Source organism: Photorhabdus sp. P32, from assembly GCF_038085095.1.
GTDB classification, from domain to species: domain Bacteria; phylum Pseudomonadota; class Gammaproteobacteria; order Enterobacterales; family Enterobacteriaceae; genus Photorhabdus; species Photorhabdus luminescens.
On the sequence record NZ_JAZGJN010000294.1, the window covers coordinates 115,343 to 157,357 of the forward strand.

Annotated in this window: 33 protein-coding genes, 5 tRNA genes and 1 pseudogene (1 of these 39 running past the window's edge); 26 read left to right on the top strand and 13 right to left on the bottom strand. The window is 43.9% G+C overall.

The genetic code is table 11. The features are described 5' to 3' along the window. Nucleotides 1-318, top strand: partial view of an MBL fold metallo-hydrolase gene (locus V2H77_RS23305; protein ID WP_341500662.1) — the final stretch only. Its footprint begins 486 nt before the window's first position; the window shows 318 of its 804 coding nt (coding positions 487-804); its start codon lies beyond the left edge, outside the window; it ends in the stop codon at nt 316-318. Between the two features lie 1,311 nt (nt 319-1,629). On the opposite strand, the gene V2H77_RS23310 is transcribed toward V2H77_RS23305, so the two are convergent. After that, nucleotides 1,630-1,752 carry a hypothetical protein gene (locus V2H77_RS23310; RefSeq protein ID WP_265378374.1) on the bottom strand — a complete coding sequence of 41 codons (123 nt, stop codon included), beginning with the start codon at nt 1,750-1,752 and terminating at the stop codon, nt 1,630-1,632. Nucleotides 1,753-1,798: 46 nt separating this feature from the next. On the opposite strand from V2H77_RS23310, the gene V2H77_RS23315 reads away from it, so the two are divergent. The 11 genes from V2H77_RS23315 to der all read left to right on the top strand — a co-directional run bounded on the left by V2H77_RS23315 (nt 1,799) and on the right by der (nt 18,942). Next, nucleotides 1,799-6,829, top strand: coding sequence for an alpha-2-macroglobulin family protein (locus V2H77_RS23315; RefSeq protein ID WP_341500663.1), 5,031 nt, complete (start codon nt 1,799-1,801; stop codon nt 6,827-6,829). A 56-nt stretch (nt 6,830-6,885) separates the two neighbouring features. After that, nucleotides 6,886-9,207, top strand: coding sequence for a peptidoglycan glycosyltransferase PbpC (pbpC, locus tag V2H77_RS23320; protein ID WP_341500664.1), 2,322 nt, complete (start codon nt 6,886-6,888; stop codon nt 9,205-9,207). Nucleotides 9,208-9,425: 218 nt separating this feature from the next. Beyond that, nucleotides 9,426-9,851 (top strand): nucleoside-diphosphate kinase, encoded by a 426-nt coding sequence (gene ndk, locus V2H77_RS23325; RefSeq protein WP_046397558.1) that lies wholly within the window; start codon nt 9,426-9,428, stop codon nt 9,849-9,851. A gap of 182 nt (nt 9,852-10,033) precedes the next feature. Next, nucleotides 10,034-11,212, top strand: coding sequence for a bifunctional tRNA (adenosine(37)-C2)-methyltransferase TrmG/ribosomal RNA large subunit methyltransferase RlmN (locus V2H77_RS23330; RefSeq protein ID WP_341500665.1), 1,179 nt, complete (start codon nt 10,034-10,036; stop codon nt 11,210-11,212). A 93-nt stretch (nt 11,213-11,305) separates the two neighbouring features. Further along, entirely contained in the window at nt 11,306-11,731 is a 426-nt protein-coding gene (locus V2H77_RS23335) for a tetratricopeptide repeat protein (RefSeq protein ID WP_341500666.1), read from the top strand. Between the two features lie 120 nt (nt 11,732-11,851). Continuing rightward, a complete protein-coding gene (gene rodZ / locus V2H77_RS23340; protein WP_341500667.1) occupies nt 11,852-12,880 on the top strand; it encodes a cytoskeleton protein RodZ in 1,029 nt (342 codons plus the stop codon). A gap of 70 nt (nt 12,881-12,950) precedes the next feature. Further along, a complete protein-coding gene (ispG, locus tag V2H77_RS23345; RefSeq protein WP_341500668.1) occupies nt 12,951-14,072 on the top strand; it encodes a flavodoxin-dependent (E)-4-hydroxy-3-methylbut-2-enyl-diphosphate synthase in 1,122 nt (373 codons plus the stop codon). Nucleotides 14,073-14,192: 120 nt separating this feature from the next. Beyond that, a complete protein-coding gene (gene hisS / locus V2H77_RS23350) occupies nt 14,193-15,470 on the top strand; it encodes a histidine--tRNA ligase (protein ID WP_341500669.1) in 1,278 nt (425 codons plus the stop codon). An 11-nt stretch (nt 15,471-15,481) separates the two neighbouring features. Continuing rightward, nucleotides 15,482-16,102 carry a YfgM family protein gene (locus V2H77_RS23355; protein ID WP_341500670.1) on the top strand — a complete coding sequence of 207 codons (621 nt, stop codon included), beginning with the start codon at nt 15,482-15,484 and terminating at the stop codon, nt 16,100-16,102. Between the two features lie 13 nt (nt 16,103-16,115). Beyond that, the gene (gene bamB, locus V2H77_RS23360; RefSeq protein WP_341500671.1) at nt 16,116-17,288 is read left to right on the top strand and encodes an outer membrane protein assembly factor BamB; all 1,173 of its coding nucleotides are present in this window, start codon (nt 16,116-16,118) and stop codon (nt 17,286-17,288) included. 172 nt (nt 17,289-17,460) lie between these two features. Further along, nucleotides 17,461-18,942, top strand: a complete 1,482-nt coding sequence (der, locus tag V2H77_RS23365; protein ID WP_341500672.1) for a ribosome biogenesis GTPase Der — start codon at nt 17,461-17,463, stop codon at nt 18,940-18,942. Between the two features lie 29 nt (nt 18,943-18,971). Here the strand turns inward: der and V2H77_RS23370 are convergent, their stop codons facing one another. The 3 genes and pseudogenes from V2H77_RS23370 to hemF all read right to left on the bottom strand — a co-directional run bounded on the left by V2H77_RS23370 (nt 18,972) and on the right by hemF (nt 21,857). Next, a complete protein-coding gene (locus tag V2H77_RS23370) occupies nt 18,972-19,289 on the bottom strand; it encodes a protealysin inhibitor emfourin (RefSeq protein ID WP_088372475.1) in 318 nt (105 codons plus the stop codon). 343 nt (nt 19,290-19,632) lie between these two features. Next, nucleotides 19,633-20,715, bottom strand: a pseudogene (gene prtS, locus V2H77_RS23375) (metalloprotease PrtS); the annotation flags it as partial. A gap of 233 nt (nt 20,716-20,948) precedes the next feature. After that, nucleotides 20,949-21,857 (bottom strand): oxygen-dependent coproporphyrinogen oxidase, encoded by a 909-nt coding sequence (gene hemF / locus V2H77_RS23380; protein WP_341500673.1) that lies wholly within the window; start codon nt 21,855-21,857, stop codon nt 20,949-20,951. Nucleotides 21,858-21,995: 138 nt separating this feature from the next. Between hemF and V2H77_RS23385 the strand changes: the two genes are divergently transcribed. Next, nucleotides 21,996-22,427 carry a GNAT family acetyltransferase gene (locus V2H77_RS23385; RefSeq protein ID WP_341500674.1) on the top strand — a complete coding sequence of 144 codons (432 nt, stop codon included), beginning with the start codon at nt 21,996-21,998 and terminating at the stop codon, nt 22,425-22,427. A gap of 45 nt (nt 22,428-22,472) precedes the next feature. Here the strand turns inward: V2H77_RS23385 and V2H77_RS23390 are convergent, their stop codons facing one another. Beyond that, the gene (locus V2H77_RS23390) at nt 22,473-22,892 is read right to left on the bottom strand and encodes a YgiW/YdeI family stress tolerance OB fold protein (RefSeq protein WP_341500675.1); all 420 of its coding nucleotides are present in this window, start codon (nt 22,890-22,892) and stop codon (nt 22,473-22,475) included. Nucleotides 22,893-23,061: 169 nt separating this feature from the next. On the opposite strand from V2H77_RS23390, the gene V2H77_RS23395 reads away from it, so the two are divergent. From V2H77_RS23395 to cysM, 6 genes are all read left to right on the top strand, one after another. Next, on the top strand, nt 23,062-23,661 hold the full coding sequence (locus V2H77_RS23395) for an RpoE-regulated lipoprotein (RefSeq protein ID WP_341500676.1): 600 nt from the start codon (nt 23,062-23,064) through the stop codon (nt 23,659-23,661). A gap of 241 nt (nt 23,662-23,902) precedes the next feature. After that, on the top strand, nt 23,903-24,925 hold the full coding sequence (locus V2H77_RS23400) for a sulfate ABC transporter substrate-binding protein (RefSeq protein WP_341500677.1): 1,023 nt from the start codon (nt 23,903-23,905) through the stop codon (nt 24,923-24,925). Beyond that, nucleotides 24,925-25,758: a sulfate/thiosulfate ABC transporter permease CysT gene (gene cysT, locus V2H77_RS23405; protein WP_265378358.1), complete on the top strand. Its 834-nt coding sequence runs from the start codon at nt 24,925-24,927 to the stop codon at nt 25,756-25,758. Before V2H77_RS23400 ends, cysT begins: the two co-directional genes overlap by 1 nt. Further along, the gene (cysW, locus tag V2H77_RS23410; protein ID WP_341500678.1) at nt 25,758-26,603 is read left to right on the top strand and encodes a sulfate/thiosulfate ABC transporter permease CysW; all 846 of its coding nucleotides are present in this window, start codon (nt 25,758-25,760) and stop codon (nt 26,601-26,603) included. The genes cysT and cysW overlap by 1 nt, the downstream gene beginning before the upstream one ends. A gap of 14 nt (nt 26,604-26,617) precedes the next feature. Continuing rightward, entirely contained in the window at nt 26,618-27,706 is a 1,089-nt protein-coding gene (gene cysA, locus V2H77_RS23415) for a sulfate/thiosulfate ABC transporter ATP-binding protein CysA (RefSeq protein WP_341500679.1), read from the top strand. Nucleotides 27,707-27,844: 138 nt separating this feature from the next. Further along, nucleotides 27,845-28,726 carry a cysteine synthase CysM gene (gene cysM / locus V2H77_RS23420; protein ID WP_341500680.1) on the top strand — a complete coding sequence of 294 codons (882 nt, stop codon included), beginning with the start codon at nt 27,845-27,847 and terminating at the stop codon, nt 28,724-28,726. Between the two features lie 170 nt (nt 28,727-28,896). On the opposite strand, the gene crr is transcribed toward cysM, so the two are convergent. The 5 genes from crr to cysZ all read right to left on the bottom strand — a co-directional run bounded on the left by crr (nt 28,897) and on the right by cysZ (nt 34,140). Then, a complete protein-coding gene (gene crr, locus V2H77_RS23425) occupies nt 28,897-29,406 on the bottom strand; it encodes a PTS glucose transporter subunit IIA (RefSeq protein WP_015833547.1) in 510 nt (169 codons plus the stop codon). A 48-nt stretch (nt 29,407-29,454) separates the two neighbouring features. Further along, nucleotides 29,455-31,182 (bottom strand): phosphoenolpyruvate-protein phosphotransferase PtsI, encoded by a 1,728-nt coding sequence (gene ptsI / locus V2H77_RS23430; protein WP_341500681.1) that lies wholly within the window; start codon nt 31,180-31,182, stop codon nt 29,455-29,457. Between the two features lie 309 nt (nt 31,183-31,491). After that, nucleotides 31,492-31,749, bottom strand: a complete 258-nt coding sequence (gene ptsH, locus V2H77_RS23435) for a phosphocarrier protein Hpr (RefSeq protein ID WP_021323875.1) — start codon at nt 31,747-31,749, stop codon at nt 31,492-31,494. 552 nt (nt 31,750-32,301) lie between these two features. Then, entirely contained in the window at nt 32,302-33,255 is a 954-nt protein-coding gene (cysK, locus tag V2H77_RS23440) for a cysteine synthase A (RefSeq protein WP_341500682.1), read from the bottom strand. Between the two features lie 114 nt (nt 33,256-33,369). After that, a complete protein-coding gene (cysZ, locus tag V2H77_RS23445; RefSeq protein ID WP_341500683.1) occupies nt 33,370-34,140 on the bottom strand; it encodes a sulfate transporter CysZ in 771 nt (256 codons plus the stop codon). 220 nt (nt 34,141-34,360) lie between these two features. On the opposite strand from cysZ, the gene zipA reads away from it, so the two are divergent. The 4 genes from zipA to V2H77_RS23465 all read left to right on the top strand — a co-directional run bounded on the left by zipA (nt 34,361) and on the right by V2H77_RS23465 (nt 39,193). Then, nucleotides 34,361-35,269: a cell division protein ZipA gene (zipA, locus tag V2H77_RS23450; RefSeq protein ID WP_341500684.1), complete on the top strand. Its 909-nt coding sequence runs from the start codon at nt 34,361-34,363 to the stop codon at nt 35,267-35,269. 61 nt (nt 35,270-35,330) lie between these two features. Then, the gene (gene ligA / locus V2H77_RS23455; protein ID WP_341500685.1) at nt 35,331-37,349 is read left to right on the top strand and encodes an NAD-dependent DNA ligase LigA; all 2,019 of its coding nucleotides are present in this window, start codon (nt 35,331-35,333) and stop codon (nt 37,347-37,349) included. A 235-nt stretch (nt 37,350-37,584) separates the two neighbouring features. Further along, a complete protein-coding gene (locus V2H77_RS23460) occupies nt 37,585-38,769 on the top strand; it encodes a NupC/NupG family nucleoside CNT transporter (RefSeq protein WP_341500686.1) in 1,185 nt (394 codons plus the stop codon). Nucleotides 38,770-38,977: 208 nt separating this feature from the next. Further along, nucleotides 38,978-39,193 carry a DUF3820 family protein gene (locus V2H77_RS23465; protein ID WP_341500687.1) on the top strand — a complete coding sequence of 72 codons (216 nt, stop codon included), beginning with the start codon at nt 38,978-38,980 and terminating at the stop codon, nt 39,191-39,193. Between the two features lie 95 nt (nt 39,194-39,288). Here the strand turns inward: V2H77_RS23465 and V2H77_RS23470 are convergent. The 3 genes from V2H77_RS23470 to gltX all read right to left on the bottom strand — a co-directional run bounded on the left by V2H77_RS23470 (nt 39,289) and on the right by gltX (nt 41,166). Continuing rightward, a tRNA-Ala gene (locus V2H77_RS23470) sits at nt 39,289-39,364 on the bottom strand. A gap of 56 nt (nt 39,365-39,420) precedes the next feature. Continuing rightward, a tRNA-Ala gene (locus V2H77_RS23475) sits at nt 39,421-39,496 on the bottom strand. Nucleotides 39,497-39,747: 251 nt separating this feature from the next. Further along, a complete protein-coding gene (gene gltX / locus V2H77_RS23480) occupies nt 39,748-41,166 on the bottom strand; it encodes a glutamate--tRNA ligase (protein WP_341500688.1) in 1,419 nt (472 codons plus the stop codon). 270 nt (nt 41,167-41,436) lie between these two features. Here gltX and V2H77_RS23485 point away from each other — a divergent pair. From V2H77_RS23485 to V2H77_RS23495, 3 genes are all read left to right on the top strand, one after another. Then, nucleotides 41,437-41,512: transfer RNA gene (locus V2H77_RS23485), tRNA-Val, on the top strand. Between the two features lie 30 nt (nt 41,513-41,542). Further along, a tRNA-Val gene (locus V2H77_RS23490) sits at nt 41,543-41,618 on the top strand. A gap of 45 nt (nt 41,619-41,663) precedes the next feature. Next, a tRNA-Val gene (locus V2H77_RS23495) sits at nt 41,664-41,739 on the top strand. Nucleotides 41,740-42,015 lie beyond the last annotated feature (276 nt).

Consider the following 42,015-nt stretch of genomic DNA (forward strand, 5'->3'; position numbering starts at 1 on the left):
GACTATATACTTGATGATAGTGCATTAATTTGGAAGAGCGATAATGGACTGGTGATTATCATTGGTTGTGGTCATTCTGGTATTTGTGAAATTATTAACCACGCTAAAATGATTACTGGTGTAGACAAAGTATATGCGGTAATAGGCGGATTGCATTTAAGGAGAGCGTTACCGACAGAGTTATTGAAGATTAGAGAATTTTTCATAAAAGAAGATATAAAACAAGTTTATGGATGTCATTGTACTGGTAGCTGGGGAAGACTTTGGTTACCGAATGTCAAACAACTGAAAACAGGGCAAGTATTGTTAGTTGAATAACATAATGAAAGTTATTAAGAAAATGGATGTTCATCGAGTTATTGCCCCATTTGCGATAGCGTTGGGGTTAGTGCTTTTTTCTGTTTTAAATAATTGGGATTATAATAACGATAGGTTAATATTTTTATTGCTAAATTTATTCACGCTTTTTATTGCATTTTTTCATCATAGAGGATTTTATTCATATTTTATAGAAAGAAATTTGTATAGTCAGTGTTTCACAAAAACAATTATTGCCACTTTTGATAAGAAAGTGGCACCCTATATCAATATATTGTGATTTTATTTAATGTCTATTTTGTTAAGTTTGATTTTATAATTCTGTTGGGGTGATTTGTTATATTTCTATATTTTGAGAGTTGTTTTTATATATTCTCTATTGCCGGATTTATTTTGTAGTTAAGTCTGGAGTTGAAGGTTAGGTATGGTGATAATTTTTAGGAAATGAGTTTTAATTAAATTGAATAGGTGGTTGATAATATTGGTTAATTAATGGTGATTTTTGTATAAAATATTAAATGTGTTTAACTTTTTTATTTGTATTTTTTTGTTTTTTGCTGTCATATAATTGAGATAATGATTAATTTAGATCGTTGTTAATAATGAATTAAATAAATGGTTAAATATACCGTTGTTAAGATTGCTTATTGATTTTCTTGATTAAAGTAATTAATTCATAAAGGATGTAAATAATAGTAATAAACTATGAAATAATCATCGATATTGTTTGGTATACAATCCTATTGCCATACTTTGTCAGGAAAAGTAACAGTATATTGGGGCCGAATATATTTAATTCGATAATGACAGTTTCCTGTTTTATTAAATTTGTTTTAACGGTCGATTTTATATTATTTTACTGCTTGTAAATTATCGAATAGGTCGTTTAGTAAAGGGCTATCTCCGGTCATTGAGGAAAATGACGAAAAATGTTTTTACTAATTACATAGAGTTCTTAATGAAAAATTGAATCGATAAATTTAGATTTATTTATCGTCTTGGTGATGTTTAATTCATTAAAATAACAGGCTATTATATAAACCCAATGTTTGTATGTTGCCTGTATAAATAGGCGGTATGTCGTTGATCAATGGGTATGTAGTTTCGATAGGTATATAGTTGATCGATAGGTATATAGTTGATTATGTCCGTTTGGTTTGAATCCAATATATACCCTATGGATTTCAAGATGCATCGCGACGGCAAGGGAATGAATCCCCGGGCGCATAGATAACTATGTGACCGGGGTGAGCGAGTGCAGCCAACAAAGAAGCAACTTGAAAGATAACGGGTATATATACCCTATGGATTTCAAGATGCATCGCGACGGCAAGGGAGTGAATCCCCGGGAGCATAGCGAACTATGTGACCGGGGTGAGCGAGTGCAGCCAACAAAGAGGCAACTTGAAAGATAACGGGTATAAAGTTATTCATTAAATCCTGCCACTAGTTGGTTGGAGTTAAGACAGAGGTTATGGTTATGAATCAAGGTCAATTCTGGCAACGACCAGGAAAAAACAAGCGTTATTTGGCAGTGATTTTGGCTTCTTTGTTGATGCTTTCTGGTTGTGACCAGTCTGATAGCACTGATAGTAATCAATCTGCTCAATCACAGTCCTCAGAAATTCAAAGCGAAAAAGCACCTCAACAATCAAATATTCCACCAAGATCAGTAAAACAGAAAGACGCAGCATCACTGGCTGAATTAGCAAAACGTTATGCCGGTAAACCCGTGAAGATTTTGGATGCTTCTGAAGTTCAGCTTGATGGCGCTAGTGCAATGGTGGTGACATTTTCTGTTCCTTTAGATCCGAATCAGGATTTTGCGCAGAATGTCCGTTTAGTGGATGTCAAGGAGGGTAAACTTGATGGGGCGTGGGAACTGTCAGATAACATGATGGAGCTGCGTTTGCGCCATTTGCCGCCATCTCGTGAGTTGCAGTTGACCGTAGATAAGGGCGTTAAAGGTATCAATGATCGTCAACTCGAAACGGCTTATGAGAAAAACCTGACGACCACGACGATTTCTCCGTCTGTCGGTTTCGCCAGCAAAGGTTCTTTGTTGCCCAGTAAGGTTGCTCAAGGTTTGCCTGTATTGGCTCTGAATGTTAATCGTGTCGATGTTAATTTTTTCAGGATAAAAGAGGCGGAATTACCCGCTTTTATTGCACAGTGGCAATATCGCAACAATATGGGTTCTTGGGAATCTGAAGAGGTGCTCAAAGGTGCGGAACTGGTGTATACCGGCCGTTTCGATTTGAATCCAACACTGAATACTCGCGAAAAATTATTGCTGCCATTAAATAATATTAAAGAGTTACAGAAAGATGGCGTTTATCTGGCGGTGATGCAACAAGCGGGTAAATACACCGACACTAATCCAGCAACAATGTTTACCTTAAGCGACATTGGTGTTTCTATGCACAGCTATCTGGATAAGATGGATGTGTTTACCCAATCTTTGGCGCAAGGTAGCAGCCTGAAAGGGGTGGAAATACGCCTGTTGGATGAGAAAGGGCAGTTATTGTCGAAGGCAACAACGGACGATGATGGACACGTCAGCTTAGAGAAAAATGCGAAAGCAAAACTATTGCTGGCTACGCGTGACCAGCAAACCAGTATGATTGATTTGGTCTCGCCGGCATTGGATCTGTCTGAATTTGATATCTCCGGCCCGCAAGGATACAGCAAACAGTTTTTTGTTTTCGGGCCTCGTGATCTCTATCGTCCAGGTGAGACGTTGATTGTCAATGGCTTGTTGCGTGATGGCGATGGCCGCGCAATAAAAAGTCAGCCAGTTAAAGTGGATGTATTGAAAACCGATGGTCAGGTTGTTCGTAGTTTTGTCTGGCAACCTGATAATGGGTTGTATCAGTATCACTATGCGATCCCTCAGTCAGCGGCTACCGGGCTTTGGTCGTTACGTTTTGATCTGGGCGATAATAAACCTCGTTATTACAAGTTTAATGTAGAAGATTTTATGCCGGAGCGTCTGGCGCTGGAGATTAGCAGTGAGTCGCAACCGGTGATGAAAAACCACAACGTGGATTTCGCGATTAAAGGCCGTTATCTGTATGGCGCGCCTGCTGCATATAATCGTCTGCAAGGGCAATTATTCTTACGTCCGGCTCGTAATGCGGTAGCAAAATTGCCCGGCTATGAGTTTGGCGCGGCTACGGAGGACAATCTTAGCCGCACATTGGATGAGTTTGACTTGGTTTTAGATGATGGCGGTAAAGCCGCGCTTAATGTCAGTGCCGATAACTGGGGTTCAGTCTCTTCGCCGGTAAATGTGATTGTACAGGCCAGTTTGCTTGAATCGGGTGGCCGTCCGGTGACTCGTCGGGTTGAACAGGCCATTTGGCCGACAGAAAAGTTGGTTGGTATTCGTCCGCTGTTTAATCAGAAGGAGGTTTATGACTATCGCATAGGTCGTTACCAAAGCCGTTACAATGTGGATGAAAATTCACTGGCGCAATTTGCGGTGGTGTATGCCGATGCCAATGGAAAAAAATATCCTGCAAAAGATTTAACTGCCCGTCTGGTTTATGAACGCCGTGACTATTATTGGCGTTGGTCGGATGATGAAGGTTGGCAATCAGGCTATGACCAGAAAGATTTGGTGATGGCGGATGAACATATTCAGATTGCTCAAGATGGTACCGCAAAGGTCAGTTTCCCGGTTGATTGGGGGTCGTACCGTGTTGAAGTGGTTAATCCAGAAAATCAATTAGTGACCAGCGTTAATTTCTGGGCTGGTTACTCATGGCAGGACAATACCGGCGGCACAGGGGCTGTTCGTCCTGATCAGGTGAAGTTATCTCTGGATAAACCCGCTTATCAAGTAGGTGAGAAGATAAAACTGCATATGGTCGCGCCACAGGCCGGTAAAGGTTATCTGTTGGTGGAATCCAGCGAAGGGCCGCTTTGGTGGCAAAAAATTGATGTGCCAGTACAAGGTTTGGATGTGGAAGTGCCGGTAAATAAAGAGTGGCGTCGTCATGACCTTTATTTAACCGCTGTGGTAGTACGGCCAGAGGATAAATCCCGTCAGGCAACGCCGAAACGGGCCATTGGCGTGTTGCATCTGCCGTTAGTTGATGAAAATCGTAAGCTGGATTTGACATTATCCGCACCGGAAAAAATGCGGCCGAATCAGAATTTAACCGTTAAAGTCAAGGCGACGCCACAGCAAGGGCGGAAATTACCCAAGCAGGTTAATGTGCTGCTTTCTGCGGTTGATACGGGAGTATTGAATGTCACGAATTTCAAAACCCCGGACCCCTATGAGGCCTTCTTTGGTCGTAAGCGCTACAGTGTTGATCAATATGATGTATATGGTCAGTTGATTGAAGGTGAAGGTCGGCTGGCGAATCTGCGTTTTGGCGGTGATGGTGATGATAGCGCCCTTGATCGTGGCGGTAGGAAACCATTAACCGAAGTTAAGATTATCGCTGAACAAGCACAGCCAGTGACATTGGATGAGAATGGGGAAGGGCAGATCATTTTGCCAATTCCTGATTTCAATGGTGAATTGAGACTGATGGCTCAAGCGTGGAGTGAAGATGAGTTCGGTCGCGGTGAAAGTAAAGTTGTCGTTGCTGCGCCGGTGGTTGCACAGATGGCATTACCTCGCTTTATGGCCGATGGTGATAGTGCATTGTTGTCGTTGGATTTAACTAATTTAACTGAACAGAGACAAGACTTGATCTTGAACTTTGCCGCTAATGACCTGATTAAGTTAGAAGGGGAGGCGAGCAAAGAGATAATACTGGAAAAAGGTAAACGTACCACGGTCGATATTCCGGTCACGGCGCAGCGTGGTGTTGGTCAAGGAGAGATTTCCCTGACGGTTGATGGTCTGAATTTACCCGGTGAGAATCTGAAACAGTATAAAAATAGTTGGCAGATTGGCGTGCGTCCGGCACAGCCAGCGGAAACTGTTCTGTTCGCTAATGTGATTCATCCGGGAGAGGACTGGCAGTTGCCGTCAGATGCCTTATCGGGTTTATCACCAGAAGGAGCCGAGGGGCAGTTGTTACTGAGCAGCCGTCCGCCGTTACAGATTTCACGCTATATTCGTGAATTGTACGCCTATCCGTATGGCTGCCTTGAACAGACAATCAGTGGGCTTTACCCGTCACTTTATTCGAACAAATCAGAGCTAAATAGTTTGGGGGTCATGGCGGAAGATGATAATAAACGCCGGGCAAGCATTGATGAGGGAATTATTCACCTGTTGAGTATGCAGCGTCATGACGGTAGCTTTGCTTTATGGGATAAAACCGGTGATGAAGAGTATTGGTTAACGGCCTATGCCGCCGATTTTCTATTCCGTGCAAGTCAACGAGGCTACAGCGTACCGAAAGAGGTGTTGACTTCTGCCAATAATCGCCTGTTGCGTTATTTACAGGATAAGAGTGTTATTACCTATCCCTACAGCCAGAATCAGGAAGCAATGCGATTCTCGGTTCAGGCTTATGCTGGTTTAGTGCTTGCCAATCAACAGCAAGCGCCATTGGGCGCTTTGAGGCAAGTTTATGAACGCCGTCAGCAAGCCGGCAATGGTTTGTCACTGGTACAACTGGGCGTTGCATTGAAACTGATGGGGGATAACCCCCGAGCAGATGAAGCGGTTCGTTTGGGGATCAGTAAAAACCGTAATGATGATTTAGATTTAGGTGATTACGGTAGCGCCATCCGTGACAACGCAATGATTGTTGCTCTGTTGACTGAAAATAATATGCTGATAAAGGAACGTGACGAAAAATTGCTGGCGCTGTCTGATGAATTGACATCCCGCAATTATTTCTCAACTCAGGAGAGTAATTCACTCTATCTGGCGGGACGTTTCTTTATTGATACCTCGGCGCAACCGTGGAAGGCTGTGATTAATCAGCGGACTTCAATAATAGGTAGGGACAAACCCTATAGTGAGATGCTGTCTCCACAGGATATTCAGCAAGGTGTGAGTATCAGTAACCTTGGTGACAGCACGCTCTATTCACGAGTGAATGTGGTGGGCTACCCACTGCGCTCTCCGAAACCTTACGCTAATGTGCTGAAAATTCAGCGTAGCTATCTGGATATGCAGGGTAATCCGATTTCCATTGACCATCTGAAAAGCGGTGAAATGGTGGTTGTGAAGCTGGTGGTGAGTTCAGATAAACCTGTACAGGATGCTTTGATTGTTGATTTATTGCCCGCCGGTTTGGAGCTGGAAAATCAGAATTTGGCTAACAGTAGTGCCAAGTTGAGTGAGAGCGCCGCTAATCTTCAGGAGTTGATTGGCGATATGCAGCAGGCGACGATTCGTCATATTGAATATCGTGATGATCGATATGTGGCGGCAGTCGCGGTTGATCCATCTCAGCCAGTGACGTTGCTCTATCTGGCTCGCGCGGTAACGCCAGGAATCTACACAATTCCTGCGCCACAGGTGGAATCTATGTATGTGCCTTACTGGCGTGCAGTTGGTTCTACGCCTGAAAAACTGGAAGTTGTCCGCTAAATTTGTCAGCCCTTATGCTCAGGTGTAAGGGCTGATTTCTCATCAGGTATTCATCAATGAAGAAAACGCATCGCCTTATATGGCTGATTGTGCTGTTGTTGTTTCTGATCCCGGCGGGTTTATGGTTGGCAGATAAAATCTGGCCTTTGCCACTGCGTGAAATCAAGATGGCGCGTATTGTCGTGAGTGAGGATGGTACGCCGCTTTGGCGTTTTGCTGATGATGAAGGCGTTTGGCGTTATCCGGTGACGTTGGATCAAGTGTCGCCGGAATATATTCAAGCTTTGCTGACTTATGAAGATCGTTGGTTTTACCAGCATCCAGGGATTAACCCGATTTCTCTGGTCAGGGCTGCCTGGCAGGATATTCGGGCCGGTAAAATTTTATCCGGCGGCAGTACTTTGTCAATGCAGGTAGCCCGGTTGATTGACCCACATTCGCGTACTTTAGGCGGCAAGCTGAAACAGATCTGGCGTACTTTGCAGCTTGAATGGCACTATTCTAAAGATGAAATTCTTGAGATGTATCTAAACCGGGCGCCGTTTGGAGGAACGTTACAAGGTGTCGGCGCGGCGAGTTGGGCGTATTTGGCTAAACCACCCTCTGAACTTTCTGCGGGGGAAGCGGCTTTACTGGCTGTTTTGCCACAGGCCCCTAGCCGTTTAAGGCCAGATCGCTATCCTGAGCGGGCACAGGCTGCTCGTGATAAGGTGCTGCAACGGTTGGCACACTATAAAATCTGGCCGGAACAGACGATTGCTGATATTCGTCAAGAGACGTTGTGGTTGGCTCCTCGGCAGGTGCCGCAGCTTGCCCCGCTTTTTGCCAGACGAATGGCGAAAGGTACTCGTCGGGAGATCATCAAAACAACCCTTGATGTGGGATTACAACGCCAGCTTGAAGATATGGCGGTGAATTGGAAATACCAGTTGCCAGAAAAAACGTCGATTGGCGTGTTAGTGGTTGATCACACCGACATGGCGGTAAAAGCCTATATCGGTTCGCTGGATCTGCGGGATGATAGCCGTTTTGGTCATGTCGATATGATAAGTTCATGGCGTTCGCCGGGATCGACCCTGAAACCGTTTCTGTATGCAATGGCGCTGGATGATGGGTTGATTCATGGGGAATCACTATTGCAGGATGTGCCTCGCCGCTTTGATTATTATCGTCCGGGAAATTTTGACAGCGGCTTTCATGGGCCGGTCAGCGCCAGTGAAGCGTTGGTGCGTTCACTGAATTTACCCGCTGTGCAACTGCTTGAGGCTTACGGCGCTAAGCGGTTTACCGCCAATATGCGTAATGTAGGAACCGTATTGCGTTTTCCTCCCGGCAGTAAACCCAATTTATCATTGATTCTTGGCGGCACGGCAACTCGGATGGATCAACTGGCGGCGGCTTACTCGGCGTTTGCTCGTCAGGGTAAGGTTTCTCCCTTGAGATTCACTCCACAGCAAAAATTGCGTGATCGGCGACTTTTTTCCCCCGGCGCTGCATGGATAGTGAGGCGAATTATGGCAGGGGAAGCTCTGCCGCAACCTGATGATGTTTTGTCGGCACAAGTGCCGCTGGCATGGAAAACTGGTACCAGCTATGGCTATCGTGATGCTTGGGCTATCGGTTTAAATGCGCGTTATACCATCGGTGTTTGGGTTGGTCGGCCAGACGGCACGCCAGTTGTTGGGCAATTTGGCTACGCTACGGCGATTCCCATCATGAATCAGATCAATAACATGTTACTAGCCAATATGCGAAATGGGGCTAAACGAATCCCGGTTGATCCACGTCCAGCAAGTGTTAGTCAGGCAATTATCTGTTGGCCTGGAGGGCAGAGTTTGCCGAAAGGAGAGAATAATTGCCGTCAGAGGCGTCTGAGCTGGATACTGAATAACACTATTCCGCCTACGCTGCCCGCAGTGGGGCAAGAGGCTATTTCAGGCATCAATGAACAAGTGTGGTTGGATAAAAATGGTTTGCGAGTGGCTCCTGATTGTCCCGGCGCTCAGGCTAAAAATATCGCTTTATGGCCGATTACTCTCGAATCATGGTTACCAGCACAAGAGCGGCGGGCGCAGCGTCTGCCTCCGATTAATCCTCAATGTCCACCGTTGAAATCAGATGAAGCGCCGTTGTTGATCGTGGGTATTCGCAACGGAGATGTATTGAAACGGCTCCCCGGTTTTGACAGCCTTGATTTACGTGTTACTACTCAGGGTGGTAGTGGTGGGCAACAATGGTGGTTTCTGAATGGAGAACAGGTAATGACCACAGAGAAGAATCAGGGATTTGTTCAGACATTGACTCAACCGGGTAAATATCAGCTTAGTGTTTTGGATTTGGGTGGACAGGTTGATTCTGTCAATTTTACCTTGAAGTAAACGATTCAGGTAAAAATGTGATTTGTACGAAAAAATGGTAATTTTCGCTAAGAAAAATTTAATGGAATGTTATGTTTTCTGTAGGCAACCGCTATCCATGCCCCTATAATCAACGCCGTTTTTGTCTCCGCTAAGGTTGCGGAATGAGTATTAACCGATTAACTTATCGGGAAAAATTAAAATTATCAGTTGCTGACAGAAGAACCAAGAGGTTATCCATGACGGTTGAACGTACTTTTTCTATTATTAAGCCTAACGCGGTAAAGAAAAATGCCATTGGGGCTATTTATGCTCGTTTTGAAAGCGCCGGGTTTGAAATTATTGCCGCCAAAATGCTTCACTTGACCCGTGAACAGGCTGAGGGCTTCTATGCGGAGCACAAAGGCCGTCCTTTCTTTGATGGTTTGGTGGAATTTATGACTTCTGGTCCGATTATGGTTCAGGTATTGGAAGGCGAGAATGCAGTACAGCGTCACCGCGACCTGATGGGGGCAACTAATCCTGATAATGCATTGGCAGGTACTCTGCGCGCTGATTATGCAGATAGCTTCACTGAAAACGCGGTTCATGGCTCTGATGCGGTTGAATCTGCAAACCGTGAAATTGCCTATTTCTTCACAGAAGATGAAATTTGCCCACGTTAATTGATTTGCCGTTACCCGTAGCATCATTGCATTAAAGTTTGTACAATGCGGCGCCCCGTTGTTAATTCAACGGGGCGCTTATTATTTGTCACTATACTAAACTGATAGTGACCCGAATTGAAACTTCGCGTTGAATTCATTAACGCAGAGCCGAAAGTGTTACAACGAGGCGATATAAAAAAATGTCCCAACCAAATACTGCGGCACAATTTGCTGCTTCTGTCGTGTCCGAAACTCCAGAAAAGAAAGGCGGTAAAATTAACCTGCTTGATCTGAATCGCAAGCAAATGCGCCAGTTTTTCCTTGATATGGGAGAAAAACCATTCCGTGCCGATCAGGTGATGAAGTGGATGTATCACTATTGCTATGATGATTTTGAGCAGATGACGGATATCAATAAAACCCTGCGAGCAAAATTGCAACAAGTTGCAGAGATTCGTGCGCCGGAAGTAGCAGAAGAGCAACGTTCGGCCGATGGGACGATTAAATGGGCGATCACTGTTGGCGATCAGCAGGTTGAAACGGTTTATATCCCGGAAGATGATCGCGCGACTTTGTGTGTCTCTTCTCAAGTGGGCTGTGCACTGGAGTGTAAATTCTGTTCTACTGCTCAACAAGGGTTTAACCGTAATTTGCGGGTTTCTGAAATTATTGGTCAGGTTTGGCGTGCGGCAAAAATTATTGGTTCACTGAAATCCAGTGGTCGCCGCCCGATTACCAATGTGGTGATGATGGGGATGGGAGAACCTCTTCTTAACCTGAATAACGTGGTGCCGGCTATGGAAATCATGATGGATGATTTTGGTTTTGGTTTATCAAAGCGCCGCGTGACGTTATCCACATCCGGTGTGGTGCCGGCACTGGATAAACTTGGCGATATGATCGATGTTGCTTTGGCGATTTCCCTGCATGCGCCGACAGATGATGTGCGGGATGACATTGTTCCTATCAATCGTAAATATAATATCGAGCAGTTCCTTGCCGGTGTACGCCGCTATTTAACTAAATCTAATGCCAATCAGGGACGTGTAACCGTGGAATATGTCATGCTGGATCATATTAATGACAGCGTGGAACAGGCACATCAATTAGCTGAATGTTTGAAAGAGACGCCGAGTAAGATCAATTTGATCCCGTGGAATCCGTTTCCTGGGGCGCCATATGGCCGTAGTTCCAACAGCCGGATTGATCGCTTTGCTAAGGTGTTGATGGAATATGGTTTCACCACGATTGTCCGCAAGACGCGCGGTGATGATATTGATGCCGCATGTGGTCAGCTTGCCGGTGATGTGATTGATCGTACTAAACGTACATTGAAAAAACGTCAGGCGGGTGAACCTATTCAGATAAGCACAGTCTGAATGGGAATGTTGGTATGTCCTGTCATGCAGTAACTGAAATGCAGTAAGTGAAATGATAGTTACAATTGCATATCTTTGGTCGGTGGGGATGGAATGATAAGGAAATCGTTATCGGGAATGACGGTTGTTGCCGTGGTGGTTGCTATGTTGTTGGCAGGATGTTCCAATCAACCAATAAAAGGCAATCAACAGAAAACAGTCGCAGCAGAAACCCGGATTCAACTGGGAATGGCCTATCTGGCTAAAGGTAATTTGCCTGCCGCCAGATATCACTTTGATAAGGTTTTACTGGCAAAGCCAGACCATTATCAGGCTCAATTAGGTATGGCGTTGTATGAGCAATATTCTGGTCAACCGGAAGCTGCCCGTCAACGTTACAAAATGGCGATGCAGTACGCGCCAGGAAATGATACGGTATTGTATCATTACAGCGTTTTTCTCTGTGAGCAGGGGCAGTATGAAGAAGTCAAGACTCTGTTTGCTGGGAGCCATGCTAACAGGCGTGTTTGTTATCAGTGATTTGCCGCTAGTAAAATAGCAAATCTATTTCGCCGCGCAGGCTATTGTGTAATTTAAAGATTATAGCAGGAGCCAGCGCGAAGTTTTTCACAACCTGAACAGAACCGCGTCTTCTTGCTAATGAATACAGAAACGACTCCAGAACAAGCTTATTTAACCGCAGGTCAGCTCCTGCGTCAGGCTCGTGAACAACACGGGCTAACCCAGCAGACTGTAGCTGATCGCTTGTGTTTAAAACTTTCGACTATCCGTGATATTGAAGAGGACAATATTCCAGCCACGATGGTACCGGCTTTCCTGCGTGGTTATGTTCGCTCTTATGCTAAGTTGGTGCAAATTCCAGAAGCAGAAATTCTGGCGATTCTGGATAAGCATACCCCGGCAAAAACAGCGAAAGTTTCACCGATGCAGAGTTTTTCATTGGGTAAAAAACGTAAAAAACGCGAAAGTTGGTTGATGTGGATTACGTGGTTGATTATTTTAGTTGTAATTAGTTTGACGGGAGCATGGTGGTGGCAAAACCATATAGCTCAACAGAAAGAATTGATTTCGATGGCTGATCATTCTGCGGCTAAAATTGCCCAGAAAAAAGGTAGTTCAGTGGATTCGTCCACTGAAAGTCACGATCAGGCGGCACAGTTACCGGCTCGCGAGCAGGCAACAAGCGAGCCGCCAGTATCTGTCGCTTTAGCCGAAAATGCCGTGGTGGCGAATAATACGAGTAGTCATCATCAGGAAGTGACTCAATCTGTGGCGTCAACTCAAAATCAAGTGATGAAAACACCTGGAACTCAATTAGCTGGTAACGGGCCGCAAACTCAGACTGCTCCGTTGCCGGCTAATCAAGGGACAGCTCAGGTACCGAGTGTGTCTGAAAATAATTCAACGGCAGTTGCTGACAGTAATAAGCTGATGATGAATTTTAAAGCATCCTGTTGGCTACAAGTTGTTGATGCAAATGGAAAAAAACTATTTAGTGGAACTAAAAATAAGGGTGACCATCTGAGCCTCTCGGGCTCATTACCTTATGAGTTAACTATCGGTGCTCCGGCTGTTGTGGATGTACAGTTCCGGGGGCAAGTTGTTGATTTAAGCCGCTTTATTAAAGAGAGTCGTATCGCGCGTCTTAAAGTGCCAGCAGCACAATAAAAGCCTGTTGTAGTAGGGCATAGTTGTAGTTTTATCAGTAAACACATGGAAGTATGGGAGAAACACCAATATGCATAATGAATCGCCGATAAAAAGACGCAAATCTACGCGTATTTATGTAGGCAATGTGCCTGTCGGGGATGGTGCGCCAATTGCGGTGCAGTCAATGACAAACACACGTACTACAGATGTGGAAGCGACTGTTAAACAAATTAAATCGCTTGAGCGTGTTGGCGTTGATATTGTTCGCGTATCAATACCAACAATGGATGCCGCAGAAGCATTTAAGTTGATTAAGCAGCAAGCGAGTGTTCCTTTGGTCGCAGATATCCATTTTGATTACCGTATTGCGCTTAAAGTTGCCGAGTATGGTGTCGATTGTCTGCGTATTAACCCTGGTAATATCGGTAGTGAAGCGCGTATCCGTGAGGTTGTGGCTTCTGCCCGTGATAAAAATATCCCAATCCGCATTGGTGTAAATGGCGGATCATTGGAAAAGGATCTTCAGGAAAAATATGGTGAGCCTACCCCAGAAGCGCTGGTGGAATCGGCTATGCGCCATGTGGATATTCTTGACAGACTTAATTTTAACCAGTTTAAAATCAGTGTAAAAGCGTCGGATGTGTTTCTGGCGGTTGGCGCCTATCGCTTGTTAGCTCAGAAGATTGATCAGCCATTGCATCTTGGGATTACCGAGGCGGGCGGCGCCCGTGCAGGCTCTGTAAAATCAGCCATTGGCTTAGGTATCCTCCTGTCAGAAGGTATCGGTGATACCTTGCGTATTTCTCTGGCTGCTGATCCTGTCGAAGAAGTTAAAGTGGGTTTCGACATTCTGAAAGCATTACGTATTCGTTCCCGTGGTATAAACTTTATCGCTTGTCCAACCTGTTCTCGTCAGGAATTTGATGTTATTGGCACAGTTAATGCCTTGGAACAGCGCTTAGAAGATTTACTCACACCGATGGATGTTTCTATTATTGGTTGTGTGGTTAACGGACCCGGTGAGGCGGAGGTTTCTACTTTAGGTGTCACCGGCGCCAGAACGAAAAGTGGTTTTTATGAAGATGGCGTGCGGCAGAGAGAGCGTCTCGACAATGCTGATATGATTGATCAGCTTGAGGCTAAGATTCGTGCTAAAGCGTCAATGCTGGATGAAAATAAGCGTATTGGCATAAGTCAACTGGACAAATAATGTATCTGATACTGGCTTATCATAACGATGAGCCAGCGTTGTTTTGTTTGCTAATTGAAGCTCGTCAGTATTCGCTTCTATAATCAACATCATTTTTGAATCATTAACTAGAGATAAAACGTGGCAAAAAATATCCAAGCTATTCGAGGCATGAATGACTACTTGCCGGCAGATACGGTTATCTGGCAGCGTATCGAAACTATTTTGAAACGGGTACTGGCGGGTTATGGTTATAGCGAGATTCGCACACCGATTGTAGAGCAGACCCCGTTATTTAAACGGGCTATTGGGGAAGTCACTGATGTGGTTGAAAAGGAGATGTATACCTTTGATGATCGCAATGGTGAAAGTGTGACCCTACGCCCTGAAAATACCGCAGGTTGTGTGCGTGCCGGTATTGAACATGGTCTGCTGTACAATCAGGAACAGCGCGTGTGGTATTTAGGGCCAATGTTCCGTTATGAGCGTCCACAAAAAGGCCGTTACCGCCAATTTTATCAGTTAGGCGCTGAGGTTTTTGGTCTTCAAGGGCCTGATATTGATGCCGAACTTATTTTATTGACCGCCCGCTGGTGGCGTGAACTCGGTATTTTTGAGCATGTAACGCTTGAACTGAACTCTATTGGTTCGTTGGCGGCACGCGCTAATTACCGCGAAGCGTTGGTGGCTTTTCTTGAGCAGCACAAAGATAAGTTGGATGAAGATTGCAAACGCCGTATGTACAGCAATCCATTGCGTGTTCTGGATTCAAAAAATCCTGAAGTTCAGCAACTTCTTAATGATGCGCCGGAACTGTTTGATTATCTTGATGCCGAATCAAAGGAACATTTTGATAGCTTGTGTGCGCTTCTTGATGGGGTGGGTATCAATTATCGGATTAATCAGCGTTTAGTTCGTGGTCTGGATTATTATAACCGCACGGTATTTGAATGGGTAACGACGGCGCTTGGGGCGCAAGGGACGGTTTGTGCCGGTGGTCGGTACGATGGGCTGGTTGAGCAAATGGGGGGCCGGCCAACGCCTGCTGTGGGTTTTGCTATGGGGATGGAACGTCTGATTTTGCTGGTGCAGGAAATCAATCCAGCATTTGCCGCGGAGCGGTCAGTTGCAGATGTTTATCTCGCTTCTTTTGGTGAAGGTAGTCAGCAAGCAGCATTGATTTTGGCTGAACAAGTACGTGATACGTTGCCCCAATTGCGTTTAATGATGAACCACGGGGGAGGGAACTTTAAAAAGCAACTGGGGCGTGCGGATAAACAAGGCGCCAAAATTGCACTGATCCTCGGTGAGGATGAAGTTCGTTCTGGTCAGGTAGCCATTAAAGATTTACGTACAGGTGAACAACAAACGTTGCCGCAAAGTGAAATTGCTGTTCGTTTGGCTGAACTGTTAGGTTAAGGAGAGACTCTGTGGAAGTCTATACCAATGAAAACGAACAAGTAGACGCGGTCCGTCGCTTTTTTGCCAATAATGGTAAGGCCCTGGTTTTTGGGCTGGTATTGGGTGCCGGGGCGCTGATTGGCTGGCGTTACTGGCAATCTCATCAGACAAATCAGTTGCAGGAAAGCGCAGAAGCTTTTGAACGGGTAGATCAAGGATTAGTTGCCAGTACAAAAGAGGGTCATGCTGCCGCTGAAAAATTTGCCAGTGAAACTAATAACAGTTATGGCGTGATGGCGCATATGCATTTGGCTCAACTTGCTGTTGAAAAGAATGAGTTAACTAAAGCAGATCAATTTTTATCTGCGGCTGCCGGTCAGGCAAAGAATGAGGATTTGCAGGCTCTGGTGAATATTCGCTTAGCTAGGGTTCAATTGGCGGAAGATAAAGCGGATGCTGCGCTGAAAACATTGGAACAGGTCAAAGGTTCCGGTTGGGTTGCCGTTGCAGAGGATATCCGTGGTGATGCACTGTTGAAAAAAGGCGATATTGCCGGCGCCCGTGCAGCGTATACCAAAGGCTTGAGCTCAGATTCACCACAGGTGATCAAATCGATGTTAAATCTTAAATTGAATAACTTATCCAGCTAAGGGGATTCTTTCAATGCAACTGCGTAAAACACTCCTGGTTGGTTTGGTAGCTTCTGTTCTGCTAGCCGGTTGTTCAAGTGAGCAAGACACGGTAACGATGTCACCATTGCCACAGGTCGAAAATCAATTTAATCCAAGCGAGGTTTGGGATAAATCTGTTGGTGATGGCGTAGGCCGTTATTATTCTCATTTGACGCCAACCTGGCAGGGCTCCGCTGTTTATGTTGCTGATCGTCATGGCATCGTTAAGGCGTTGGACATTGATAGCGGTAAAGAGATATGGTCGGTGAATCTGGCTGAAAAAACGGGTCTCCTCTCTTCTCGTATACCTGCATTGCTCTCTGGTGGTCTGACCGTTGCTGGGGATCATCTCTATGTAGGTACTGAACGTGCTAAAGTTATTGCATTGAATACCAAAGACGGCCAAGTTGCCTGGCAATCTGACGTTGCCGGTGAAGCGTTGTCGCGTCCTGTGGTGAGTGATGGTTTGGTACTGATTCATACCAGTAATGGGATGTTGCAGGCATTAAGTGAGTCAGAGGGTAAAGTGCAGTGGTCCGTTAATTTGGATACGCCATCATTATCATTGCGTGGCGAATCGGCTCCTGCTGTAGCTTACGGCGCTGCCGTCGTCGGTGGGGATAATGGCCGCGTCAACGCCGTCTTGATTTCTCAGGGGCAATTGATTTGGCAACAACGTATTTCTCAGGTAACCAGTTCTACAGAAATTGGTCGTCTTAATGATGTTGATACGACACCGGTTATTTCTGAGGGCGTGATATATGCAATAGCTTATAACGGTAATCTGGTGGCGCTTGATATGCGTTCAGGTCAGATCCTCTGGAAGCGCGATTTGGGTTCAGTGAACGAGATGGTTGTTTCTGGTGATAATATCTATATTGTTGACCAAAACGATCGGGTTATGGGGTTGCGTCAAAGTGATGGCGTCACTTTGTGGACTCAGACAAAATTGCAATACCGTAATTTGACCGCGCCTGAAATGTATAACGGCTATCTGGTTGTCGGTGACAGTGAAGGTTATCTGCACTGGCTGAATATGGATGATGGCAAGTTCGTTGCCCAGCATAAAGTCGATAGTTCCGGTCTAATGAGCCGTCCGGTTGTCGCCAGTGATAAACTGATGGTACAGGCGAAAGACGGTACGGTTTATCTGTTTACCCGTTGAGTATTGCTTACTGCCTGTTTATCGGAATATAAAGTAAAGCGTTAGTATAGTATTAATTATAGTACAGTCCCACGGCTCCTGGAGAGAACAGGAGCCGTTTCGTCTTTTTAGTGTTCTGTTGTTGATGAACAGCAGAATACTAATTTCAAATTAAGTCATGAGGCATCAACAAATGATACCTGTCGTCGCTCTGGTAGGGCGCCCCAATGTGGGTAAGTCCACATTATTTAACCGTTTAACCCGTACAAGAGATGCGCTGGTAGCGGATTTTCCAGGTCTGACTCGCGACCGCAAATATGGTCGAGCTGAGGTTGAAGGGCAGGAGTTTATCATCATTGATACCGGTGGTATCGATGGCGTCGAAGAGGGTGTAGAAACCCATATGGCAGCTCAATCTTTGATGGCGATTGAAGAGGCCGATATTGTTCTGTTTATGGTAGATGCTCGTGCCGGATTGATGCCGGCAGATCACGCGATAGCAAAACATCTACGTAGCCGTGAAAGAGCCACTTTTTTGGTCGCAAATAAAACCGACGGTGTTGATATTGATACCGCTGTTGCTGAATTTTATTCCCTCGGATTGGGGGATATCTACTCTATCGCTGCTTCTCATGGTCGCGGCGTCACCCAACTTATTGAACGAGTACTGTTACCTTTTTCTGGTAAAGGCGAAGAAGACGAAGTTGAGCTGACTGAGGAAGAAGCCAATGCAGCTTATTGGGCAGAGCAGGAACAGAATGAAATTGAGATGGTAGAAGAAGAGGAGGATTTTGATCCATCAACTTTGCCATTGAAATTAGCCATTGTCGGTAAACCAAATGTGGGTAAGTCTACGTTGACTAACCGTATCTTGGGTGAAGAGAGGGTTGTGGTTTACGACATGCCTGGCACGACCCGCGACAGTATTTATATTCCAATGGAGCGCAATGGCCGTGAATATATCCTTATTGATACCGCAGGGGTACGTAAGCGAGGTAAGATCACTGAAACGGTTGAAAAATTTTCAGTCATCAAAACCCTTCAAGCGATTGAAGATGCTAACGTTGTATTGCTAGTGATCGATGCGCGAGAGGGCATTTCCGATCAAGATTTGTCGTTATTGGGTTTTATTCTTAATAGCGGGCGCTCATTGGTCATTGCGGTCAATAAGTGGGATGGCATGTCGCAAGAAGATAAAGAGCGTGTGAAAGAGATGCTGGATTATCGTCTTGGTTTTGTTGACTTTGCCAGAGTTCATTTTATCTCTGCTCTGCATGGTAGTGGGGTGGGGAATCTGTTTGACTCGATTCTTGAGGCTTATGATTGCGCTACTCGTCGTGTCAATACTTCACTGCTAACCCGTATCATGCATATGGCGGAAGAAGATCATCAACCGCCGATGATCCGTGGTCGCAGGGTGAAAATGAAATATGCTCATGCTGGTGGTTATAATCCGCCAATCGTTGTGATCCACGGTAATCAGGTAACCGATTTGCCTGATTCTTATAAGCGTTACCTGATGAACTATTTCCGTCGATCTCTGAAAGTGATGGGGACGCCGATTCGGATTCAGTTTAAAGAAGGGGCAAATCCTTATGCCGATAAACGTAATACGTTGACGCCAAATCAAATGCGTAAGCGTAAACGTCTGATGGCGCATCTGAAAAAGCGTTAATGCTAAATTGTAAGAAAAAAGGGTGGTGATTAACCACCCTTATTGTCGGCATTCCATACCTGAGTAATGATTTCTGGTGCATCAGGCTCTGGAAGGGTGAAGTGGTATTCTTCATTTCCATTGGCAATACTGAGCAGGTAATAATGTTGGTCAGGATTTGGTGATGGTGGCATAGAATCAGAAAAATCTTGTTCTATGGCTTGAAGAAATAATTGCTGTTGGTGCGGAGACAATGATTTTAAATTCACTGTTTTATCTTGGTTAAGGTTAGGTGTAGTGGCAAATCCTCCTTGTAGAGAAATTGTGATTTTACTATCAGTTGTGAGTTTCAGAGTTTTATTATTCATGATATACCAATTTTTTACGGTTATTTTTTAGGTCTCTTTAGTATAGCGTGAAATTCGGCGTTAACAATTTTGGCATCTTCTATTAGATGTATTTTTTACAAGTCAGGTATTACAAATAATAAAATATCGCTGGCGTTAAACCAGCGATATATTTATAGATTAATCTTCAGTTTTGTCCTTATTCGCCGCCTTTTTCTTCCTTATCGCCGCCTTTATCCCCCTTATCGCCGCCTTTATCTTCCTTATCGCCGCCTTTATCGTCTTTGTCGCCGCCTTTATCTCCCTTATCGCCGCCTTTATCTCCCTTATCGCCGCCTTTATCGCCCTTGTCGCCGCCTTTATCATCCTTGTCACCGCCCTTATCGTCTTTATCTTCCTTCACTTTAACGCCCACTTCTTTCCAGCTATCAATTGTCGCTTTTTCAACATCCTCATCAAATAACTCACGAGCATGTTTAATTGTTAATTTAGCGAAGGATACGAAGTTAGCATCACGTGCAAGATCTTTATCCAACAATGTGTTGTACCATATTTTTCCTGCTTTCTCCCAGGCATATCCACCTAATTTTGTCGCCAGATTATAGAAGGCTTTATTAGGAATACCTGAATTAATATGAACTCCACCATTGTCTCTATAAATCGGCAGATCTTTATAATTATCCATATGACCAGGCTGTGGATCTTTACCGAGAGCTTCATCATCATATGCGCTGCCGGGGTTTTTCATTGAACGAATCCCTACACCTTTAATATCTTTGCCCAGTAACCCACTACCTATAATCCAATCTGCTTCGTCAGCTTTTTGTTTTAGATAATGTTGTTTTACTAATGAGCCAAAAACATCTGCTATTGATTCATTTAATGCTCCAGACTGGAAGAAATAGACCAGATCCGCTGTTTTCTCAATAACGCCATGAGATAATTCATGGCCTATCACATCAATAGATGTCGTGAAATCATTGAAGGTTTTGCCATCTCCGTCGCCAAATACCATTTGTCCGTTGCCCCAGAATGCATTCATATACTCTTCGCCATAATGCACGGAGGCAATTAATTTCATTCCTTTATCATCTAATGAATTGCGATTGAAAACTTCTTTATAGAAATTATAAGTTGCTTCTAAATATCTATATGCGTTATCAACTGATTTATCTCCGTTATCTGGATCTCCTTCATCTCGTACTAATTTTCCTGGCAACTTGCGTTTATTTTCTGCATCGTGAATAGAACGATGTATAGTGGTATTGGTAACTTTATCGTCATCGCCGGAATCATCGGAAGATTCTCTAATAACATTGTCCAACATTAAACTCTGAGTGTGATTTAATGTCATTAATACTTTCTTCTTTTCATTGTCATTATTATAAATATTTTGAAGAATGTACGGCGGTATTACGCCTCTGTAGTTATTGTTTTGTATTTGCATAAAATATCTCCTGGAATAAATTTTTAGTTATTAATTAGAGGTACTCTTTAGGTACGGATTCATATTAAACACGTTTCCAGCAGATAGTCATCAGGTCCAACCTGCTTCTTTTATGTTAAGGGGTTGTTAACAATTTGTTAATGTTTTTTATGTGAGGGATTCTTGCATTGGCTGTAATAAAAATATAAATAGTTAGGAATAGTTTTTTATAATATTCCTAACATGATAAAAAATCATATCCAGTTTTTTACTGGTAGAAAGTCGATATATAAAGCGGCTTCCGCAGAGCCAGGTTCAGGGTGATAATCATATTCCCAGCGTACTAATGGCGGCATGGACATTAAGATAGATTCTGTTCGTCCTCCACTTTGTAATCCAAATAGGGTTCCTCTGTCCCAAACGAGGTTAAATTCTACATAACGACCACGGCGATATAGTTGAAATTGCCGTTCACGTTCACTCCATAATATCTCCTTCCTTTTTTCCACAATAGGTAGATAGGCAGAAAGGAAACCTTTACCTATATCTTGAGTAAGATTAAAACAATGTTCAAAGTCAGGCGTATTTAAGTCGTCATAGAATAAGCCGCCAATTCCGCGGGCTTCATTACGATGTTTAATATAGAAATAATTATCACACCATTCTTTATATTTTGGATAAACATTTTCTCCATAGGGGCGACATATATTTCTGGCGGTAGTGTGCCAATGAATAGCATCTTCCTTAAAACCATAATAAGGCGTTAAATCAAAACCTCCGCCGAACCACCATACTGGCGCTTCACCTTCTTTTTCTGCAATAAAGAACCGAACGTTAGCATGACTGGTTGGTATATAGGGATTCAACGGGTGGATAACCAGAGAGACGCCCATTGCCTGATAATGACGTCCGGCCAATTCAGGACGGTGAGCTGTTGCTGATAAGGGAAGCATGTCTCCTGATACATGAGAGAAATTAGCGCCTGCTTGCTCGAATATCGTGCCTTCTTTCATAATTCGGCTACGGCCTCCGCCGCCTTCTTCTCGTTGCCAGCACTGCTCAGTAAATTTCGCTTTGCCATCTGTCTGTTCCAGTTGTTGGCAAATTTCATCCTGTAATGAAAGGAAAAAAGACTTAATTTGATTAATATTTGGTGTATTCATGATTCTTTTCCCATTATGGTATGGTGAGCGTTATATTATAGCCATTCGTAGAAGAGAACGCATTTTCGTATTGATTCCGGTGTTAAAGCAGAGATAATGAGAAAATCATTATTGCAATAAAAACAGGTTGGTTTAGGGATGGAAATTCGGGTATTTCGACAAGATGATTTTGAAGAAGTGATCACCTTATGGGAACGCTGCGATTTACTTAATCCTGGTGTTGATCCTGAAGTGGATATCGAGCGTAAATTGACTCATGATCCTGACCTGTTTTTAGTCGCGGAAGTGGCTGGTGAAGTGGTTGGGACGATTATGGGGGGCTATGATGGTCATCGTGGTTCAGCTTATTATTTGGGAGTTCATCCTGAATTTCGCGGTAGGGGAATTGCGAATGCATTAATTGCCCGATTGGAGAAGAAATTGATTGCCCGTGGTTGCCCAAAAATAGTTCTTATTGTTCCTGAAGATAATGATGCCACTATCTATATGTGCGAAAAACTGGAATATGAGGATCGTCATCAAGAGAGTGTTATTTTCAGTAAACGTTTGATTGGTGATCAGGAATATTGAGTTTAGATATGGCTGAGTGAAAGAATACCACTCAGCCACAAACTATTAGTTCAATTTGGTGACTTTTTTCACATCAACTGTCATACCGTTCCATTCTTTATCGACTTCACCTTCAAGACGAACTCTATCTTGCGGCGTTATCGTTTGACCATTCCAATATTTATGATCAACTTCGACTTCAACAATTCCTGCATTATCGCGGAATATGAAGTGATCACTATGGATACGGGATTCAATATATCCTTCCAGCACGACCCAACTGTCATCTCTCATATTTTTAACTTGTTGGGTGGTGGAAACTCTTGCATTGTGATCGACAAAACCACCTTGTGGCGCTGCTTGGACGGGAGGCTGTGCGGAATCGGGACCAGAAAAACCACCAAATTGCGTCTGTGAGGTTTGAGCCAGTGATGGCACACTGAACAAAGCAATCAAGGCAGTGGTTATAAGTGTTTTTTTCATCATATTGACCTTACTAATAGTGATGATTTTAGGGGAGGTAATAATACCGATAAGTGGTATTTTATCAAGGAAATATTCATTTAAAGTAATTAATTTAAATATCCTCTGAAACTAACAATCAGATGTGATGTCTCAGCACTTATTCTCTGTATTGAGTCAAAGGGAGCCAGTTATGCAAGAGTATGGTACGTTGTCAGGATTACGTTTTGCCACAATAAGCTGTGTGTTGTTATTGGCTGGTTGTGCGGGTTCATCGGGTTTTTCATGGTCGAATTTGTCTCCTTTTAGCTGGTTTGGCAGCCCTTTAAAAATTTCAGCTCAGGGAGTGGGAGAAATAAATGGTCTGACTGCGATGAATAAAGACGCGATAGAGAAGGGATTGGATGGAAAGTACCACTTACGTAGTGGTATGGAAACAAAAAATGGTCAATTGGTGACAGTATTTCAAGCAATGGGTGGTGATCAATTGAAGGTTGCGCTATTTGGTCAGGCCGATGGAAAAGTCAGCCACATTGAAGTGTTGGATAAAGATATTGAAACTGTCTGGGGAACAAAGATCGGTATGCCATTCTCGGCACTTTATGGCAAAGCATTTGGTGCTTGCCAAAATACGGTGAGTGGGTCAGAGAAGAGCGCTATTGTTTGCGTATCCCCGCAGAGCAAACATGTCAGTTATCTATTTACCGGTAATTGGAATGGCCCGGAAGGTTTGATTCCTTCTGATGATGTGCTGAAAAACTGGAAAATGGAACGTATCATTTGGAAGCGATGAGCGTTTCTGATTAGAACATAAACCGAGTTGGTTTGGTGAATTTGATGTTCCTCTTGCGGAGCCGTAACAGGCCCGCATTTTTCATTTAAAAACCTTACTGTTCCTGCCAGCTTATTGCGTTTCATGCTTTCTAATTGCAATTTGGTATATTAAACGGCGATAGTTATCTACCCTGTTATAAATAAACTGGATACATTAGTCACTGGCGCGTTATTTGATGAAATAACGGATAAGGTGAGAAATGAAAAAGTATTCAGTAGAAAACACGATACTAAACGGACTGGTAGTAGTGACTTTATTAGGCAGCAGTCATGCCTTTGCTGTAGAGCTGTTAAACAGCTCTTATGATGTTGCGCGTGAGTTATTTTCTGCACTGAATCCTGAATTTGAAAAACAGTGGAATGAGCAATATCCACAAGACAAATTGATAATCAAACAATCCCACGCCGGTTCTTCCAAACAAGCATTGGCAATTCTTCAGGGGTTGCGGGCTGATGTGGTGACTTACAATCAGGTAACGGATGTGCAAATTTTGCATGATCGTGGGGATTTGCTCCCGGCTGATTGGCAGAACCGTTTGCCAAATAGCAGTTCACCTTACTATTCCACGATGGCGTTTCTCGTGCGTAAAGGTAACCCCAAAAATATTCATAATTGGGATGACTTAGTGCGTCAGGATGTCAAATTAGTCTTCCCAAACCCTAAAACCTCCGGTAATGGTCGTTATACTTATTTGGCCGCTTGGGGAGCTATTCAACAAGAAAATGGTGGAGATCAAGGTAAAACTCGCGAGTGGATGAAACATTTCCTGAAAAATGTCGCCGTGTTTGATACCGGAGGTCGCGGTGCGACAACGTCATTTATTGAACGTGGCTTGGGTGATGTGCTGATCAGTTTTGAATCTGAAGTTAACAACATTCGTAAGCAGTATGGTGATGATAAATATGAAGTGATCGTTCCACCGGTAGGTATTCTGGCGGAATTCCCAGTGGCTTGGATTGATAAACATATTGCGAAAAACGGTACAGAGGAAGCGGCTAAAGCTTATCTGAATTATCTTTATAGTCCACAGGCACAGCAGATCATGACCCGCTTTAATTATCGTGTCAGTGATAAAAACGTGATGGCTCAGCAGGGAGCCCATTTTCCAGAAACTAAGCTGTTTCGATTAGAAGATCAATTTGGTGGTTGGCCGCAAGTGATGAAAACTCACTTCAATACTGGCGGCATACTGGATCAATTGCTGGCCGAGGGGCATAAGTAATGTTTTCGAAATCCAGTAAGCGAGTATTGCCTGGTTTCGGGTTAAGCTTAGGCAGTAGTGTGTTCTATACCTGTTTGATCTTATTGTTACCCCTGAGTGCATTAGTTGTGCAACTTTCCAGTATGACCTGGGAGCAGTATTGGCAGGTTATTGCTAATCCCCAGGTTGTGGCGGCTTACAAAGTAACATTGCTGGCAGCGGCGGTTGCCAGCTTGTTTAATGCGGTGTTTGGTATGCTGATGGCATGGGTTTTAACCCGCTATCGTTTCCCAGGCCGTAGCTTATTGGATGGTTTGATGGATCTCCCTTTTGCGTTACCTACTGCGGTAGCGGGGTTGACATTGGCGACGCTATTCTCTGTTAGTGGTTGGTATGGCTCTTTGCTTGGGCACTTTGATGTGAAAGTCGTGAATACTTGGTTGGGTATTGCGGTGGCAATGGCGTTTACCAGTCTGCCATTTGTAGTGCGAACAATTCAGCCAGTACTTGAAGAGTTAGGGCCGGAATATGAAGAAGCAGCTCAAACATTAGGCGCTAATCGTTGGCAAACTTTCTGGCGGGTTGTATTGCCAGAATTGTCTCCCGCTTTAATTGCGGGCACGGCACTCTCTTTTACTCGCAGTTTGGGGGAATTTGGCGCAGTGATCTTTATTGCTGGCAACATTGCATGGCAAACAGAAGTGGTATCGCTGATGATTTTCATCCGTTTACAGGAGTTTGATTATCCCGCGGCCAGTGCCATCGCATCAGTTATATTGGCAATATCCCTGATATTACTATTTAGCATTAATACTCTGCAAAGCCGCTTTGGTAAGCGGATTGGAGGGCATTAATGGTTGAATTATCGGAATCTTATGTAGCGCAACAACCACCTGTAAATTGGGGCAAGTGGACGTTGATCGTAACCGGCGTATTGTTTTCAATTTTACTGTTAGTGATCCCGATTGCCTGGATATTTATGACTGCTTTTTCTAAAGGGATTGAGGTAGTCACTCAGAATCTTTTCGATCCTGATATGTTGCATGCCATCTGGTTAACGATATTGATTGCATTAATTACCGTTCCGGTAAACCTGATTTTTGGCGTCATGATCGCTTGGTTGGTAACGCGCTTTCAGTTTCCGGGGCGACAATGTTTATTGACGTTGATCGATATTCCGTTTGCTGTTTCACCGGTCGTAGCGGGTTTACTCTACCTATTGTTTTATGGTTCGAATGGTTGGGCAGGAAGTTTACTGGAACCCTATGATATCCAATTGATGTTTTCCTGGCCGGGGATGGTCTTGGTGACGATATTTGTGACTTGTCCGTTTGTTGTTCGAGAGTTGGTGCCGATGATGCTTAGTCAGGGGAGCCAGGAAGATGAAGCAGCGATTTTATTGGGGGCATCGGGTTGGAAAATGTTTTGGCGGGTGACGTTACCTAATATCCGTTGGGCGTTGTTATACGGTGTGGTTTTAACCAATGCTCGGGCTATTGGTGAATTTGGCGCTGTTTCAGTGGTATCCGGCGCTATTCGTGGTGAAACTTACACATTGCCATTGCAGGTTGAACTACTGCATCAAGATTACAACACCGTAGGGGCATTTACTGCGGCGGCATTGTTGGCATTGATGGCAATTATCACTTTGATTGTTAAAAGTGCTTTGCAGTGGCGGTTAAGTCGTCAACATGGTTAAGGTAGGAGCAGAATATGAGTATTGAAATTAGCAATATCAGTAAATATTTTGGTCGGACTCAGGTTTTGAGCGATGTCACTCTGAATGTTTTTTCTGGAGAAATGGTTGCTCTGCTTGGTCCGTCAGGCTCCGGTAAAACAACCTTGTTGAGGATTATTGCTGGTCTGGAACAACAAACTGCGGGGAAGTTGAGTTTCCACGGGCAAGATGTTAGCCGTATGCATGCTAAAGATCGGCAAGTTGGATTCGTATTTCAGCATTACGCTCTGTTTCGGCATATGACTGTGTTTGATAATGTTGCTTTTGGATTAACAGTACTGCCGCGACGTAAGCGTCCGAATATGGCGGCTATCCGCCGTAAAGTTATGGAGTTGCTGGAGATGGTGCAATTGACGCATCTTGCTGAACGCTATCCATCGCAACTTTCTGGCGGGCAGAGACAGCGGGTAGCGTTGGCAAGAGCATTGGCTGTTGAACCACAAATTCTATTACTTGATGAGCCGTTTGGCGCACTGGATGCTCAGGTAAGAATGGAATTACGCCGTTGGCTACGTCAGCTCCATGAAGAACTTAAATTTACCAGTGTCTTTGTCACTCACGATCAGGAAGAAGCGATGGAAGTGGCTGACCGGGTTGTTGTCATGAGACAAGGGAATATTGAACAGGTTGGTACGCCGCAAGAAGTATGGCGTTATCCGGCAAGCCGTTTTGTAATGGAGTTTCTGGGTGAGGTCAATCATTTTAGTGGTGAAATTAAAGGTTCTCAGCTATTGATTGGCGGACAGCACTTGCCTCTCAATGTGACGCCAATCCATCAGGGGAATGTCGATGTATTCTTACGTCCGTGGGATATCATGATGAACTCGCAACCGACACTTTCCAGTCCATTGCCAGTACAGGTGACTGAGGTCAGTCCTAGAGGGCATTTCTGGCAGCTTTCGGTTCAGCCTCTAGGCTGGCATCATGAATCGGTTGCTGTTGTTTGGTTTAATGAGACTTCAGTACCCACCAGAGGAAGCCGTTATTTTATTGGTGGCACTGAAGCGCGTTTATATGCGGGCGATAAACAATTGCAAACACTGAGTTTAGCCCAAACTGCCTGATAATTATTTAGATTTGGTTGGTACCATTTTGCTCATCTCCTTACCGCCAGGAATGGGCATTTTTTATTTAAGGGCTTGCGATATATTCCTGAATATGGTTATTTCGCTCTTCTATTAAATAAAATTTGGGTAATAGCTGTGGCAAGCTTGGAACATTTTATAGGTAACACCCCGCTGATAAAATTACAACGAATCACCGATAAGCTAGGGGTGGAAATATGGGTGAAACTTGAAGGTAATAATCCGGCAGGCTCGATAAAAGACAGAACAGCGCTGTCAATGATTCAGCAAGCTGAATTGCGCGGTGAGATTTCTCCCGGTGACGTATTGATTGAAGCTACTAGCGGAAATACGGGGATTGCGTTGGCAATGATTGCCGCAGTAAAAGGTTATCATCTTAAGTTATTGATGCCGGATAATATGAGCCTTGAGCGTCAGGCTTCTATGCGAGCTTATGGCGCAGAACTGATTTTGGTGAGTAAAGCAATGGGCATGGAAGGCGCACGTGATTTAGCTCAGCAAATGGAGCGTAATGGTGAAGGTAAAGTTCTTGATCAATTCAATAACCCGGATAATCCTTTAGCGCATTTTACGACCACAGGGCCTGAAATTTGGCAACAGACGCAAGGGCGTATGACGCATTTTGTTTCCAGTATGGGAACGACAGGAACCATTACCGGTGTTAGCCGCTATTTAAAAACTCAGTCTAATAGTGTACAGATTATTGGTTTACAACCGGCGGAGAATAGCCATATTCCCGGTATTCGTCGCTGGTCGCCGGCTTATTTGCCAGGTATTTTCCGCAAGGAGTTAGTCGATCAAGTGCTGGATATCACTCAGAAAGAAGCTGAAGATACCATGCGTTTGTTGGCTCAGAAAGAAGGCATTTTCTGTGGGGTCAGTTCCGGCGGCGCTGTTGCCGGAGCATTAAGTGTTGCAGTACAAAATCCAGGTTCTGTCATTGTTGCCATTATCTGTGACCGTGGCGACAGATATCTTTCTACCGGAGTATTTAATTAATCTGGTCATATATTCAGCGTGAGTAGAGTAAAACAGGCGGTAAGCTCTGCTCACACTAGCCAATTTCTAATAGGGAAAATGGTGTGAATCGAAGATAAGGGATAAAAAAACAGCCGTGATTGTCGGCCGTTTTTTAAGATGAAAATGGTATTGTGACAGTTAAAGTGTTGCTACTTTTTAATACGCATAATGGGGGTTTCACCAACAGTGACAGAACCACTCAACTTGGATAACTCTTTAATTTCATCCATGTTGGAAATAACAACCGGAGTCAGGGTCGATTTTGCTCTTTCTTCAAGAAGTTTGAGATCGAATTCCAAAACTAAATCACCTTTTTGTACACGCTGACCTTCTTCAGCAATACGCTTAAAGCCTTCGCCTTTAAGCTCAACCGTATCAATCCCAAAATGGACAAATAGCTCAATACCGCTGTCCGATTCGATAGAAAATGCATGGTTGGTTTCAAATATTTTACCGATTGTTCCATCAACTGGCGCAACTATCTTGTTGCCGGCGGGTTTTATAGCGATACCGTCGCCGACAATTTTCTCGGCGAAAACAACATCTGGAACATCTTCAATATTGACAATCTCACCAGATAAAGGCGCGATAATTTCAATAGTGCCGCTGTTTTTTTTATCATCTGAAACTAGAGATTTCAGTTTATCAAACAGACCCATGAATCTTCTCCTAATTGTTTATACTGGACCGCGTTTTAACCGATATTGTTAGCAAAGTGTTTTTTCTTTGATGAAGGTATCAACCAATTCTATCAACCCCTGAGCGGTAGACTGAGATAGGGCTTGCTCAGCTAGCGCTTTTGCATCTTCGTAACGAGTATTACGAATGATTTTCTTGATGCGGGGAATAGAAATCGCACTCATACTAAACTCATCCAGCCCCATGCCTAATAGCAACAACGTAGCACGTTCATCACCTGCAAGCTCGCCACACATCCCCGTCCATTTACCTTCAGCGTGTGAAGCATCGATGGTTTGCTTAATCAGGCTCAATACTGCTGGTAGCATCGGGTTATAAAGATGAGAAATCAACTCGTTACCGCGGTCTACAGCAAGAGTATACTGAGTTAGATCGTTTGTCCCAATACTGAAAAAGTCAACTTCTTTTGCCAGGTGATGAGCAATAACTGCGGAAGCTGGTGTTTCTACCATCACCCCTACTTCGATCGCTTCATCGAATTTTTTACCTTCTTCGCGAAGCTGACCTTTCAGCAATTCAAGTTCTGCTTTCAGTTCGTGTACTTCTTCTACAGAAATAATCATTGGAAACATAATACGTAGTTTACCGAAAGCAGATGCACGTAAGATAGCACGTAACTGAGAATGTAAGATCTCTTTTCGATCAAGGCAAATACGAATTGCACGCCAACCAAGGAATGGATTCTCTTCTTTCGGTAAATTCATATAGGGCAGATTTTTATCACCACCGATATCCATTGTACGTATAATAACCGCCTGGCTGCCCATTGCTTCGGCAACGGCTTTATAAGCTTGGAATTGTTCTTCCTCTGTTGGCAGCGCATCACGATCCATAAACAGGAATTCTGTACGGTATAAACCGACACCTTCGGCCCCATTGCGCTCAGCGCCGATCACATCACGGACAGTACCGATATTGGCACAGACTTCAACCTGATGACCATCGAGAGTCATTGCCGGGAGGTCTTTCAGCTTTGCAAGTTCAGTTTTTTCTGCCAGATATTCGTTTTTGGTCTTTTTTAGTTGTTCAATTTTTGCATCAGATGGGTTGATATAAATATGGTTATTTACCGCGTCCAGGATTAGATAATCACCATTTTGGATTGTCGTCGTCGCTTGGGTGGTACCTACGATCGCTGGCAGTTCAAGAGAGCGGGCCATGATTGACGTGTGGGAGGTTCGGCCGCCTAGATTGGTAATAAAACCGAGTACTTTTTCCAGATTGAGTTGTGCGGTTTCCGATGGGGTCAGGTCGTTGGCAACCAGAATAATTTCCTCTGAAATTGAGCCAAGATCAACGATGGGCATACCTAGAATGTTTTTCAGCAAGCGTTTACCGATATCACGCACGTCTGTGGCACGTTCTTTCAGGTATTCATCATCTAATTCTTCAAGGGCTTGGGCCTGAGTTTCAATAACGGAATAGACCGCGGCATCCGCAGTTTTGAAATCATTTTTGATTAACGAAATAATTTCTTGCTCAAGTTCTTCATCTTCCAATAGCATGATATGCCCTTCGAAGATTTCAGCTTTTTCTTCTCCGAGGTTTTTTGCTGCTATATTCTTGATAATTTCTAGCTGAGATGAGGCTTTTTCACGGCCTTGCTTGAAATAGGAAATTTCTTGTTCGACTTGCTCTTGGCTGATTTTTTTCTGATTGACAATAATTGGGTCTTCTTTCAGTAATAGTGCTTTACCGAAAGCGATGCCTGGTGATACTAATATGCCTGAAATCATGATGTTACCTAACTACTAATAATTATTCTTTAAAGAGCCAGCCCGCAGATGGTTTGCTGTTTTAGGACATACATTTAAACTGATATCCCCAGATAAAAGTTTATCCGGGGATGAGGAACGGCTAAGTGAATACCTGTTTATACCCGTTATCTTTCAAGTTGCCTCTTTGTTGGCTGCACTCACTCACCCCGGTCACAGAGTTATCTATGCTCCCGGGGATTCGCTCCCTTGCCGTCGCGATGCATCTTGAAATCCATAGGGTATATTCACAATCTCTGAATCTTGACTGGCTTTGCGGTCAACGGAAAATTATTCCAGTTCTGCCATCAATTTAACCAGATGTTCGATTGCTTTTTGCTCATCTTCACCTTCAGCAGAAATGGTCACTACAGTGCCTTGAGTGAGTCCCAAAGTTTGCAGCTTGAACAGGCTTTTGGCACTGGCAGTTTTACCACCGGAAGTCAGTGTAATGTCGGAGGAGAAACTTTTGGCTTCTTTAACAAACTGTGCAGCGGGACGGGTGTGTAGGCCATTTGGCGCAGTAATAGTGACTTCTTGCTGGAACATAACGTTTCCTTAATAACTTAGATTTTTGCTGTGTAAGTTAAGAACTTGTAATGGACAAATTTTAACTTGAGTGTTTATTTACTGCCTATCCCATTCAAGACGATTTTTTTACCTAAAGAGTGAACTGGGTAATATTCTGGCAAAAGCGATAAATAGCTCCTGAACGCTCTTTAGTACGGCCCATAACTTCCGGGTCATGTGTGTGCTGCCTGTTTCACTTTTACTGATAAGAATGAACAGCGTTAACTACGTCTACTGAGATAGACTCTCAGGTCGATAATGTAATAAAAATTTTTATTCATTATCAAAAAAATTATTCTTTTCGATGCTTCTGGTTGATAGTTTGAAGTAAAGATAGATCGCGGAACTACTTAACTGAAACTACTACTCCTGTTAATTAATTTCGAGCATCGAAATAATTATTATTGGTTAAATACTAGACCCATTGTAAGAAATCATCTGGCAAAGTGTAAAAATTTGATCTACCACACAGAAAAAGCACCATTTAGGTGCTTTTTTATCAATAAATCTAAGTAACTTACTTAAAAACTTTTATTCATCAGACAAGTCAGTAAACAGTACGCTGCTTAGATAGCGTTCACCTGATGAAGCCAGAATGACGACGATATTTTTGTCTTTATATTCCGGTTCCTGAGAAAGTTTTACCGCTGCTGCAACGGCGGCGCCAGAGGAGATACCTGCCAGAATGCCCTCTTTTACCATAATTTCACGCGCGGTTTTAATCGCTTCCTCGTTGCTGATTTTGAAAACGCGATCAACCAGTTTCAAATCAAGGTTATCTGGAATAAAACCCGCACCAATACCTTGGATCTTATGGGGGCCAGGTTTCACTTCTTCGCCGGCCAGAGTCTGACTGATAACTGGCGAATCTTCAGGTTCTACAGCAACCGCAGTAATATTTTTACCTTTGGTATTTTTCAGGTAACGAGCAACGCCTGTTAATGTACCGCCAGTCCCTACACCGGCAACAAATACATCCACTTCACCGTCAGTGTCTTCCCAGATTTCAGGGCCTGTGGTTTTTTCATGGATTTCTGGGTTTGCCGGATTGCTGAATTGTTGCAGGATAATATAACGATCGGGATCGCTAGCTTTAATTTCGTCCGCTTTCTCGATGGCGCCTTTCATGCCTTTAGCGCCTTCCGTCAGCACCAGTTGCGCGCCCAATGCTTTCAATAGCTTGCGGCGCTCAATACTCATGGTTTCTGGCATAGTCAGCGTTAATTTGTAACCCCGAGCGGCGGCAACATAAGCAAGGGCTATCCCGGTATTACCGCTGGTAGGTTCTACCAACTCCTTCCCTGGTTGCAGGATACCGCGTTTTTCAGCATCCCAAATCATGTTGGAACCAATGCGACATTTTACACTAAAACTTGGGTTACGGGATTCTACTTTTGCCAGAATACGCCCATTGCCAAAGTGTTTTAGGCGAATTAACGGGGTACGACCAATAGTCAAAGAATTATCTTCGTAAATTTTACTCATACTCGTCTTTCAACTCCCTTTAGTGATATCCGGTCAACAATACGCCAACAACCGGTTAATGGAAATATAACTTAAATATATTTTTATAGTCTAAAAGAATAACTTAAATGAATATCATGGCATAATACGGGGAGCATGTTGATCTCGATAGCGATCGACCCACATTGCCGTCGCGGCGCATACGGCAATAGGCATAATCACCAAATTGACAATGGGTATCATGGTTAAAATACTTACTGTGGCGCCAAATTGCAGATTAATTATTTTGTTTTGGCGAAGGGCGCTACGCATTGTTGGAAAACTGACTTTGTGGTTATCAAAAGGGTAATCACAATACTGAATCGATAGCATCCAGGCACTGAAAATAAACCAGAGCACAGGTGCGACAGTCTGCCCGATAACAGGAATAAAATAGAGTAGCAATAACACCAAAGCGCGTGGAATATAGTAGCACAGCTTGGCTAATTCCCGTTTCAGGATACGTGGGACATCTTTGAAGAGTGCTGTAACACCGGTATCCGGTGCGGGGGTTCCTGTTAAATCCGCTTCCAGTTTCTCTGCCAGCAGACCATTGAATGGCGCTGCGATGAAATTCGCTATTGTGCTGAAGAAGTAAGTAAAAATCAGCAAAACAGAGATCAGGGCCAATGGCCATAAAATATAACTGAGCCATTGCATCCAATCCGGTATTTTGCTCACTATCCAATGAATCCAGTTCTCCAGTTTCTGATAGAGCCACCAAAATGAACCGCCGAGAAACAAAATATTTGCCAACAAAGGCAATAGGACAAATCGTTTAATGCCTGGGCGAGTAATTAATTTGCAACCTTGCATCAAATACTGAAAGCCGCTCAAATTTTTTGGCGATTTTGTCAAATTCAGCATACTTCCTATTCTCTCTTGTGTGATTGAAACGCTATCATATAGGCAGGATTTTCGACTGACTAGTATTGTTCTGTATAAAAAGAACGCAAAAGAGGCTTATTAGGCATCTTTCTGATAAGAAAAGCGTGTATAAGCTTGCACTTGTGTTATTTGACAAATACAGTTAATACAGAAAATATTCCGCCGTGGTGGCATACTTAATTAAACAACAGAGATAGCAATGATGCAGGATTTGCGTCTGATATTAATCATTGTTGGTGCGATAGCAATAATAGCTTTGCTGTTACATGGGTTGTGGACCAGCCGTAAAGAGCGTTCTTCGCTTTTTCGTGATCGCCCAGTTAAACGTCATAAACATGATCGTCAGAATAGTTTCGTCGATGACAGTGATGATGAAGCGTTCGACGATCAGCAAAAGCCTTATGCCCATAAGCAGGCGAAATCTCATCAGAATAAAGCTGAGCCAGCTATCGAGCGCCGTCAGCAAAAGTTGACTGAAATGGATGCTGTAACGTCTGAAGAAAGCGATGATCCATTGCTGACGGGCCGCCAGCCTGAGACGACAGCGAGAAGGGCCGTTATAGAAGAGCAAGAACCCCAACTCGGTCTGTTTGAATTCGAAGAGCAGAATGAGCCTGAAAAAAACAGATCTGCACTTGAAGAAAAGTCTCAGGAGGCGGTTGGCGAAAAAGAAGCTCAGACTAAAGTGAAAGAAATTGTTTTGGTTCTTCACGTAGCAGCACATCATGGTCAGGAATTGAATGGTGAACCCTTGCTGCAAAGTATTCTACAATCTGGCTTCCAGTTTGGGGAAATGCAAATTTTTCACCGTCACGTGAACCCATCAGGTAGCGGCCCGATACTGTTTAGCCTGGCAAATATGGTGAAACCGGGTTCATTTAATCCTGAAACAATGGCTGATTTTACGACGCCAGGGGTTTCTATGTTTATGGTGGTCCCTTCTTACGGAGAATCTAGCCAGAATTTTAAGCTGATGTTGCAGGCGGCTCAGCGTATTGCTTCTGATGTTGGGGGTGTGGTGCTTGATGATGAGCGAAAAATGCTGACGCCGCAAAAAATCGAATTATATAAAGCACGCATTCGCAGCACACTTGGTGTTCAGGTATAATCAATTTATCGAATGTTCAAGCCTCCGCCAGTCGGGGGCTTTTTATCGCTGGTTATAAGTCATGAAATCAACTGCTCAACAAATAGAAAAGCTCAGAACAACACTGCGTCATCATGAATATCTGTATCACGTTATGGATGCGCCGGAGATCCCTGATGCGGAATATGATCGGTTAATGCAGGAATTGAAGGATCTTGAAGAACAATATCCTGAGTTGATTACATCGGATTCGCCAACGCAACGGGTTGGGGCGGCTCCTCTGACGGCTTTTGAGCAAGTCAGCCATGAAATTCCTATGTTGTCACTGGATAACGTATTTGATGAAGAGAGTTATCTGGCGTTTGATAAGCGGGTGCGTGACCGCCTGAAAGAAACTCAGGATTTAGAAGTGTGCTGCGAGCTGAAATTGGATGGTTTGGCGGTCAGCCTGTTGTATGAAAGTGGTGAATTAGTACGGGCTGCAACCCGTGGCGATGGTACAACAGGGGAAAATATTACATCGAATATACGGACTATCTGTGCAATTCCGCTGCGTCTGTTCGGCGAAAATATTCCAGCTCGTATTGAAATTCGCGGTGAAGTTTTCATGCCGCAAAAAGGGTTTGAGAAACTGAATGAAGAAGCCCGTCGCACGGGCGCAAAAGTATTTGCTAATCCACGTAATGCGGCGGCTGGCTCGTTGCGTCAACTCGATCCCCGTATTACAGCTAAACGTCCATTGGCTTTCTTCTGTTATGGTGTTGGTGTATTGGAGGGGGGAGAATTACCAGCCAGTCACTACGAGCGATTGATACAGTTTAAGAAATGGGGATTGCCGGTCAGCGATAAAGTTAAAGTTTGTACCGATAGCCAACAGGTTATTGATTTTTATCATGATATTGTAGACCAGCGTTCCGCGTTGGGGTTTGATATTGATGGTGTCGTTGTCAAAGTCAATTCTCTGGAATTACAGGAAGCATTGGGCTTTGTTGCCCGTGCGCCACGTTGGGCGACGGCATTCAAATTTCCTGCACAGGAGCAAATGACGATTGTTCGTGATGTTGAATTTCAGGTTGGTCGTACTGGCGCGATCACACCGGTAGCACGTCTGGAACCAGTACTAGTCTCTGGTGTGACTGTCAGTAATGCAACATTGCACAATGCGGATGAGATTGAACGCTTAGGTTTGCGGATTGGCGATACGGTTATTATTCGCCGTGCTGGTGATGTGATTCCACAAGTTGTCGGTGTTTTGGAAGACAGAAGGCCACAGGACAGTAATGAAGTTGTTTTCCCTGAACACTGTCCGGTATGTGGGGCAGATATTGAAAGGATTGAAGGGGAAGCTGTAGCGCGTTGTACGGGGGGATTGGTGTGTGGCGCTCAGCGTAAAGAAGCACTGAGACATTTTGTTTCTCGTCGGGCGATGGATGTTGACGGCATGGGAGAAAAGATTATCGATCAGTTGGTGGATAAAGAGTATGTCGAAACTCCGGCCGATCTTTTCAGGCTGACGGCAGGCAAGTTGACTGGGCTTGATCGCATGGGGCCAAAATCTGCTCAGAATGTGGTAGATGCGTTGGAAAAAGCGAAAAAAACCACCTTTGCCCGTTTCCTTTATGCGTTGGGTATCCGTGAAGTGGGGGAAACGACCGCCGCTAATCTGGCAGCTCACTTTGGCGAACTAGATAAATTACGTTCTGTTGATGAGGAAGCATTGAAAGAGGTTCAGGATGTTGGCGAAGTAGTAGCAAAACATGTTGTTAACTTCTTCAGTGAACCTCATAACCAAGCAGTCATTAATGATCTAATTGATAATATCGGTATCAACTGGGAGCCGGTTGTCGTAACCAAGGCTGAGAAGATTGACAGCCCGTTTTCGGGTAAAACAGTTGTGTTGACAGGTTCATTGCATCAGTTATCTAGAGATGAAGCCAAAGCTAAACTTGCTGCACTTGGGGCAAAAGTGACAGGTAGCGTTTCTAAGAAAACAGATTTGGTGATTGCGGGTGAAGCCGCCGGTTCAAAGTTAGCTAAAGCTAATGAGTTGAATATTTCGGTTATTGATGAAGAAGAAATGATCCGCTTATTGGGCGAATAACTTTTTGTTTACATACTGATTATTGAGAGCTTTTCTCAATAATCAGTTATGAGCAATAAAGGTATTTTAAAATCTGGTTTTGTACGATCCAGTTAAAAATGTGATCAGGCTCGTTAAGTAAAGGTTTACAGTAAGAATTATCTCAGTTTAATGTGATATCTATCCTTATTTGCTCACCTTTTATTACATAGAATGCATTTATAAAAACTCGCTTTCTATCGTGTTTGGAGTAGATATGTCTCAAATCCTGCATTTCTTTTTAGCTTTAATTGTCATTGGCGGCTTTGCTATTTTGGCGAGTAGTGACCGTAAAAGTATTCGTCTTCGCTATGTTATTCAATTGCTTGTTATTGAACTTATCTTGGCTTGGTTTTTCCTGAATTCTGGTATTGGTCAGGAATTTGTCATGGGATTTGCTGGCTTGTTTGAGCATTTACTGAAATATGCGGGTGAAGGGACAGAGTTCATTTTTGGCGGCATGATGGATGCAAAGCTGGCATTCTTCTTTCTGAATGTATTGTGTCCGATTATTTTTATTTCTGCGTTGATTGGTATTTTGCAGCATATCAAACTATTGCCAATTATCATCCGGGTTATTGGTACCCTGTTGTCTAAAGTCAACGGCATGGGGAAACTAGAATCATTTAACGCGGTCAGTTCTCTAATACTTGGACAGTCGGAAAACTTTATTGCTTATAAAGATGTACTGGGAAAAATGTCTGAACGTCGCATGTATACGATGGCTGCGACTGCAATGTCAACTGTTTCTATGTCGATCGTTGGGGCTTACATGACAATTTTGGCGCCCAAGTACGTTGTAGCGGCATTGGTGCTTAATATGTTCAGTACCTTTATCATCCTATCACTGATTAACCCGTATGCTGTTGATAGTGAAGAAGATATTCAGATGAACAATCTTCACGAAGGTCAAAGTTTTTTCGAAATGCTAGGTGAATATATTTTGGCGGGTTTCAAGGTAGCCCTTATTGTTGCTGCTATGTTGATTGGTTTCATTGCCTTGATTGCGGCTGTTAATGCACTGTTTAGCATGGTGTTTGAGAAGAGTTTTCAGGAAATACTCGGCTATGTGTTTTATCCATTTGCTTGGGTGATTGGGATTCCTACAGATGAAGCATTGAAGGTTGGTAGCGTCATGGCAACCAAATTGGTTGCTAATGAATTTGTGGCAATGCACAGCTTACAGTCAATTGTGACAGAACTTTCTCCTCGTTCGCAGGGTATTTTGTCGGTATTTTTGGTTTCTTTTGCTAACTTCTCTTCCATTGGGATTGTGGCAGGTGCGATTAAAGGCTTGAATGAGAAACAGGGTAATGTCGTTTCCCGCTTTGGTTTGAAACTATTATTTGGTTCAACGCTTGTCAGTTTCTTGTCTGCGGCTATTGCAGGTTTGGTACTGTAAAAGATATACCCAATGGATTTCAAGATGCATCGTGACGGCAAGGGAGCGAATCCCCGGGAGCATAGATAACTATGTGACCGGGGTGAGTGAGTGCAGCCAACAAAGAGGCAACTTGAAAGATGACGGGTATAATGTTTTATCGTGGAATATTGCATCATGGACGATGCTGTTTCCCTTTCACATATTTCTCCTTATAGACGTGTAAATTATGGAAAAAGAAAACCTGGTAGAAATTGCTAATACGGCAATGCCGTTCGGTAAATACAAGGGGCGTATGCTCATTGATTTACCGGAAGAGTATTTATTGTGGTTCGCTCGTAAGGGGGAATTTCCGCAAGGTAAATTGGGTGCGTTGATGGAGATGACTTTAGCAATAAAACTAGAGGGACTAGATTCGTTGGTGAAACCATTGAAGAAAGGCTAACCAAGATTGATGTTTGTTTTTTATTCGATGATGATAGTTAGATATGATAATAACCAAAAGGCCCTGAAAGCATGGCTTTCAGGGCCTGATAATTTTGGTGGAGCTAAGCGGGATCGAACCGCTGACCTCTTGCATGCCATGCAAGCGCTCTCCCAGCTGAGCTATAGCCCCACGAGTGTGGTATGTCCTAATTTAGTACCAAATACCTTGTTTCAATATAAAGGATTTGGTGGAGCTAAGCGGGATCGAACCGCTGACCTCTTGCATGCCATGCAAGCGCTCTCCCAGCTGAGCTATAGCCCCAATCAAAATTAATGGAACGGGGCGCATAATATGAAACCCAGCAAATACTGTCAACGGCTAACTTATCATTCTCACCACAAGCGTTGAAAAAGCCATCAATTTTATCATGAATTAACAAAAATAGAGGCTGAGCAATGGGTTGAAGTTAAATAGAGGGTGTTTGGCAAAGTGGTAAAAAGATAGAGATTAAATGAGATTTTTTGAAAACAAAAAGGCATCACTTGTGATAAGTGACGCCTTTGATGCATTAATTAAGACTGAATTTCACGTTGAGCAATGAATTCCAGCGCTTGATTAATACGGGATAAAGTACGGGTTTGCCCGATAGCGTGAATAGTGACATCCACACCTGGGGATTGACCTGCGCCGGTAGCAGCAACACGTAATGGCATACCGATTTTACCCATACCGACTTCCAGCTCATCAGCGGTGGATTGAATGGCATGATGAACATTTTCAGGTGTCCAGTCAGTAATTGAAGCTAGCTTTGCACGGACAACTTCAAGAGGTTGGCGGGCAACTGGGCGTAAATGTTTCTTCGCCGCATCGGCATCAAATTCAGCAAAATCTTCATAGAAGTAACGGCAGGATTCAGCCATCTCTTTTAGAGTCTTACAACGTTCGCCCAGTAATTTAATCAGATCAATCAACTGTGGACCATTACGGGTATCGATGCCTTGTTGCTCCATGTGCCATGCCAGATGGACAGCCACTTTCTCTGGTGGAAGAGTATTAATATAGTGATGGTTCAGCCATTGCAGTTTTTCTGTATTGAATGCGCTGGCAGATTTATTGATAGCATCCAGGCTGAACAACTCAGTCATTTCTTCAATGCTGAAAATTTCCTGGTCACCGTGCGACCAACCCAGACGAACCAGATAATTTAGCAGTGCTTCTGGCAGGTAGCCATCATCACGGTATTGCATAACGCTCACTGCGCCGTGACGTTTGGACAATTTTTTACCGTCATCGCCTAGGATCATCGAAACGTGAGCATATTCTGGCACTGGAGCGCCTAGTGCTTTCAGAATATTAATTTGGCGAGGTGTATTATTGATATGGTCTTCACCGCGGATAACATGGGTGATTTCCATATCCCAGTCATCAATAACAACACAGAAATTATACGTTGGTGAGCCATCGGTACGACGGATAATCAGATCATCAAGTTCCTGATTGCTGAACTCAATGGGGCCCCGGATCTGATCATTAAAAACAACGGAACCTTCTTGTGGATTGCGAAAACGGACGACATGGGGTTGATCTGAGTTATGTTGACATAGATTGTCACGGCAATGGCCGTCATAGCGTGGTTTTTCGCCATTTGCCATTTGAGTTTCCCGCAATTCTTCCAGACGCTCTTTAGAACAATAGCAGCGATAAGCACTCCCTTGTTCTAACATTTGATCGATCGCCTGATTATAACGATCAAAGCGTTTCGTCTGATAATAAGGGCCTTCATCCCAATTCAGATTTAACCAGTTCATACCGTCCATAATGGCATTGATAGCTTCCTGAGTTGAGCGTTCAAGGTCAGTATCTTCGATACGCAATACAAATTCACCTTTGTTATGGCGGCTATACAACCAGGAATAAAGTGCGGTACGGGCACCGCCAACATGGAGATAGCCAGTTGGGCTTGGTGCGAAACGGGTTTTGATTTTACTCATCGGGGATTGCCTTAATTACGTTTCACTTTTCAATGAACGTTATTGGTGATTTAAAATAATAAAAGTGGGGGGTATTTTATCACTGCACCTTAATTCCTCAATGCTGTTAACGGGAAGTTGTTGAGAAAAGTCAGTATATTTGTCTAAACTGTACCCTATAGTGACGATAATTATCTCACCCTTGTTTAATTTTGAGACGAACGATATTTTTCTCTAGAAAAAGCGTTGACTCATTCTGAACTATCCCTATAATGCGACCCCATCACGACGGGGCGATTAGCTCAGTTGGTAGAGCATCTCCCTTACAAGGAGGGGGTCATCAGTTCGAATCTGGTATCGCCCACCATCTCGTTGTGATAAAAATGATTTTATGATTGGGCGATTAGCTCAGTTGGTAGAGCATCTCCCTTACAAGGAGGGGGTCATCAGTTCGAATCTGGTATCGCCCACCAATCATAAACTCAGTGGTATAGATGCGGTAATAGTCATCATGAAGTGGGCGATTAGCTCAGTTGGTAGAGCATCTCCCTTACAAGGAGGGGGTCATCAGTTCGAATCTGGTATCGCCCACCACTTCATTAAGATTGTTTCAGGCGGTATCACTATCTTTGGTGCGGGTCGTTAGCTCAGTCGGTAGAGCAGTTGTCTTTTAAACATATCCTAGCCCAGGAGACCGAACAAGAACACCGATGACGGAATGATAAAGATAGAGTGGGTGTGGGATGGTGGGGGGGTGGGGGGGGGGGGTTGGGGCGGTGTGGTTGGGTCTATTCGGCGGGGTGGGGAGGGGCGGGGGGCGGGGCGGGGGGGGGGTGGGGGGAGGGAGGGGGGGGGGCTGGGGGGGGGGGG

Coding starts and splice junctions, on each gene's coding strand:
- V2H77_RS23310 (WP_265378374.1), bottom strand. CDS start 1,752: ATGAATAACTTTATACCCGTTATCTTTCAAGTTGCCTCTTTGTTGGCT.
- V2H77_RS23315 (WP_341500663.1), top strand. CDS start 1,799: ATGAATCAAGGTCAATTCTGGCAACGACCAGGAAAAAACAAGCGTTAT.
- pbpC (WP_341500664.1), top strand. CDS start 6,886: ATGAAGAAAACGCATCGCCTTATATGGCTGATTGTGCTGTTGTTGTTT.
- ndk (WP_046397558.1), top strand. CDS start 9,426: ATGACGGTTGAACGTACTTTTTCTATTATTAAGCCTAACGCGGTAAAG.
- V2H77_RS23330 (WP_341500665.1), top strand. CDS start 10,034: ATGTCCCAACCAAATACTGCGGCACAATTTGCTGCTTCTGTCGTGTCC.
- V2H77_RS23335 (WP_341500666.1), top strand. CDS start 11,306: ATGATAAGGAAATCGTTATCGGGAATGACGGTTGTTGCCGTGGTGGTT.
- rodZ (WP_341500667.1), top strand. CDS start 11,852: ATGAATACAGAAACGACTCCAGAACAAGCTTATTTAACCGCAGGTCAG.
- ispG (WP_341500668.1), top strand. CDS start 12,951: ATGCATAATGAATCGCCGATAAAAAGACGCAAATCTACGCGTATTTAT.
- bamB (WP_341500671.1), top strand. CDS start 16,116: ATGCAACTGCGTAAAACACTCCTGGTTGGTTTGGTAGCTTCTGTTCTG.
- der (WP_341500672.1), top strand. CDS start 17,461: ATGATACCTGTCGTCGCTCTGGTAGGGCGCCCCAATGTGGGTAAGTCC.
- V2H77_RS23370 (WP_088372475.1), bottom strand. CDS start 19,289: ATGAATAATAAAACTCTGAAACTCACAACTGATAGTAAAATCACAATT.
- hemF (WP_341500673.1), bottom strand. CDS start 21,857: ATGAATACACCAAATATTAATCAAATTAAGTCTTTTTTCCTTTCATTA.
- V2H77_RS23385 (WP_341500674.1), top strand. CDS start 21,996: ATGGAAATTCGGGTATTTCGACAAGATGATTTTGAAGAAGTGATCACC.
- V2H77_RS23390 (WP_341500675.1), bottom strand. CDS start 22,892: ATGATGAAAAAAACACTTATAACCACTGCCTTGATTGCTTTGTTCAGT.
- V2H77_RS23395 (WP_341500676.1), top strand. CDS start 23,062: ATGCAAGAGTATGGTACGTTGTCAGGATTACGTTTTGCCACAATAAGC.
- V2H77_RS23400 (WP_341500677.1), top strand. CDS start 23,903: ATGAAAAAGTATTCAGTAGAAAACACGATACTAAACGGACTGGTAGTA.
- cysT (WP_265378358.1), top strand. CDS start 24,925: ATGTTTTCGAAATCCAGTAAGCGAGTATTGCCTGGTTTCGGGTTAAGC.
- cysW (WP_341500678.1), top strand. CDS start 25,758: ATGGTTGAATTATCGGAATCTTATGTAGCGCAACAACCACCTGTAAAT.
- cysA (WP_341500679.1), top strand. CDS start 26,618: ATGAGTATTGAAATTAGCAATATCAGTAAATATTTTGGTCGGACTCAG.
- crr (WP_015833547.1), bottom strand. CDS start 29,406: ATGGGTCTGTTTGATAAACTGAAATCTCTAGTTTCAGATGATAAAAAA.
- ptsI (WP_341500681.1), bottom strand. CDS start 31,182: ATGATTTCAGGCATATTAGTATCACCAGGCATCGCTTTCGGTAAAGCA.
- ptsH (WP_021323875.1), bottom strand. CDS start 31,749: ATGTTCCAGCAAGAAGTCACTATTACTGCGCCAAATGGCCTACACACC.
- cysK (WP_341500682.1), bottom strand. CDS start 33,255: ATGAGTAAAATTTACGAAGATAATTCTTTGACTATTGGTCGTACCCCG.
- cysZ (WP_341500683.1), bottom strand. CDS start 34,140: ATGCTGAATTTGACAAAATCGCCAAAAAATTTGAGCGGCTTTCAGTAT.
- zipA (WP_341500684.1), top strand. CDS start 34,361: ATGATGCAGGATTTGCGTCTGATATTAATCATTGTTGGTGCGATAGCA.
- ligA (WP_341500685.1), top strand. CDS start 35,331: ATGAAATCAACTGCTCAACAAATAGAAAAGCTCAGAACAACACTGCGT.
- V2H77_RS23460 (WP_341500686.1), top strand. CDS start 37,585: ATGTCTCAAATCCTGCATTTCTTTTTAGCTTTAATTGTCATTGGCGGC.
- V2H77_RS23465 (WP_341500687.1), top strand. CDS start 38,978: ATGGAAAAAGAAAACCTGGTAGAAATTGCTAATACGGCAATGCCGTTC.
- gltX (WP_341500688.1), bottom strand. CDS start 41,166: ATGAGTAAAATCAAAACCCGTTTCGCACCAAGCCCAACTGGCTATCTC.